This is a genomic window from Lunatibacter salilacus, from assembly GCF_009797935.1.
Lineage (GTDB): Bacteria > Bacteroidota > Bacteroidia > Cytophagales > Cyclobacteriaceae > Lunatibacter > Lunatibacter salilacus.
This window is the reverse complement of the sequence record NZ_VOLC01000013.1, coordinates 173,014-219,282: the sequence shown is the minus strand read 5'-3', so window position 1 is coordinate 219,282 and position 46,269 is coordinate 173,014. Positions and strand designations below refer to the sequence as shown.

Here is a 46,269-nt window from a genome sequence, read left to right as displayed (position 1 = left end):
GGGACCAAGGGCCCTGACCGGCGCTGTTCTGGGCACTTACCCGCCAGAAATAAGGGGTCTGGAAATTCAGCCCTGAGGCGTTGACACTTGTGCCAGATATAGCAGCCTCCTGGAATACAATGTCGGTGAATGCGTCATTGGTGGACACCTGCACCTGGTAACTCTCCGCACCGCTTACCGATTGCCAGGAAAGTTCAGGTGTGATGGAGATATTTGAGGCATTGTTTTCAGGGGAATTCAAGGAAGGAGCCGCGGGTACCACCACAGGCTGGTTTTCGGTGGTAAATGTCCTGACTTGGGACCAAGGGCCCTGACCGGCGCTGTTCTGGGCACTTACCCGCCAGAAATAAGGAGTCTGGAAATTCAGCCCTGAGGCGTTGACACTGGTGCCAGATATAGCAGCCTCCTGGAATACAATGTCGGTGAATGCGTCATTGGTGGACACCTGCACCTGGTAACTCTCCGCACCGCTTACCGATTGCCAGGAAAGTTCAGGTGTGATGGAGATATTTGAGGCATTGTTTTCAGGGGAATTCAAGGAAGGAGCCGCGGGTACCACCACAGGCTGGTTTTCGGTGGTAAATGTCCTGACTTGGGACCAAGGGCCCTGACCGGCGCTGTTCTGGGCACTTACCCGCCAGAAATAAGGGGTCTGGAAATTCAGCCCTGAGGCGTTGACACTGGTGCCAGATATAGCAGACTCCTGGAATACAATGTCGGTGAAGGCGTCATTGGTGGACACCTGCACCTGGTAGCTCTCTGCCCCGGTTACGGAATGCCAGGAGAGTGCTGGGGCGATGGAAATACCCGTGGCATTGTTGACAGGGGAACTCAATGAAGGCGTCCCTGGCACCACTATTGGCTGGTTTTCGGTGGCAAATGTTCTAGTTAGCGACCAAGGGCTTTCACCAGCGCTATTCTGGGCACTCACACGCCAGAAATAAGAAGTCTGGAAATTCAGCCCTGAGACGTTTACGCTGGTACCAGAATTACCAGCCTCCTGGAATACAATGTCAGTGAATGCGTCATTGGTGGCCACCTGCACCTGGTAACTCTCTGCCCCAGTCACGGATTGCCATGAGAGTGAAGGGGTAATGGAAATACCCGTTGCGTTGTTGGCAGGGGAACTCAAGGTCGGGGCAGTAGGAACCACCACAGGCTGGTTTTCGGTGGTAAATGTCCTGACTTGGGACCAAGGGCCCTGACCGGCGCTGTTCTGGGCACTTACCCGCCAGAAATAAGGGGTCTGGAAATTCAGCCCTGAGGCGTTGACACTGGTGCCAGATATAGCAGCCTCCTGGAATACAATGTCGGTGAAGGCGTCATTGGTGGCGACCTGAACCTGGTAGCTCTCTGATCCATTCACGGATAGCCAGGAGAGGGCAGGGGCTATGGAAATGCCGGTGGCGTTGTTGGAGGGGTAGACTAACTCTGGTGTTGCGGGTATTACAACAGGAGGCTCTTTTGTAGTGAATGATCTTATCTCTGACCATTCTCCCTGACCAGCACTATTTTGGGCACTCACACGCCAAAAGTAGGTAGTTTGGTATCCCAGTTCTACTGTGGTAACCGTAGGGCCTACAATGCCTGTTTGCTCAAATGTGATATCTGTAAAGGTATTGTTGGTAGCTACCTGTACCAGGTAACCATCTGCACCTGCAACGGTCTCCCAGGAGAGAGACGGCACAATTGAGATATTGGAAGCATTTTCTGCCGGTGCATCCAATAGGGGAGCTAAAGGAATGGATATTGGTTCGTTCTCTATTGTGAAACTCCAGACCGTAGACCATGCGCTTTGTCCTACATTGTTTACGGCTCTAATTCGCCAATAGTAGGTGGCGTTGTATGCAAGATCCGGGACATTCACTGTGTTACCCTGGGCAACGGCTTGGTCGAACACTATGGCTGAGAAATTTTGATCAGCTCCTACCTGGACTTGATAAAAATCTGCTCCGGATACCGTATTCCACTGTAGATCGGGGGAAATAGGCAAGTTGGTGCTATTGTTTGATGGAGCGGTAAGGATTGGTGCTATCGGAATATCGGGTTCATTGGCATATAGCGTAGCAACGGCGTTTGCACTCAAGGTCCCATGGTAAATCCTCAGGTCATCTAACCCACCTGCCCATCTGAATTCACTGCCAAATGCTCCGATCCTTAAAATGGAATTATTGTTCAAAATCGCAGTCGGAGTGGGGAAGGATATAGAACTGTCTTCTACTCCATTGAGGTATATTTTCATCGTAATACCGTCAAATGTCGCGGCAAAGTGAGTCCAAGTGATGCCATCTGCAATATAATTACTGGTTGACAATAGCCTATAAGTCAGGTCTGTAGCCGTCCAGTTGAGCCAAAATTCGATTTTTCCATTGTTCGTAATGCTGACTTCATACCCATTCTGGGTAGATTTACCCAAGATCACTTTCGATAGTATTGCGGTGGGTCTGATCCATCCAGCGATTGAGATTTCATCGCTGATATTGAGGGATGGCGCATTGTTTACCTCAGCGTACCGATCCACGGTACCTGGAAGGTTCAACGACAGCCCGTCCACCCCAGGTACCCAGGTAACTCCGTCGGCATTTCTTAAAATTCCATTGTTTCCAAATCCAGAGTGGTCTATCAATGTGTTACCACCACCTTCCTCCATTTTCCAATGTGCTACCAATTCAGCGGAAGATCCAGATTGAAAAATCGTTGTGAAATACCTTTCCTCTGACCAATCACTAACCTCATTTTCATTGGTAGCCCGCACCCTCCAATAATAGCGTGTTCCATTCACAAGACCGGAAACCGCCACCGAAGTCTCCACAATCCCGGCTTCGTTATAAACCAAATTGGAAAATTCAGGATTGAGGCTCACTTGGACTTCATAGGCATCTGCCCTAAAAACGGAGTTCCACTCCAAGTGGGCCGTTAAAGGAATGCTGGTAGCGGCCATGGTTGGAATAGACAAAATTGGAAATCCAAAAGGTGGTGGAGAGCCATCATCAGAGGCAAATACTCCATGTGCTTTTCCGGCAGATGGGTTATTTGCCAAAATAACCACGTTTGCTTGATAATTGCTCTTAATACTGGTAGGATCCCTAAAACTATTGGACCCCCCTATGAGGAGTTGGGTAGGTCCAAACGAAATGGTTGTAGATGAAGACTCTTTATAAAATATTTCAGAATCATAAGATTCAGACCCATAAATTACCTTTATGGTATTATTGAGTTCATTCAATATCACAATTGGTTTGGTACCTGAATTTGAAACTTCATATAGGTCGTCCCACGTACCTGAAGGTTTTCTCACTAAGAGTGCTATTAATGGATAATCGGGGTTATTATATCCAGTCTTTACGGAGCAATATAGGGTCCCGTTATTCGAAACAGCCACATTCATATGGTCATCGGCCATACCGAACCCCACGTCCAAGGCCGACTGGGATGCAGGGATTTCATCTGCAGACCAGCTGGTTGGAGTGTCTCCCACATTGTGCGTTTTAAATCCAAATCGCTGGGTAATTTGGTCTGACCATAATACGCCCACCTTCCCAGGCATAGCAATGACGACCGCACCATCATCTGCCCGAACAGCTGCCTTTAGCGTAATGGGAGCACTCCAATTGTTGTATGGGGAATTACTCCATTGGACCAACACATTACTATTTCGCACGTAAGCCACCCACATGCGGTTGGAATCATCCACATCCATAGTGGCAGACTGAACCTGATTGTTAAACTGAAAATTTATAATGGTAGGTCTATTAGTCCATGGAGCAAAGGTGGCGTCGCTATCATTATATTCGAGGGAAACTAATTCGGATACATTGGCAGAAAAAATAAAAACATGGACCAAATCACCTTGCACTTTGACATCTGCCCTTCCTTTTCTCGTGGTCAACAATCGAATATTAGTCCAGGAAAGTCCATCCAGACGCCAAAGATGGGTTCCAGTGGTATTAGCTAATACTGACCAAAATTTGTCATCATAGAAAAAAACCTTTGACTGCGTTTTATCTGCAGTGCCAACTCCAGCATCTATAGGAAGGGGAACGAGAGGAACAATAGATTGAAATCCCTGGCTAGCTCCTTTGAAAAATGGGACACACAATAATAAAAATATAATAAGGATAGTAAATTTTTGAGTTAAAGGTTTCATGATGTAAAGAGAAAATTGTGGATTATGTAAACTGATCAACATTACAATTCTTGATTCCCTTCACCCAACACCATTCTCATTGATAATCCCAATTTTTCAGAGGCAATGAGACACCTAGCGTATTCGTAGGACCAATTTTGCAACCCCACTTATTTGTTTTTTCGATTCTATTACCAATTATATTTAATAACCTGTACTGTTTAGATTTAAATTTCTCTAAAACACCTTTTTATGGGTATTCTTGCCAAAAATGGTCTTGAATATTATTTTAAAATCTAACCAAATTGACCAGTTTTGGAGGTACCATAGATCGTGGCGGGTCCTTTCCTGCTTTTGTAATATGGATTCTGTGGGCCCTCTCCATCCATTCACCTGTGCCCAACCGGTAATCCCAGGTTTGAAATAATGCCTTAACATGTAATGATCTACTGATTCCTGAAATTGCTTGTCAAGCGTTGACCTATGAGGCCTTGGCCCCACTACACTCATGTCGCCCAAAAACACATTGATAAATTGGGGTAATTCATCTAAACTGGTTTTTCTTAAGATATTCCCGAATTTTGTAATTCTGGAATCATTTTCAACAGTAGAATTATTGCCCCCAATCTCAGGATCATTTTCATTCATGGTGCAAAATTTATACAGTCTAAAGGGTTTCCCCCCCCTTCCGATTCTAATAGGGCAATAAAATACCGGACGGTTTGATTCGAGCTTAATTATAAGCGCTATCAACAAAAAAATAGGGGAAAGAAACAATAGCATCACCCCTGAAAAAATCCAGTCAAATCCCTCTTTTATGTACAGGGACTTTTTATTGTCTAAGGGGTAGTAACGAGGATTAACAACATTAAAACCACCAGATTGCTCAGTTCTAAAATTTTCACTGCTAATGCTTTCAAAGTTGGGGATGAATTTAACCCTTTTGCCATAAAAATCTGCTATATCCCTAATATTTCGTACTTTTTTTGCCCTTTTAATATCTACTGTAACCAAAATTTCGTCTACATCATTTTCCTCTAAATATTTTTTCATTGTGTCCAAATTCCCTACAAATCTTTTCTCTTCCACGATGCCTGCGCGTTCTTCGTACCTAGTAAAACCGTTGGAATTAAAAGGTAAGGACAATTTATTATTGGAAAAATCATTGCCGCTATTTGATGGCTTACCAGTTCCCGAAACTATAATAGATTTTTTTTCTAAATAACCTGAACTAAATCTATGGATGAGACTTATAATGACCAAATTGGCGAACATGCCAGCAACTGGAAATCCAATGGATAAGCCTATCAAAACATTTCGATGGTGAGAAGGTAATCTAAAGGCCCAGTAAATTAAACCAGCCAATACAATTAAAATGGCACAAAGTTTTAAAAAATTGATTTGTCTTTTTTCAAAGCTTTCATTCCTCAAAAAAATATAACTTTTCCTTATCCATACTAAAGCAAACCATAATCCAATTAATCCGAAGAACAGGATCCAATCCACAATTTGTATCGGGTTGTCCTGAAAGTGAGTAAATAAGCCTAGTAAAGTAAGTATTAAAATCGCCGACTGTCCAAACATGTAAAGCCGTGACACAGAGTTAGAATTTTCATAAAACATAATAAAAGAGTTTAAGGGTGTAAAAAACTATCTCTAAATATTTTACCCAAACCTTGAAAATTCCCACTAAGGTTTGAATAAATGTCCACCTCCACTTATATCTAATTCACAATCATAAACATAGGAAAACAAAAACTCATTTACAAACAAAATACATAAAAAATATATCAAAACACATTTTTCTAGTTTCAAAATCAAAATCCACTTTCTATCACCTCGATTTTAATTTTTTATTATTATTTGAAAAAATTGGAGTTATTTTAATTTGGACATTCATTAAATGGAAAAATAATGATTAAATTGCTCTAAATAATAGGCTGTATGTAAAAATGTAATAGTGTCGCTAGGAATTTAAAAATTTAGGATGTTTCCAGCTGCAAGGGCTTTTTATAAGTTTTATCTTTTTAAATTTATTCCATGTCCTCAAGGTTTATTTTTCCAGTTAAAACATCTTGTTCTATAATTTGTCTCACTTTTTCGTTTTCTTCAAATAATGGACTATGGGCAGAATATTGAAAAGTGTAAAAACCCTTAACTGGTGCTTCAAGTTTTCTGAAATAGGCTTTGGAAAGCTCGGCGTTCACCGTAAAGTCAAACTTTCCACTGAAGAAATAAATTGGTATTTTCAATCGAGGCACTTCGGACGCAAAATTCCTTGACAATACCTCTCTGTTGAGATTGGTTTTTGGTAAAAAGAAAAACTTAGATCTCCATACCTTGATTTTCTCAGGAAGTGTATAGGCCCTACAGGTCCAGACTGGAAGGAATACATCTCTGAAAACGGAATTCATTTCCCTCATGGTACCTACACCCAGTTCATGCATCATTCTGTCCCGTAGGGGAGAGGTGTAGAAATTTAAAATCAGGGAATCATTGTCCCTTAAAGGGTATTGCATCAACTGATTTATAGATTTTTGATCATTTTTTTCCTGAAAAATCTTCAACATGTATTTATAAGCTATTTTTTCTGAGGCGGCCTGATCCGTAATCTGTGCCATCGCTATATAGGCATGGTATAAATGCGGATTTTGGGCTGCTGTGTGTAACCCAATAGGGGTGCCACCGGAATGGGCAATCAAGTATACTTTTTCTTTTCCAAATCGCTCCCGCAAATACTGGGTAACTTCCACTGCGTCAGAAATTAACTGATCGAAGCTAATGCTTTGAGGATCCATCTCGGGACTATAGGATAGTCCGCCCCCCCGTTGCTCCCAATAACAAACCGTAAAATAGTCTTCAAGCCCTGGTTTGTGTTTGTCAATCAAAAAATAATTTGGAAAGGCAGGTCCGCCATGTAGGTAGAGCAATACCGGATTTCGGATGTTTTTGCTTCGGATAAACATGCCCTGCTGCACACCGCCCACCTGTACAAAAACTTTCTCTGAGATACTTTCAGGTATGGGGTTTCCCCCAATATCCACAAAAGGTTCCGGTTTGCCAGGGCTGATCCAAAGCAACACAACTATCAAAAGTATAAAGCCTACAAATACAACACCGGTACATAATAGGGCCAACGTTTTTAAAATTTCCACGATAAGTTGTAATCAAGTCCATGATAAAACACCTTTGTTAATTTACAGATTTTTAGGATAAAAAAGAAAATTTGCCAATAAATGGTCAAAAAGCAAGAGGTCTGCTTTTTCATTTAACACCAAATAATCACCGTTCCGTAAACATATACGGTTTAGCAAATAGTGGGCGTTTTTATTACCACATAGTTACAAAGTTCCCATAGGGTTAAAATACAAATTATTTTTCCTTTTAAATCTATGTGCGCTATGCGTCCTATGTGGTAGTTTTATCCTTATATCCAAGTGCAAACAGTTTGTTAAACCACAATCACCGAAACAGACTAAAATACTAGCAAAATCCCGGAGCTCTGGGTAATTTGCATATCTAATCTATTATAATTCTTACACGAAAATTAAATACATGAGTAGTTTGCAACCATTTCACCTTGCTATTCCGGTAAGAGAACTCCAAGAAACCAGAACGTTTTACAACACTATTCTTAACTGCAAAGAAGGCAGATCTTCGGATAGGTGGGTGGATCTTGATTTTTATGGACATCAGTTAGTATTGCACATAGCAGATAATGTGGGCGAAGAAAACAGTAATCCTGTGGACGGACATGATGTTCCCGTCCCACATTTTGGAGTGGTTTTGACCATGGATAACTGGAATAAGTTGGCCGACCGCCTAAAAAACCATCAGATAAAATTTATCATTGAACCTTATTTGAGATTCAAAGGAGAGGTAGGGGAGCAGGCTACAATGTTTTTTAAAGATCCCTCCGGAAATGCGCTTGAATTCAAGGCATTTAAAAATCTGGATCAGTTGTTTGTGAGGTAATATTTTCATAAGGAATTTTATTATATTTTAAAGAAAAAAGGTCAGCCCATATAGAGCTGACCTTAATAATGCAAATCGATTTAGATTTTACCTGACCATCAGTCTTTCAACAGACGTTGATCCGTCCCTGTCGGTGACATATATCAGGTACACGCCTGCTGAAAGTTTGGAGACATTAAAGAATACCAAGGCACCTTCTGATCTCTTGGATTCGATTAATGCTCCAGTAAAGGTTCGCAGTTCTACTTGGTGCATTCCCTCAAATTTCCTAAGTTGAACAAACACATAATTTGCGGCAGGATTTGGGTACAATTTGACAATGTTGGAATTTCTTCTTAATGGGAAGGAAAACGGACCTGATACAGCCATACAGCCAGCCTCGTCGGTAATCATTACGGTGTAATTTCCAGCTCCTCGTATTTCCGTAGAGTTAATGGTCGTATTGGCTATAAGAATACCGTTTTTGTACCATTGGTAAGTATAGGGCCCTTCTAAAGTAAACAACCTACCTCTTTCAAATCCGATTACCGGAGTAGGAAGTGTTTTTAAAGAAATTTCTACTGCCTCAGTAGCTACCGGACCGCAATTATCGGAGTCAATTATTGCCCTTACCAGCGCAGTGAATTCTAGATCTGAAACGGATATACTATTCAAATTTTGGCTTTCTTCAATCAACGTCCAATTGGAACCATTGTCCAACGATATCTCCCATCCGACGATAGTGTCAAATACTCCCCCGAAAAGTTGAAATTCAACACTATTCGATCCCGCACATACTTCAGTTTCAGATGCGATCAGTTGAGGTAATTCCAAATCGCATTTCAAGATAAATCTCGATTTGACAGGCAAGTGGTCTGATGTTGTGTTGTCGAAATTCGCGATTAAATCATAGGGCGCAACTATCCGCTCTGAATTAACAATCCAACTTTCTTCAAGTTCATCCGAAATTATTTGGTGATCTATTACATTTTCGAAACTTGGGAAGGTTCTTAAACCCTCATTGCTGAGGCTGATGGTTATGGGTACGTATCTTTCAGGATCGTTGATGTAATTGATGAATGAAGTCTCTGAAGTACCTACTGTCGCAGCAGTTTGATCCGCTACAGTTTCATCCAAATCATCGTTGAAATCTCCCAGGATAATTAAAGGTACATCTCCATAATAGGTGTCCAAAGAATCTTTCAATACATTTACATCATACCTTCTCATCGCATAACGAGGATTTGTTGCGCTTTCTCCACCACCGTTTGACCGGGTATGAAGATTCACCAAGGTTACATTTTGACGGACCCCGTTTATGGTTGTAATTATGTCCATTAAGAAGGGTAACCTTCCAGACGCCCAGAAGCGATCCGGCGTAGAAGGATAGTCAGTTAACATACTCGGTTCTACTCCAGTCAGCAGTGCCTTTGTTTGGATGGTGTCTACAGTTGCCAGCTTGAATAGATAGGTCAGTTTTTGTGCTTCCTCAGCATACTCTCCGCCTGCAGAAGCAGCAGGGGAAACCGCCATGCCATATTCCGGAAGGGACTCCGCAAGCTCATTGAATTTAGATAGGGAGGTGATTTCTTGGAAAGCGTACACATCCGCGTCCAAATTGGCAATAATTGTCCTCACATTTTCAAGCTGCAAATCAACATTTGTAGGGCCCTGACCAGATTCTGTCGATCCAAACCATTCAATATTCCAATTAACCACGTCAAACGTTTGGTCTATTTCTACCGTTGCTCCTGTAAGATATCCTCTGCTGACGATTATGTCCCCGCTTTCAAATCGGATCGGAGAGGCAAATGCACCTTCAGAAGTTGGCGCAAATCTCACCAAGACTGACTGTAGACCTGTCAATTCGGAGGGAGTATAGATTAAGGTTGATTGATACACTACTCCATCCTTGGAGAATTCAAATCCTTCCTCAGCCGAAATGGTCAAGTTTGAGCTTGGATTTGAAAGATTGAAGCTGAAGGATTGGGTAGTACTGGATATACCTCCGATCGGAACAATACCAAAATGCAGGTAATCCAGATTTCCTATGGTAGTTGAGAAGAATGGTTCTGCTGGCAATTCTGAACTGAACAATGTAAAATCATCAAGTGTCCATCGGGCAGCTCCTGTCTCAGGTGAGGAATTGTAAACAAATGCAAATCGAACAGTTTGGTTCAGGTATTCGCTCAGGTCAAGTTGTCCAGAGAATGTCCATTCGTCACCGGATGCAAACCTATCACTGAGTTCTTTCCAACTTGATTCATTTGGGTTACCGTTTTCATAGTCTGTTGAAATCAAAAGCCGCAACCGTGGACCTTGAAATGCAACCCTGCTCCAGAAAGTCAATAGCGGAATATTATAATCATTCAAGTTATAGGGAGCGGTAATTAACCAATCCTCATTTAAAACAGGTCCTTCAAAAAAGCCATTAATTTGAATGCCGAAAGGTGAGGAAGCCGTGGGGTTTGTCCCCGCTCTACCAAAAGTAGTACAAGCCCATTGTTGCTCTCCCGTAACACTTATAGCTTCCCATCCTGAGGCTAAATCTGGACAAGTAGTGTTGAAATTTTCGGAGATACTAAACGGATCGAAAACTGAACCTGTTAGGCTTACAGAAAGTGGAAGCGAGCTCGAAGTCTGATTGCTGATTACCGTGCTGAAATTGCCCGTCTCTGCATTTTCAAACCTTACAAATACAGTCTGAGAATCACTTAACTCTTCAATGGAAAACTCAATAGATCCGGCAAAGTCTATCCCGTCCTTCGACACCCCATAAGGAGCGGGTGCACTGACATTTACCGGACCTTCTAAGTTTTCGCCAGTAAGTTCGTAAGAAAGAATTGGCGCAAGAGCAGCTAAGCTTACGGCGCCGAAATCAAGTTGTGAAGGGTTGGTTGTAATAGCTGGAATAATTACACCGTCTGCATCTTTAATAATGCCTGTGAACGTGACGGGAAGCGGACCTGGGAAGAAATTGGTTATTCTCATAGTTCCCCCAGAACCAATTGTGCTGCCATTTGCAGCTATATCGCTGGTTCTAATGATTCTAAATTCAATGTTGCCGGACAGGTTTAGTAAACCGGAAAGGTCAAGAATTTGATTTACAAAGGAGCCAGTGTGTTGCCATTCAGCCAGTCTGGATGTGAAATTGTCTCCACTGTAGACTAATGCTAAATCTCGTGGGCCAGTACCTGATGAGGTGGAGCCTATTTGAAGTGACGTTAGGTCAATTAGCTTGTCAAGAGCCACATTAAATCCAAATGTATAATATCTGTTATCACCTTCATTCCAACCATTTGAGCTGATGGAATTGCGCGCAGAAGCTGGATTGATGTCTGAACCACGGGCAAAATCCCTGGCTTCTACTCCCGGTTGAAGCGAAACTCCTGGTGTGGAAAGCTGATTTCCAGGTTGTGTTGTAAAATCCCAATTCACAAAATCAACTGGCTCAAGAACTTCTGGAATTTCGATCCGTACATTTGTTAGTCCGATCTGACGGCTTCCGCCAGATGCGTTAAAGCCTCTGTCAGAGGACCAAGAAATGTTCAAAAATTCTCCCGGTTGTATGTTTAATTCAGATAGTGAGGCCGACACTTGCATGTCCTCACCTGTGGAAGTGCTATATGCCAATTCAGGAATCAAAGATCCGTTTACCGATACGGTCCACTCGGGAAACCTAGTTTGATCTAGTCTTGCAACCTTTCCCACATATGATATTTCCAAATCTGTGATTGGAAAATTAGTATCGTTTTCAAGTTCCAGAGAAGCTGTGAAAACTCCAGATGATCCTGTATGCTGATAACCCATGACATCACCTCCCCGTAGGCCAGCACTTGTACCGGAACTGAAAAGTCCATTATAATTTAATGCAGACCCTTCAAAACTCCATTCGTCATTCACTCCAAAAGAAGTTACGGGACTGCTTAAATTGACAAAATCACCGAAATTCTGATTATAAGGAATTGATGAAGATGGAATGCCCGGCATTTCAATCGTGAACTGTGCGGTACTTGTTTCGCTGAAATTAAAACCTTCCGCCACTGCAATCGCAAAAAGTATTGCGCTTTCTTCAATCACTATCGGTGTTGAATATAAAGTGCTTCCCAAGTTAGGAGCGCTACCATCGAGGGTGTAATAAATTGTCGAACCTGGGGTTTCAGATGTCAAAGTCACTGTCTGTGCCTCCTCAAAAATTCCGCCATCGGGATTAATTACAGGTGATGCTGTTGGTTCTAATGCCCCACCAAGTACTTCTCCTTCAATAAAGATTTCGTCAATTCTACTTGTGCCTGCTGAGGAGATTGTTCCGCCGCTTACGGAGATATTGGAAGTGTTTATCCAGCGGATAAAAATGAGTGTTTGGTTATTTGCATCCTGAGGTAAAGAGATTTTATTCAAAGTACCGGATGTGAAATCATTGGCCACTGTTATGATTCCTCCAGGTATATCTTCCCAAAATGTACCGTCCAAGCTATATTCAGCCTTAAAATCTCTAGGACCTGAGTCGGAACTTCGTTGTTTGGATGACAAATTCAAATTTTCAAATCCAAGGGTATTTACCTGAATTACCCAAAATTTTTCAAGTTCTTCATCCACCCATCGATTAGAAGTGATAGACCTTCCAGAAAAACCTCCGACATATTCATTGAGATCGGCATTGGTAAGTGATATTTCCCTTACGCCAATATTATTGAAATTTCCTCGATTGGCAAACTGTGATTCCTCTCCAACAAGCTCACCAAATGTCCAGCCTGCAATTTCCCTGTTCTGTGCATGAGAAGGTACCATACTCAACACGATAGATAGAGCGAGAAAAATTGATTTAATTAAAATATTTTTCATTGGGGGTCTGATTGGAGAAGAAACTTTACGAATTCTGAAACAACTTCTAAAGATACTTGGTCGAGCTGAGACTAGCTCTGGATTATTGTTAACAAAACGTTAAAAAATTGAATCTGTACAGGGCATTTGTAAGTAGAATAAAAAAATTAAGTTAAAATTTTAAAGGTAATTTGGAATTTGTAGCTTATGATTGAGACGATAAGCGCCAAAAACTAATTCGAGAAAATGTAAGCTATTTCCACGGAAAATTCGGGGTTGCCATTTTAAATTGTTTTATAAATTCTTGGAAAACCAATAAAAAAAGGCTGCCGATTATTATGCAGCCTTTTTTAAAGGGGTGGTTTTTTAAATTTGCAATCTATTCAAACAAGTCAAATTTAATTCCGAAGTTAAAGCGGGCATTGTAATATTCCATTTGCATGGTTCGGGACTGAATTCCCTGATAGTAACGTAGAGGCTGATTGGTCAAATTATTTCCTTCAGCAAAAAGCCGCCATTTTGGTGTGAATGCGTAGGAAGCATTCACATCTAGGAAAGTCTGCTTGTCATAATATCGGTCTTCAAATCCCTCCCCACCCAATTCATCCAAGTAATCAGATGCATAGTTGAGTGATACTCGAACTACCAAACGCTCATTTTCGTACGAAACAGAAGCATTGAACATATTCTTTGCTGTTCCGGGAAGCTGTAAGTCTTCACCATCCCGGTCTTCGATGCCAGTAGTAGATGAGTTGGTGAAGGTATAGTTTAGGTACAGTCCAAAGTTCTTGAAAAACTGCCGCTGAAAGGAAGCCTCCAATCCGGACACGGTGGCCGTACCACCATTTTCAGGCCTTGAATATTGAAGGTTGGAGCCAAAAACGGGATCGGAATACCCTTGGGTGGTGATGGTATACACAAAATTGTCTATGTCCTTGTGAAAGGCGCCAAACGACAGCATTCCTACGTCATCAAAGTACCGCTCCGCCATAAAGTCAAAATTCATTGCAGTAGTGGCTTTTAGATTGGGGTTTCCCCGTTCCAGTTCTTGATCCGCAATACTGAATGCAGCATAAGGAACCAGATCAAAATAATTTGGCCTGGCGATTGTGTTTGTCCATGCAAATCGAAATACCGTATTGGCACTTTGATCATATTTGAAGTGTAATCCGGGGAGAAAATTGGCATAACTTTGATCACCAGAGGTAGGGGAGATCGTTTCGTCGTCAATATTGAAAATATTCCCGGCATAATCGATCGCAGTGTGCTCCAGCCGGAGGCCGGCTATTGCGGATAGTTTTTGTGTCAGTTGTTGATCTGCCATTACGTAGGCGGCAGTTATTTTTTCAGACGCATTGTAATTTCCCGGAGCGTATTCTTCAAGCAGGTCAGATTCTTCAAAAAGACTGCTATTTGTCAGGTTTAACCCACCTAAGAAACTTGGATCCATAAAGGTACCAACTGCATACTGGGAACCTGCGAGGTAATTGGGATCAGTGAAATTCTGATTCGGAATTTCACCGAGTGTAGCGCCAAATTCATCTTCATCAGTTGGTTCATATTCGAAAAAATCATTATCTCTGTCTTTCTTCTTTCCCCGGTACCTCAAACCAAACTGAAGAATACCATCATTGGAATAGGGAAGTTTGAAGTCCAATCTTCCGTTGAGATCTTGGTCAGAGGTGTAACTATACTGCTCAGATAGTCCATTTAAACCAATTCCCAGATTGTCTGAAGGATTGGAAAGAATTGCTAAAGGAAAGCGGGGATTGGATAAATCTACGCGTACATTTTGTCCGGAGGAGCGATGGGAGGAATAGCGTTCGTTTGGTCTTTCTTCGGAAGCTTTGGCATAGGTAAGGTTCCAATCCGTCCGAAGTTTGTTGAAAAGGTGTTTACCACCGCCTGTGACATTATATACACGCTGATCCTCCAATCGTGTAGCTTTGATCCGGTTATTGTCCAGGCCACCTTTTGTTTGGAATTCCACCCTTCCGATTGTCTGATAGACCCCCGGGCTGGTCTGAGTGAAATCTCCGTCGTCGAAGGAATCGTCCAAATTGCTGACACGCATCCTATAGCGATTTTCAAAATCGTCCCGCTGATTGTACATGCCAGACAGAAAAAGGGTATGATTCGGAGAAAGCTCATAATCTAGCGCTAGAGTGGCAGATCTTCTTACCCGCTGTACCACATACTTTCGGATATCAAACTCTTCAAGGGCTACACCATTATCTGAATCATACCAAACGCCTTCCACATTGTCAGAACCAAAGTTGTGGTTGTTATAGGAACCTGAGAAAATCACTCCAAGCTTATCATTGGCAAAGCGATTTCCCAAGATCATGCCTCCAGTCCAGATTGGCTTGTTAGACAAAAGGTTAACACCGCTGGCTGCCGTTCCTGAAACTCGAAGCGAGTTTGGAGCTTGCCTCGTAACCAGATTCACCGAGCCTCCGATTGCATCCGCATCCATATTGGGCAATACGGCCTTATTTACTTCGATGGTTTGAATCATATCCGAAGGAATCAAGTCCATTTGGATATTCCTGTTGTCTCCTTCTGCGGAGGGAATTCGTTCCCCATTCAAAGTCACGGAGTTGAGCTGGGGAGCCATCCCACGGATAATAATATTTCGGGCTTCTCCCTGATCATTTTGCATGGTGATACCGGGGATTCGCTTTAAGGCATCCCCGATGTTGGCATCAGGAAAACGGCCGATCTGATCTGAGGACACGATGTTGGTTATGTTGGCGTTGTTTTTTTGTTGGTTCAGCGCTTTTGCCTGGCCTTTGAGCCTGTCCCCGAATACCACAAATTCCGAAGCCAGCAACTCGGCTTCATCCATTTTAAAGTCAAGGGTAGTTGTTTGACCACTCTGGATTTGTGCTACTTTTATAAGCTCTCCAAATCCTAGGTATGTTACCTTAATTTCAACATTCCCTGAAGGTAAATTCGGAATGGAAAAATCTCCCTTTTGATCCGTGATAGTTCCAATAGTTGTCCCCTGAACGATTACATTGGCACCGGGGAGGGACAGATTTTGCGCATCGATCAACCTCCCCTTCAGTACTCCCTGCGCCCATCCATTTCCCGCACACAGGAGGATAGACAACACGGATAAAGTAACAAGTAGTTGTTTTTTCATGATTAGTTAGTTTTTCTGGTTGATGTATTTTTCGAGTTGTTCCCAAGAATAAATTTGGAATGTTTTGTCATCGGACATGGCCACAAACATCCCCTTGGGGAAATTCGGCCCCAAATTAACGGCTGTCACTTCTGACCCGTCACTGGAAACCGTGCTTAGTGGAATCTTGATTAAAAGTGGATGATCATTTGGATTTCCCTGGTTTCCCTCTCTTGGAAACACATGAAAAAGGTTTGCTCCCTGATCAGAGACAAGTATGTAGCCTTCATTTTGAGATGTTTGGTAGATCGAAATGCCTTCGTGGTCATCCGTAAATCCTTCCGTAGCAAACAAGGCCAGTTCTTCATTGCCCTTTGCAGGGTTGGCGTGATATTTCCTTACCCCAACTCCCTCGTCTGAATAATAAATGTAGCCGAGCTCATGATCAACAGCAATAGCCTCTATTTCTTTGTTGCCACTATACTTCCCGAATTTACGCACCAACTCCAGCTCAATTCCAGATTCCGTTCCATCTATACGGTACTGCCAAAGATATGTCCCGTCCGTAGGTCCGTTTTTTCGCCCTGCAATCACATAATGAATATCAGCAGCCTTATCGTGATATACGGCAACTCCCATCAGGTCTTTGTATTCCGGTCCTGTTTCATCAAGATAGATTTCAACCCCTCCATCTGCTATTTCTTTCATTTCGGGAAGGCTATAAAATCTCAGTCTAGAAGTAAGACGCTCTCCAGTGACGGCAAAATCTATTTTTCCATCACCATATTTAAGGCCGTATCCCACATCCACGTTATTTGGACGTTGAAGATTCCGCACGACCAGTGAATCGATGGTTTTACCCTTTAAGTCAAAAACATATAATGCACCGTCAGCATCTTTATCGGTGCCAATGATCAAGCTTTTGGAGGGATCCGCGGAATTGATCCAAATGGCGGGATCGTCGGTATCGTGAATGACTGAATCTGTAGTGACAAAAGGTGTTACTACGAAATCATTTGATTCGAGTGAATCCGAATCAGTTGGTTTTTGGCTTTGACAACCAGACATCAAAAGGACTAGCGTAAAACAAGAATAGAAAAATTTAACCATGTGCATGAGCGTTTTATTTTGGGTCAAAATTAGTTGGAAGCCCAAATGAAAGCTAGGGTAAACCGTTATCAAAACAGCAACATTTAAATCTGGCAGCGTTAACAAAACGGCAACAGCAATATTAAAAAAGTAATTTAAAATATTGAATATCAATATATTATGCCATGTTACGGGTAGGTTATTTAATTGTATCCTATAAACCAACTATAAATTGGTGTAAACTTTCGCCGTTTTTTAAGTCAAGTTTTTTCCTTAGTCTGTATCTCGAAATTCGGAGGCTGTCCTGGGAAATCCCTAGGGTTGAAGCGATGTCCTTTGACCCTAGATTTAATTTCATCAAGGTTGCAAGCTTAAGATCCGCCGGGGAAAGATTATTCGACACATGATTTAGATTAACAAAAAAGTCTTCGTGAATTTTCTCAAAATTATTTCGAAAAACGTTCCAGTCTGTTTCATGGACCAGATTAAAATCAATCATTTTGATAAGGTTCCTGATCTTTTTTTTCTGTTCTTTCGGATCATCCTCCAGCGTACTGGAAAGTCTTTTCCGAAGTTCTTCCAATACACGGTTTTTATCGATTACATGTAGTGTTTCCGCAGCGAGGGCTTTGGCATTAGCTTCCAAGTCCATTTTCATCTGTCGTTCCTTTAGCTGCACATTGGCAAGCTCAGTTTCTATTAGCTTCTGCCTCGTATCCAAAACTGCTTTTTGCTGAATCATCGATTCCTCCGCAGCTTTGGATTTCAGTTTTTGCCTACTAAAAACCACCAGGCTAAAGGCGACTATTGCCAAGATCAAAAGAACGAGCAAAACTTTGAGCTGATTATTCCAATTTTGTTTTCTCGTAAGCTCATTTATCTCCTGATCTTTGATTCTGACTTCAAAGAGTTCCTTCATCAATGCCAACTGTCTGGCCGATTCTCGATTGTAAATTTCCTGGTATTCTATTCTACTGCTATCCAGATAGGCATACGCTTTTTGAAAATCACCGGATTCATGATGCGCTTTTGCTACGTCTCTCATGGCACTGCTGAGTTGGTAAGGTTCTCGGAGCATTCGGCTAAGCTCCAAAGCCTGGGAGGATGTGGCAAGTGCTTTTTTCATCTGCCCCTTTTTCCGGTATATATCGCCGAGGTTATTGATGGTATTGATAAGTTTTAGGCTATCCCCGGATGCCAGGTTCAGTTGATAGGCGGCATCAAAATAATAAAGAGCAGAATCAAACGCTTCTAAGTCTTCATATATGCTCCCAAGATTTTCATTGATTTCTGCCGAAAGAGAATCCAATTGATTTTCCTCAAATAATGCTTTCGCCGACCATTGGCATGTTAGTGCTTCACTATAGGCACCCATTTTTTCATACATTCCACCAATCCAACCCATTGATGTCGCTTGGCCCAAAATGTTTCCATCCTGAAAAGCCAAATCATAGGCCTTTTGATGCATAATTAAAGCTTCTTCGGGGGAGGAAGTTTTGTAATGCAGTCGCCCTTGGAAATTGTAATTTTCCACCAATAAGTCGCGGTTGTTTAACCGCTGGAAAATCTCCCCTGCCAAAAGGAACCGCTCTCCTGCTTCGGAATATATACCCTGAAAAAATAAAAGCTCTCCCAAAAACTGTTGGCAGAGTCCGGAACTTTTCCGATCACCAACTTTTTCACTTTCCTTTAGTGCTTTGGAAGCGATATTATAGCTTGAATCAGGTTGGGAAAACTGAGTTTCTCTTGCTAAATATAAAAGGGAATTGATTTCAGGAATTCCTGAGACTGGGATCTGTTCGGCATGGGACTGAGCGAGACCCATAAATACTATTGTGATCAGCCAGATTTTCATTTACAAATATGCTGTAACCCAGACGCATAGTTGTTATGTCAATATGAATTCAATGTTAATTTTGTGCGATAGCGGAAAAATAAAATAAGGCCAACCATTAACTATATTTCCTACTTTTTCGAATTATTGGACAATGATTGAATATTTCCGGTATGGAAGGTGTCTAAGCTTTGCAAGGTATGAATTAGAAGTTCTCTTTGTTCGATATTTAATCCAACCATCACGTCTTGAATTTTTGAGAAACCAACATAAACTTTGAACAGTAGTTCCTTTCCTTTTTTTGTCAGAGAAATTAACTTTTGCCTTTTATCGTTTTTATTCACTTTCTCCGAGACTAACCCTAGATTAATTAACCGCTTTATTATTAATTTAAATCTTTATTTGACATGGAAACTACTAATCAAAAATCTAACATCCAAAAACCGTTTAAAAAAATGAAATGGTGGCACTGCCTAATAATCTTTGTGGTTGCTAATATCATTTCAGTCGTCCCGGCAGGCTTCAATGGAGATGAAGCCTTTTACAATAATTTCCTTCAGCCGGACGGTGCACCGCCGGAATGGCTATTTCCGCCCATGTGGTTATTTTTAAACATTACCTCCCTAATTGGACTTTACACAATATCAAACCTTCCCGTGATCACCAAAAATCGCCGCAAAATAAAACCCTAGGCGCCCAAATTTATTTTGAATTAAGTGAGGACCCGAATCCTTTGGGAGTTGATATTCCGGAGGTTTTGGAGGTCCTTTTAGAACAGGATTTGAAATTGAAAACAGTTTTTGAAAGCTTGACATTTGGAAAAAAAAGGAGCGTAATTTTCTCTATCAACAAGACTAAAGATATTTACAAGCAGATTCAAAAATCGATACAAATTATAAATGATAGTACCAAGCCACGACCCAAAGGGAAATTGTAGAAAGAATTCGCCAATTACCTTATACCTTCCAAAATCTGATATTTAAATTTTTCTTTTGCAATAAAAAAAGTAAAAAATAGACGATATTGTATGAAATATGGGTAATTTTAACTAAAAATTGACAAGCAATGAAAATGAAAAAATACTCCGTACTTAAAGAACTGACAGATTCTAAATTACGATATGCCCAAATTTACCTCGATGAGTTGAAAAAATCAGAAATACTTGGATCCGATATTGAGAAAGCCCATAGCGAATCATTTTTGTTTCATTTAAAAGGAGTAGTTGATGCGTTTTTAGCTGAGATAAATGAAATCTATGGACTTGGAATTAAGGCAAAAAAGCTAAGCATCGAAAGCCTTAAGGATGCCAAATCCAATTCCAAAAAACCTATACAAGAGGTTAAAAAGCTCAGCAAATTAATGGGCAAAAAGAACTGGTTATATGAATTAAAGTCTTTCAATCTGAACGCAGTTCCCAAAATTGAAAAAAGCAAAAAATCCACAGGTAAAGTTAAATTCGAATCCGGAAACCTTTTGGAACAAATCGGACAAGTTGAGTCAAATCCGAATTTGGAGAAGTTTGAAGAATGGCAAAACAAAATGAGAAAATTGATTTTGGAGCTTAGGGAATCAGCGATTTTTTCCGCTGGAAAATCTTCCAAAAAGAAATAACATTACAATTCGCAAAAAATATGGCTCTCAGGTCTTTCCACCTGGGAGTTTTTTTTCCATAGTTTGGGTTTTCTGATAGCAATCTTTATTAAATCAACTGTCGTTTGTATTGGCTCTTCCAAATCCTTTTAAAATCAATAACTTATCCACATACTCACCGTTTGCATCAATCCGAAGGAAATGGCCACAATTATCTATTGCTAAACAGTATAAATACGCCGGGAACGAAATTATTGGAGTGGTAGCAAAAAACACTGGAAATGGAATAGCATTAGTTTTAACTTCTGATTATGAAGCCACAGCATCCTGTATAGTTTGATTTGTAAAACTTTTATTAAATAAAAAAATCAATACATCAGGTGTAAAATTGCCTTTCAAGCTGTTTACTTTTGATGAAATTATAAGCGAAATAGAAGATGTTATATTAAATATAACCGCTTAATAGAAATTTTGTGCCATAGAAGAATCAACCTAACAAGTTGTTAGTCTGTAAACCGGTTGGAGATGCGATCAACTGCTTAAAGGCAAGAGCGCACTTTTAATTACAACCTGCGATGCCCCCTTGTGGTGGATTTGGTGACAGTACCGCAACAGCGATTTGAATACTTTGAAACGCGCTACACTTCAGTTTTTCGGCATATCTCCGGTTTCCCCGATAAGAATCGGAAGAGTAAGGCACCTGAACGAATTTATTAGACAAAATAATAAATTCTTAATAGTTTTATTACATAATTATCCTGAAATCCAGAAATAAAAAATAATACATTAGAGGCGTAAAAAAGGATATTATTTTCACGCTCAAATTTATTTATGAGAACGGGTAAGCTGATTGCTTTCAATGGCCCGGGTAAATCGCTTGAAATTCGAACAGAATTAGTTAGAAAGCTTCTTCCTGGGGAGATTCTGGTCAAAAACCAATTTACCACAATTTGCGGCAGTGACTTGCACACCTATACTGGTTTACGAAAAGAACCCTGTCCAGTTGTATTGGGGCATGAAATCGTCGGGACAATCGTGGAAATCGAAAGGCAGCACAGCGGTAGGGATTACAACTCTGAAAAGCTGGAACCGGGTGATTTGATAACTTGGACGATTTTCTCAAGTGATCCAACTTCTTCCCTTTCGCGTGACGGCATGCCCCAAAAAGGCGATAACCTATTTAAGTATGGACACGCACAGATCACGGAACGCGAACATTTCCATGGTGGGCTGGCAGAATATTGCATCCTAAGGCCTGGTACGGGAATATTAAAGCTGCCAAAAGATCTTCCTCCACAAGTGGCTGCCACAGTTAACTGTTCCATTTCAACTGTTGCGGGAGCAATACGGCTTGCTGGTAATCTTAGAGATAAGAAGGTGGTGATTTTTGGCGCCGGTATGTTGGGCATTACCTGTGCCGCCATGTGCCGGGTCAAAAGTGCAAAATGGGTGTCGGTAGTAGATATGGATACAGACAGATTGACTAAAGCGATGTCCTTCGGTGCGGACCAAACATTTAATTTGAATGTTTGCAACTTAGTTGAAGAGATAGCAACAAAATTTCCTACGAATGGTGTAGATGTGGTTTTCGACATGAGTGGTTCACCGGAGGCAATGGAGTCCGGTATGGAACTCTTGGGAATAGGTGGAAAGGCTATATGGGTGGGTGCTGTCTTTGGTACAAGAAAGGTGCAGGTTAATCCTGAAAATTTAATTCGAAAATTGATCACGATTCGGGGACTGCATAATTATAATTTCGAAGATTTCGTTAGCGGGTTGAATTTTATAAAAAGAAACTGGAAACGGTTTCCATTTGAATCTGCGGTAGAAAAGGAATTCGATCTGGAGGATGCCGAGAAGGCTTTTGACTATGCACTTCGAAATAAACCGTTGCGGGTAGGCATAAGGATAAAATAAGGACAAACCGAACGTGGCAGATTCACTTAATTTCCGAAGAGATCAATGGAACATGCTTTTTATAACCATGTTCTGTTACCTATTTTTTTATACAGGGCGACATAATTTTGGGTGGGCTGCCAAAGAAATGGCAGAAGAATTGGAGATCTCTTATGCTTTGATTGGCTGGATTAGCTCGGCAATGCTGATTGGCTATGCGATCGGACAGTTTGTAAACGGGAACTTGGCAGATAGATTCAGTCCGCGAATAATGATTAGCCTTGGTGCTATTCTTTCTGTATTGGCTAATTTTGCAATCAGTTTTAGTACTACTTATATCTATATCCTAGTTTTATGGGCATTGAACGGGTATTTTCAATCCATGGCATGGGCTCCGGGAAGCAGGCTTATTTCGAATTGGTGGCATCGAGAAGAGCGGGGAAAGGCATTTGGCCTATATACAATGGCTGCGGGAAGCTCTTCTGTAGTGACATTTTTGGTTTCGATATTGATCCTACAAAATAGGGTTGCCTGGCCTTACTTATTCCGTATACCAGTTTTGTTTCTTCTGTTTGCTGCTGTTCTTTTTTTCTTTATAGCAAGGAGCAAACCCTCGGATAAGGGATACCCGGATTTGTATCCTGAAAAGCAACGTCAATCTCAAGAGTCCTGGGCGGCTATGTACTTGCAGGTGCTTAAAAACAGGAATTTTGTTGTAGCGTCATTTTCTCTCGGGTTTGAGAGTATGGCCCGATATGGATTGATTGTCTGGGTGCCTTTGCATTTTCTTGGTAATTCCAATGGTAATACGGATAACCTTTGGGGCAGTATACTTTTGCCGATTGGAATGGCTTTGGGAGCATTATCCTTTGGTATGATTTCCGATTGTCTTTTTAAGGGAAACAAGCACAGGTCAATTTTCACGGGTATGTCGTTTGCGGCGATAATCATGATGGGAATTTACTGGACTCCGCCGGAAAATTGGGTGGCCGGCTCCGTGTTGATGTTCTTAGCCGGCTTTTTCGTATACGGCCCACAGGCAAATTTCTGGCCACTAGGTCCGGAACTTCTCGGAGAAAAATATGTAGGAACTGGTGTAGGGGTTATGAATGCATGCGCTTACCTTTTTGCGGCTTTGGGAGAACCAATTTTGGGGAAGATTATTGATATCACCAACAGCAGTATCTCGGTGTTTTTAGCCTTGGCTGTGATTTGTCAATTATCGGCCGGGATGATATTGTTGGCTAGAGCAAAACATCGTGTGACAATATGATATCATTACTAATTGATACGCTTTAACTAAACAGATTTTGGAGGGATATAAAAATTCATCCAATAAGCATATGGTGTCTCATTCACAAAACGTATTATTGATCAAATGGAAATTTTATTTTGATTGATCTTGCTAAAATTTTTCTTTATCAGCCACAATCATAACGATAAGATAATATAAGACTGCGAATTTGCTGTTTGAAGAGAGGTAAATTTATAGATGAGATTTATCTTCCCCTTAATCTGCATTTTCATTGGCTCCTGTTCCGTGGATAATGAAACCATTAAGATAAAAGGTTCTGATACGGAAGTAAACCTGGCTGTTTTGATGGCCGAACAATTTCATTTTGAGACTCCGGGATTACTTGTGTCAGTATCCGGGGGTGGATCTGGACTTGGGATTGCTTCACTACTGAATGGAAACGCTGACATCGCAAATTCCTCCCGTAGCATCAAAGATTCTGAACTTAAATTATTTAAAAATAAGGGAATTGAAATCGATTCCATCGCATTTGCACAAGACGCCATTGCATTTGTTGTTTCGGATGACTTACCCTTCGACTCTGTTGATACGGAAACAATCGCCCGTATATTGAAAGGAGAATTTAAAAATTGGTCTTCTCTTACTTCATTGAATTTGCCGATTACCATTTACGGAAGACAAAGCAATTCAGGTACCTATGATTACGTGAAGTCAAGTTTGAAAATAAACTTTTCCCCACATGCCATGCAAATGAACGGTAATGCGCAAATTATCGAAGCACTTAAAGTGGATAATTCAGGAATTGGTTATGTGAGTGCCGGATACGTATTGAAAGGAAACGCAACAGGCTTGAAGACACTGACCGTCTATCAAGGAAATTCAAAAGCTATTTCTCCATTAGATGAGAATGCTATTGCATCAGGGGATTATCTCTTTCAGCGACCCCTTTTTCAATATTACAGAAAAGTAGATTATGAAAAGATAAAACCGTTTCTGGATTTCGAACAGTCAGAAGCGGGAGCCAAAATCATCCAACAATCCGGTTACTACCCCATACAATAAAAAATGAATTCCAGGACAAGAGAAAAAATAGACAGTCTGTTAAAACTGATCTTTAAAGGAGCTGGATTTCTGACCATTACTTTGTTGGCTGGTATTTTTTTTCTGCTCTTTTCAAACAGTATTTTATTTTTCCTTGACGTTTCGCCATTAGATTTTTTTACCGGTTCGCAGTGGGATCCGGATACGCATTTTAGTATTATACCTTTGCTGGTGAGTACTTTTTGGGTGGCAATAGGCTCAATGCTCCTGGCCGTACCTCTTGGGGTTTTGACGGCCGCCTATTTATCAGAAATGGCTCCTAGAAGTTTGCAGACCGTTTTAAAGCCCATTATAGAAATGCTTGCGGCGATCCCATCTGTGGCGATTGGTTTTCTGGGAATCGTCTTGGTAGGTCCGGGATTGGCGCAACTATTCGGAATCCAAAATGGCTTGAATGCGTTGAATGGGTCAGTTCTCTTAGCCGTCATGGCATTGCCAACTATTGTGTCTATCAGTGAGGACGCCATTAATGCAGTGCCAAAGTCGCATCGGGAAGCTTCATTTGCATTGGGGGCAAATAAGTGGGAGACACTGTTTAAAGTAACTATTCCGGCAGCGTTTCCTGGGTTAATTGCTGCCGTAATGTTGGGTCTAGGGAGAGCCTTGGGCGAAACAATGACTGTGCTGATGGCGACAGGGAATTCAGCTGCCATTCCTAGAGGGTTTTTGGATTCTGTGCGGACAATAACTGCAACGATTGCTATTGAAATGGGGGAGGTACCTTATCAGACTACCCATTACTTTGCCTTATTTGCGATTGCTGGGTTGCTGTTTCTGATTACCATGGTAATCAATTTAACGGGTGAATTTTTCGCAAACCGGTTAAGAAAATTTGACGCATGATGGAGAGAAAACATTTTGTCAATTCATTCTTTTGGTTTATTCTCGGTGGCAGCACGTTGATTGTCGTTTCTTTTTTGGGAATTATACTGTGGGACATCTTTTCCAAAGGTTTTTCCAGCCTATCGTGGGCGTTTATATCTTCTTTCCCAAGGGACGGCATGACCCAAGGCGGTATCTTACCGGCGATTATAGGAACTGTTTTACTTACTTTGATCACTACCTTATTTTCTGTACCCTTTGGGGTAGCTTGCGCTATTTACCTGAATGAATATGCCAAACCAACCCTTCTTACAAATATTATTCGCGCTTCCATAAGAAATTTGGCGGGGGTCCCCTCCATAATCTATGGCCTATTCGGCTTGGCTCTGTTTGTGCAAGCGCTGGATTTCGGCACCTCTGTTTTATCGGCAGGACTCACGTTGGGATTGCTATCGTTACCTTATATTATCACGACTACTGAAGAAGCATTAAAGAGAATCCCGAACAGCTTGCGGGAAGCCGCTCTTGCTTTGGGCGTAACTCAGTTCGAGACAATAAAAGATGTGGTGTTACCAAAAGCTCTGCCGGGGATATTGACAGGGGTTATATTAACACTTTCAAGAGCTGCTGGTGAAACAGCACCAATATTATTTACTGGTGTAGCCTTTTTTATTAACGGGATAAGTGCATCTCCCTATCAGGAATTTATGGCATTACCCTACCATTTATATATGCTTTCCACACAGCACAATGAAATAGAACAAGTAAGGCCATTAGCTTATGGCACAGCGACAGTTTTAATTTTGGTAGTGTTTTCTTTAAATTCAATGGCTTTCTATTTGCGGTTTAAAAACAGGACACAAGATTAAACATGGAAGAGATTAAACTTCGGGCCGAAAACCTAAATCTTTACTTTGGAAAAAAGCAAATACTAAAAAATGTATCAATCGCTTTTCCAAAGAACCAAGTAACAGCACTTATTGGGCCTTCTGGATGTGGAAAATCTACTTTGCTTCGCAGTTTTAACCGCATGCACGATTTATCTCCTGACGCTAAGATTGAGGGAAAACTGTTTTTGGAGAATTTGGATTTATATGATAAGAAGAATTCCGTAACAGATATTCGGAAAAGAATAGGAATGGTATTTCAAAAACCCAATCCACTCCCAAAAAGTATTTTCGAAAACCTTTCCTATGCGCTGAATATCCATAATTATCCAAAACACAGCATTCCCAATCTAATCGAAGCGGCTTTGAAGGAAAGCTTTTTATGGGATGAGGTGAAGGATGAATTGAAAAAGCCCGCTGTAAAATTATCCGGCGGACAGCAGCAACGCCTTTGCATCGCTAGAACCGTCGTACTGAGACCCGAAGTGATCCTAATGGATGAACCATGTTCTGCGCTTGACCCTTTAAGTACGAAAAAAATAGAGGAACTCATTGAAAAGCTTAAAGAGAATTTCACTATTGTCATTGTCACCCACAACATGCAGCAGGCGCAAAGAATATCGAATAAGGTAGCATTTATGTACCTTGGTGAAATCATTGAGTTTGATACCTGCGATACTATTTTTAAGAATCCAAAAAACGAGTTAACCCAGCGCTATATTGGAGGGCATTTTGGATAAATTCGAGTATATGTTCAACAAAAAATCTCTAAGTTCAGGCTAGCTAAAAAAAAGTAACTTTGACTTTGGGTAAAATTTTTACCCTGACACAGGTTGTGCCAGGGTAAGGAAAATGGGCATTATACTCTTAAAGGTGATTATATCCCTTCGGTTTAGAAATCACAAATTCTTGTTTGAGAATGTGATTTAAAATTGGTCTTGGTTTCACTTATTTCTTTCATAGCTGCCGTTATCAAAGATAACCTTAAAGTCAGATTCAAAAAGTCTACTGGGTTGGTAATAATCTGTAGTGATAACTTGTGCACCGGATTCCTTTGCCTTTTCAAACCTACTATAGTCATTTTCCCTCGCTTCTTTGGTGTCAGCATCTGCCCTGGTGCGAACCATGTAGCCAAGGGATACCAAGTTTTTTATTTTGTCAAAATTATTGACTGGATCATTGATGATTCTAAACGCAGCTTCAGGGTTTCCTTCCTCTTTGTTAACGAATAATGTTGCACCATTAAAATTCTCAAAATTAGACAGGTATCCGTCGGTTTTTTCATTTCCCTCATCCAAAACAAACAAAAACCGGTTTTTTAATTCCTCTAGTAAAGGCCAGCCTTTTGCAAGAACCGCTTGCTCCAAGGTTTCAAAATCACCTCTTACCAAATCTGGTGTTATCAAGTCTTCCCCGTCGAAAATTTCCAGTATCTCTGAATCGATACTTTTTAAAGCTTCGGCCGTAAATGGAAGCGGATCTCTCAAAAGCGGTATTTTCCCGTCCTTCGCATTGATAGTAATTATTATGGGCGTATGTCCTTCATTGGACTGAGACCATTTTTTCAATTCCCTCAGGGCATCTTTGAATAAAAGTTGATGGCTTCTAAAATCTATTTCTTGGACATGGAAGACCTTTAACCCGGGTAGTCGCAACTTTTGTTCTACGTCAAAAGGTTCCGGTTCTTCACCCATGGATTTTACTATTTCCAATCCTTTGGGGTCTGAATAGTAACCTCCTTTAGGATCATAAAATACGTCAAGTTCTAAGCCACGCAGTCCCAGATTCAATTGGTCCGAAAGAGGTATATGTTCATATTCCAAGCCACTTAATGCAGGTCTCGATTTTAACAAATATTCGAACAAAGGTCTTTCAATCCCAATCTTGTAACTGTTGTGACTTCCAATAATCTGTATATCGTTTAGTTTTATTTCCGCTAAACTTTTGAGCGCAGAATTACTGAAAAAAGCCACCGGCATGATCAGTAATAGGATGGTTTGTAGCAGTTTCATAGGTCAGTCTTATTTTTCGTTTTGCTCTTTATAGTTAACAAGCTTAACATCATTTGGTATTTCAAAAAAATACGGCAAGAAAAAATCTTCCTTGCCGTATCATCGTTATCCGTTAGTGGTTTAATACCCTTGGTTTTGTACTAAAAATCCTTCTTCATTAGAAGCACCGTCCATCGCCCGTTGAGGGATCGGGAATAAGCGTTTGTTGACATCGGCATCAGTCTTTCCTGTCCAACTATCCTCGTATTTCCCAAACCGGATTTGATAATTTCTTCTAAATCCTTCCCAGTAAAGCTCGAATCCCGTTTCACGATATAATATATCAAGATCAATGGAGTTCAAGGCAGCAGGGGTTTGATCAGGGCGGGCGTTTCTGGAAGTCCGTAACATATTGACATCGGCCAACGCCCCTGCATTATCCCCTTTTCTCAATTTTGCCTCTGCGCGCATTAGGTATATCTCTCCCAAGCGAATCAAAACTAAATCTACACTACTGTATGAACAACAATTGGGAGCCGTACGACTGAATTGATATTTTGAAAATCGATATCCAGTGTTGTGCAAACTTCCCGGACCGCTAAAATCTACGTTCAACGAATGGTCAACATAGGTCAAGTTTGCGCCACTGGTTCTTCTATTTATAACGGGATAAATCCGAACCCTTCCATCGGGGCACCTCAAAATATTTCCACCTTCGTCCTTCCTAGGGCCCCATATAATGCCGCGAAGTAATCCCCTGTCCATTTCAAATTCCTCGGCATCCACACAGTAGTAGTGGTCTGAATCGTTCATTGGAGTCACACCGGTAAGGTCTCTAAGTTCATCGGGTATTGCCGTGTTCTCCATAAAGAACCGGGCATCGGCATCGGCAGGATCGATATTGCCATACGCATCTACCCAAGTTTGGTAGAAATCAGTTGTAGCTGCTACTGCATCCGTTCCACGTGTATTCGGGAATTCAGGTCTTGGAATCTGATCTCCGGATACTGACCAATAGGCCCATCGTTGGTGGTCAGTTTGGAGTACACCTCTCTGGTCAAGTGCAAATATCAGTTCAGGATTGAAATGGTTATCATCGCTAAACAAATCAAAATATTCAGGAGATAATACATACGGCCCAGAAATAATATCCGAAGTATATTGGATAACCTTATCCATATCCTCTATCCTAAAGTCAGGTGTACCATATGGATTGCGGTAAACGGCGGCATTCAAATATAAACGAGCCAATAAAGCTTTAACACCATCTCTAGTCAACCTACCAGGACCCTTATCGTTGTTGATGACATCCACGACTGACAGAAGTTCGCTTTCAAGATAATCGATTGCAACTTGTCCCCGTAGAATTTCTGATCTGTCGCCAGTAAGCTCTTTCTTGAAAACTAAACCCCAATTATCAAGTGCTAACATATTGAGATATGCCTTCATAGCAACCATTTCATAGTAACCGGCTTGTGCCCCAACATTTCCTGCTTGAGCCTCTAGGTTTAATTGCTCGGCAGCAATTACTGCTCTTGATAGCGTTAGCGTGATATTGGTCCAAGTATCTGTTACCAAACCATTACTGGGGGTCATAAGATGCTGATGAACCGCAATGAATTTGCCGCCATCGTACCAGTCCGTACCCCCACGATAGGGAAGGATACCTTCATCAGAAGATACCTCTTGAAGCCCAAAATTCACAGTATGCAACCATACACCGTGTCGGAGAAGTCCGTATACCGGCGCTATGGACCCACTTACAATTTCCGCTTCGCCTGTTCCTGTCAGTGACTCATCTAGGATATCTTCCTCTAGTGTTGTACAACCGAAGAATGCGAATACGAACACAAGTATCGGTAAGGTTTTGTTTATTAATATATTTTTCATTTCGTTTTATTTATCTATGAAGTATTAAAAGAATCGTTAAATTCCCTCTTAAAATGTCAAGTTTAGACCAATCAAAAATGTTCTTGCTCTTGGATAAGTAAATCGATCAATACCAAAGGTTTGGATTCCACCTGACGTAGCTCCCGTATTGACTTCGGGATCAAATCCTGAATAATTTGAAATGACGAAGAGGTTTTGGCCGGTTATTGAAATATTGATGTTCTGGAAAGTGTCCCCCAACCCTAAACTGTTAGAGTTCAGGTTATAACCAAGGGTAGCGTTATTCAATCGCATAAAAGATCCGTCCTCCAAATACCGTGTCGAAACAATATTGGCATTGGTTAAAGCTTCATTCGGGTACTGGATCGCAAAATCCGTAGTATTGTTTGACTGGGCCAATTGTGCCCTATTAAATAGGGTCATGGTGGTGTGATTGAAAACTTTGTTTCCAGCCACCCCATTAAAATTCAAACTTAGGTCAAAAGCTTTGTACTTAAGGTTAGCATAATACCCGTAGATAAACTTAGGAATTGCGCTACCCACAACGACACGGTCATTGTCCAGTACTTGACCATCTCCGTTGGTATCCCTAAATAGGTTCTGGCCATTATCAGCATCAATTCCATCAAACTGATACATATAAAAAGCACCCAACGGCTCATTGTTAATATAGCCATTAATGGTTGCACCGGTTTGGCCGGAACCTTGAGCTGCTCCTGTTACTAAAACGGAGTAAGGTGAATCTTCAACCCTGTTTTGGATATGGGTGATATTACCTCCGATATTGTAAGAGAAGTTTCGCTGAACGTCACTGCTGTAGTTTAATGACAATTCTATGCCGTTGTTTATAATTTTCATGTCTGGAATGTTGTTCCAGTAGGTGGAGGTGGGCTGTACCGGATCGGCAGGAACAACTTCCAAAAGTATATTGGAGGATTCCTTACTAAAATAATCCAAAGTACCTGTCAATCGGGAATTAAAGAATGCGAAATCAACACCTAAGTCAATTTGAGTGGATACCTCCCACTGTAGATCCGGATTAGCCAATCGAGTGAATATAATCCCGTATGGATAGTTTTGGAGAGAATTTCCTACAACATCGATGGGATAGGTACTGATGCTTCCGGCACCTGTTTGTAATCGTTCTTCCAAATAACTTGCTTTTGTAATCTTGGATGGGATCTCTTGGTTGCCTGTTTGCCCCCAGCTTGCCCGTAGCTTTAGATTGTTGAAAATCGAACCAGACATAAAATCTTCGTTGCTGATATTCCAACCCAACGCAAAGGAAGGGAAATAACCATATCTATTGTTCTCACCAAATTTGGAGGATCCATCGGCACGAAAGGTACCGGTAAATAGATATTTATTGCCATAGGTATAATTAACTCTGCCGAAGAATGATTGCAGTTCATTTTTGATTGCGGATGAATTTACGGAAGTAGGAAATTCAGTAGTACTGGTATGGTCTTGGAATATAGGTTCAATATTATTATTTGCGAAGCCACGGTAAGAAGTTATTCTGTTTTCATCCATAAATTCTTGGAACGAGTGCCCGCCCAATAAGATAACATTGTGAACATCATGGTTCCACATGTAGGTAAGTGTGTTTTCTACCAATTGATTGGTATTTGCATTAACTGAACCATCCAATGACCCATCAGAAATATTTGACTCATTTATCACAGCGGGAAATGGTTTGTATTGCTGGTATCTATTGGTAGCGGAATAATCAACCCCAAGATTCATTTTATAAACTAGACCCTCTAGTATTTCGAATGACGGTGAAATATTCGCCAAAATCCGGTTACTAATGGCATTGTCGCTATATAAGTTATATCTGGCAAGAGGATTTAATGCGTTAGTATTCAATAAGGTAGGCTCACCGTCCGTGTATGGAGCAACTGTCGGATTTAAATTGAGCATATCACTTATGGTAGAAGAAATACTTGGGCGTAAATTTTCGGTACGGGAAGCCGTAAGATTATAGTCTATGTTTAATCTGCCATTGAACGCCTTCTGATTCATATTTAATTTGCCGGAGTAGCGTTTAAGCCTACTATTCTTTAGGATTCCCTCTTGATCTTGTACACCCAGCGAGGTGAAATAGGAGAAATTTTGATCGCTGGCTCCGCTCATCGAAAAATTGAGATTGTTTGATCTTCCCGCTTGGGTCAACTCATCTTGCCAATTTGTATTCCCACCAAAATCTTGCAACGTTCCACCCACGGCCACTACTTGCCTTCTAAATTCGTCAGCATCGAATACATCTATTTGGTTAGAAAGTGTCGAAATTGCGGTAGATGCTGAGAAATTCATTTGAGGTTTTCCGCCTCCTTTCTTCGTAGTGATTACTACCACCCCGTTAGCAGCCCTAGAACCATACACTGCGGTTGCACTGGCATCTTTGAGCACATCGATACTTTCAATATCATTAGGGTTAAGAAAATTCAGCGGATTGGTGGCTACCCCCGTAGAGGAATTGTCCAACAAAAAACCATCAACCACATACAGCGGCTGTGTTCCAGAACGCAAACTACCGATACCTCTGATGATCACATCCTGAGCCGCACCGGGTTCACCGCTATTAGCGGAAATGGATACACCGGCCAATTTACCCTGCATCAATTCACCTGGATTCGTAACTACACCCTTGTTAAAACTCTCCCTATTAACAGAAGCAATCGATCCCGTTATGTCCGACCTTTTTTGGGTACCATAACCAACAACGACAAATTCTTCCAAATCGGAGCTATCTGGGTTTAATTGGACTGATATGATCGAATGACCATTCACTGAAATCTCCAACTGAGTGTATCCGACATAAGAAATCTGAAGGATAGCATCAGGAGCGGCATCTATCAAAAACTTTCCATCAAGATCGGTTACTGTGCCAGTTGTTGTACCTTTTACAAGAATTGTTGCTCCGGGTAGCGGTGCTCCCGTTTCATCTGTAATAGTACCGGAGATCGGTTGTAGATCTGTAATTAGTCTTGACAGATCTTCTTTCGAATTATTTGCTGCCTCCTTGTTGATACCATTAGCAAAGACTTTGGATAAATTAGTACCAAACCCAGCTAAAGTCAACAAAATTGTTGAAACGCAAATGAATTTAGATAATCGTAATTTTAGATTCATAAATTTTTAGTAGTGGATGAAGAAAATTTTTGAAAGTTTTCAAAATTTTTTCAAAGCTAGTCCGCTGCTTATTAAATGCTGTTAAGTGGGAGTTAGGATTGTATTAACAAAACTTAATTAAGCGTATTTAAAATACATAAAACCGTCTATAATCCTATAAATCAATATCATCATTAAAAAATTTATACCGTGGTTAGATTTTTGAGTTGCGGTTTATCTTTGGAAATAGATAACTAGGTGGTTAGGGGGGCTATTATCTAAAACAAATCCCAATAACAAAAAAAGCTAACATGGTTTCGTTTGCGGTACCCTTCTTGCGATAGATTTAGCTAAAAGCAGGACCGTAAAAATGGGATTAAATAAAAAAGTAATAATTTTCATTACAACAGCCGTCCAATTCATCATCGACCTAATAAAACGACCTATGGAGGATAGAAAAGAAGTGGAAGGAACAGCAAATTCAAACAAATCCGATCAACCATCATATACGAAAAAAGTATTGATTGCTGCTGGGATTTTTATCCCGATCATTCTTATCCTTTGGTTATTCGGGGTAGCATTTAAGGTCCTTTTGCTGATTCTTGCTGCGGTTTTGGTGGCCTCGTTATTCCGGGGAATTGCGGGTTACATCCATAGGTACGTAAAAATTCCAATGGGATGGTCTCTTTTGGCTTCAGTACTGCTGGTCATAGGTTTTTTTGCTTTGGCAGGCTTACTTATTGCCCCACAGGTGGGTGATCAGGTAAATCAGTTGGCCGAGAAACTTCCGGAAACTATTCAGAGTGCCAAGGAAAAGTTGAACCAAAGTCCACAGGGTAGAAAATTGGTGGATCAGATTCCTGAGAATCCCCTAAAGTGGTTACAGGAGAAAAGTGATGTGCTTAAACAGTCAATGGGGGTTTTCTCGGCTACGTTCGGAATATTGACCGATCTTTATATTATTTTCTTCGTCGGTATGTTTATAATGGCCCAACCTAAACCCTACCAGAAAGGGATTGTAAGTCTGGTGCCACTTTCGAGCCGGGGGAGGGCCCAAGAAGTATTGGATAAGCTTGGAAGTACTTTGCAAAGATGGATTGCAGGCAAACTTTTTTCCATGCTTGTAGTTGCCGTCTTATCCTCACTCGGATTATGGATTTTAGGTGTTCCCCTTGCCCTTGCGCTCGGTTTTATTGCAGGTCTCTTATCATTTGTACCCAATTTTGGTCCCTTAGTAGCGCTGGTTCCTGCAGTTTTGGTAGGTTTAATGGAGGGGCCAAATACGGCCTTATATGTTGTGATTTTATATATTGTCATTCAGGCGGTGGAAAGTAACCTGATTACTCCAATGATACAAAAGCAAATGGTCTACCTGCCTCCCGCAGTTATTCTGATCGGCCAAGTATTGTTGGGCATATTGGTGGGTGGATTGGGGTTGATTTTAGCCACCCCAATTATTGCTATTGTTGTGGTAATTGTCCAGATGTTGTATGTAGAAGACGTTTTAGGAGATAAGTCAACCAAGAAAGGAGATTAGGCAAAAATACCAGGATAGTCAGGGGAATGTGATCAAAAATTTGACTTGTTCCGTGTTTACGCATAAATGAGCAAGAAATTCCTCAAAATGTAACTTTTTTTGAATTGTAACCCTTCGGGCGAAACTTATTCTTTTAGGTGCTTTCAGTATTAAAATTTCTTTTGGCTTTTTGGATGCAGGCAGTTAGGATGATTAATAAGTAATTTTGTTTTGGTTAAACCGAGTAAAACTAAAGTAATACTAGAATTTCGTCAAGATCTTTCCTTTTTCTTTTCCAACTGTTTTTTTCTTCGATTGTGTTGAATAGTATCAAAGAATCCCGGAGGGATTCCCGATTTAATATCCCTAGGTTCTTACTCTGGGACTTCCAAACAGCGAGTAAATAGCGTTTTAGCCGCTATTTCCTTTTCCATGGACCCGTAATCGCAAGGGTAATTCCGGGTTCCTGAATATTTAAAAACAAGGTGTCACCGGATGGAGAAAATACAGCACCCGCAAACTCAGATTTGTAACCTATATTGGAGGCCAACATGTAAAACTTTCCGTCGGGCGTTACCCCCACCAAATTAGGTTCAGACACGTCTTCACACATTATAATGTCTCCCCAAGGAGCAATAGTAAGATTATCGCAACTTTTGACAATCTCCGTATTATTTGGTTCAATAAACAATTCTAGTTTTCCAGGGGATTCTTTTTCCCGAACTGTTCCTTCATATTGGCTTGGAATGTATTTGAAAACTTGCCCTTTGGAAATATGGCCGCCGTTGGTACAGGCAAAGTAGAGTTCATTATCCCCAAACCACATTCCCTCACCCCTCGCAAATCTAGCCGCTCCATTTTCAAATCCTTGTATTCTCAGGTCATTATCAGGGGATTCTACGTTTTGCAAATCTACCCAAGACACCTCAAAACTTTCACCGATTGGGAATTTTTCACTCTGCAATTTACTCCAATTTCTGGTGTCAAAGCTTTTTCGGTCTTTAATCATCATAGCTTGTAGCCTACCGCCCTTAGCCAATTTTCCCGGCTCATTAGGTATATATCGATATATTAAGCCGTCCGAAGTGTCTTCGGTTTGGTAGACAATACTTGTCCTTGGATCTACAGAGACCGCTTCATGGTTAAATCGTCCCATTCCGGTCAGCGGAATTGGATCTGCCAATCCAATCTTTTCTGTTGCTGGGACCTCAAAATTGTATCCATGGTCTTTTTCCGCATATCCCCCAGCCGAACCTGCTTTTTCTACAGTTTCCTCACAGGTTATCCAAGTGTTCCAAGGGGTAAGACCTCCAGCGCAGTTTCTTACAGTTCCAGCAATACTCAAAAACTCCGTCTCTATTTTTTGGGTCTTTTCGTTGAATACGATGTTTGTGGTACAGCCCATTCCAGGTTTTATACCTTTACCATAATCGTACATCTTGTTTTTATCAATTTTACTCAATAGCTCATTTTTCTGCCCAAAAGGTCCTTCGCTACTAGCTCCAATTGAATTTTCGTGGTTTCTCACCAATATGACTTTATCGGCATTTCCTTTGAAAGCCGCCATTCCGTCCGCTCTTCCGGGAACAAAAAATCCATCGCTCATTTTATTGCCCTTTGTTGATATCACCTTCACATCAAAGCCATCAGGCAACATCAGAATACCGTCTTTATGAGCCTTTAGAGGTCCATAACCGACTTCTGATAAAGGTGAAATATTTCTGCCGTTTGCGCTTACGTTTTGGGTCAGATTAAATAAGCCCATAAAACCAACTCCTACTACGGAGGATTTTAAGAGAAACTTTCGTCTGGAAACGTCATTTTTGTTGTTCATCGTGTATTATTTTATTTTACAAATTTTGATAACATCGGATCAAACTCTTTTGTATTAACTTTCCTGCATGTCGATTTCTAGTTTGATTCAAGTGGAAGCATTTTGAATTGTTCATGCAGGTCTGCGATAAATGATCTTTATTCACAGTTGAAAATCATACTTTCTAGGTAAAGCTAGAGAATTTAAAATTAGTTTTTTATTGTAACTCATTTTAAAAGCAATATTATGTTATGTTTAAGTTTTTCAAAACGGTCTGTGCACCAATTTTAAATGGTTTACATCTTTATTTTGGATGGATGGGAAAACATTCGGTATGTTTGCAATACATAGGTGGTCATTCACAGAGAAAAACGCAAAAGGATAATATATCTCCAGGTATGTCCACCCATCTACAATATACTACAAATTTTTCTGGGAATACGGGGTTTTATTATCCGGTGATAATGAACGAAAATATTCTCCGGGATACATTGTATACGATAAACAGAAACGAAATTTCACCCTCATAATAGATTTGATTTTAAATTTTCTGACAAGAGGAAGGTTAACCAAATTTGGGATATAACAGGTCACGAGGATTATTATTTCTTCTATTATTACAGTGTGGAACATCAAAATTCCATGTTTGTCTATGACAAGAAAAACGATAAGAAATACGACCTCAAAAATGGATTTAAAGGTGATGACGGGAAAAATTACATTATATACTCATTTGGAGATGGTGATTACTTTTATTTAAAAGAGAGATCTGACGAAAAGGGTGTTGAATTAAATCCTATTGTGGGTATCTTGAAGTTGACGAAATAAAAACCTAGGGCTAAATATTTGGCTTGGTGAGACTGTTCGAGAACTTAAAATAAAAAAGCCAAAAAAAACTAAAAGTTGGATTACCGGACTTGTCCGGGTTTTTAAGCCTTGTTCCCATTCGGAGTTACTGTATGATCGTCCTGAACGTCAGGTTTACCCGGGGTCTTGAGATGAGCTTGGTAGGAGGGAGGCGGTGCAACCAATAGGTTTGAGTGGCATCTTTCATTACCAGAAGGCTGCCATGTTCCAAAACAAGTGTAACTTTCTCCTTTGTTTCTTTGTGTTTGAAAGCAAATTTTCGTTCTGCCCCGAAACTCAGTGAGCCTATGGCTCCGTCTTTTTTCAGGTCTTTCTCCCCGTCACTGTGCCAGGCCATCCCTTCATCTCCGCTGTGATACAGGTTGAGCAAGCAGGAATTGAAGGTTTCGCCTGTCTCTTTTTCAATGGCCGCCTTTAGTTCCAACAACTCTTTGGTCCAGGGGAGCGCATTTTTGGTAACCTTTGAGTAGGTATATTCGAAAGGCTTCTCACCATACCACGCTACTTTGCGTTTGGTAATGATTTTCTTTCCGAAAATAATGGCTTCGTCATTTCTCCAATCTATGGTGTTTAACAAACAGTCAAAGTAATGATTGGCTTCGTGGGATGGGAATAACTTTCCAAAGTAATTGACTTTGCCATCCTTGGGCAACCAATTCTTTGTTTTGTCAATTTGGTAGTCGAATAATTCCATGTTTAAATTTTTGATATTGTTTCTTCAAGCAGTGACTTCAGGGGCGATAAAATTTACAAGAAGATTCGGGTGGCCCAATTTGATTACATCGCTGTTATCCCCGAGTATCTCATCTACCAATCCAAAATCTACCGCTTCCTCCTTTCATTTTCCAATCTATTCATTTTTTGGAGAAGCGTTTGGAGTAAAATAGTCTGACACTGGATTGATGGCAAAGAAGAGACAAAATTTGCTACGTTTTACCCAAATCACTTAAACTCAGTAGAAATAGAATTAGTTCGGAAGAAATTGCCTTTCAAACCTGAAGAAGCCTATTTTGAGCGCAGAATATAGCTGTATAAAAGTTCAGAAAGAGCCAAAAAGTTCAGCGAATTTAAAGCGTTCGCTAGGTAGTGTAAATAGAAGACTTTTCGGGAAATATTACTCGGTTGCTGGATATTGCATCAAGTCATTTGGGTAGCAAGGGAGATGAATGTGTTTTAATTGGTAATGAACGGCAATATTTACACAGTTACCGGAATAATTCCAAACCCTGGGCAGATACCATCTCACATTTTTTCAGAGGGGATTTAAGTTTACTTTGGTAATTTTTGTTAGAACTCTAGCATTTACTACCTTTAAATATTAATAAAAAGTTAAGAGATGGAAGCGAAGTTTATTTAATTCCTTTCTGACTTTGAGTCAATACATTTTGAGACAAAAGGTTTCAACCTTTACGAGCAATTTTAGATTAGGTCATTAATTTAATTATGTTGGATGAAGAAGCAATACCCTACAGGTCCCGTTACGCATAAGATTAGGCAACTGAATCGTTTGGATATTTTTAAGCAAAAGCGAATGGCTATTTTTGAAACACTGTCAGACAGGGAGACTGAGGTGCTACAGTTAATTGCTCAAGGCAAAAATAATCCTAAAATTTCCCAAGAACTTTTAATTTCAAGAGCAACCGTGCAAAACCATCGTGCTATGATAAGACAAAAGCTTGATATAAAAAATGAACAAGGCTTTATGAAGTATGCCCTGGCATTTAATCTTATCGACTTTTGAAGGAAATAGCGTATGGCACATTTTTCGGAAAGTGAGCTTTTGGAACGGTTTCATCTATATATTGCCTCAATTGAGGATCAACTATGGAAGCGGGAAAATTCAGGCGACATCATAGACGACATTCCATTAATTACCATCATAAGCAGGCCTGAAGTTCTAGAGTTCATCAACACCAATAAAATCCATCAGCAACTTACCGGATATTCTCCAGAAGAAGTTCGGGAAAACAGTGAGGCGTATACTGGAAACATTGTTCATTCAGATTCCTTGAAAAATGTTAAGAAATTTCTACCTGAATTTTATGCGAGGCAGGGTTCGCATAAAACCATGGCGTTTGTTCAATATGCTAAATTGCTGGGAGAGCAGGAATATTCACCATTGATCACTTTTACCAAACCGCCAAAATCCCCCAATAGCTCGGTCATAAGGTTGTCGGTCACTCCTGGGGAGATGGGTAAAATGTCGGGAAAGATGGAAAGAATCGTAAAAATGGACCAATTCAGGTTGAAGCATTTTAAAAGATTCCAGCACCTTACCTCTCGGGAAATAGAAATAATGAAATTATTGGCCTATGGACATACCAACCCAAGAATTGCCGAGCAGCTTTTTATTTCCAGACAAACGGTGGAGACTCATCGGAAAAACATAAAATCAAAACTGGAGCTTGGCTCTTTTCGGGACCTTATGCGTTTTGCACTAGCATTTGATCTGATAGAACTTTAATTTTTTTATTAAAACGATATTTCCAGAGCTGCAAATAGGTATTATATCCCATTAATTCAGTTGTTTCAATAATACTTTTTTGCCAACAGGAAAGCTCAGTATTTGTGGGATTTGGCCAAATATACCCAAGGTTGATCATAGGGCTGCAGTTGTTTTCCCATAGCTTTGAGGTCTCAGTTTTTAACACTGATTTGCACTATTTTATTATTAAAAACCAAATTTACATTACTATGAAAGATATTTTAAACTTAACGTTTTTGGCCGCTTTGGCCGTATTTTTTTCTTGTACAACAGATGAGGATCCCACTGATACTCAAAGTAATCCTCCTGAGGCCTGTTTTGATACGGAAACAGTTGAGGGGAAAGTGGGGGATGAATTCAAATTTACGAATTGTTCTCAACATGCCGAACTTTATGCATGGGATTTCGGGGATGGCACCACTTCAACGCAAAAGGACCCTATTCATAATTACGAAGATGTAGGAACCTACGAGGTTACCTTACTTGCAGGAGAGGATTTGAATGGAGATGGTGTTCTGAATGCCAGTGATGACCCGGCTTCAACAGTTCTGTCAATAGAAATTTTACCACATCTTGCGGTAGAGTTGACGATATACAGTGCCAGTGATTGGACACCAGAAAATCCAGAAGATGCTGTTGTGCCCAATGCAACTATTTACCTTTATAAAGATCACCAAAATTCGTCTGATTTAGGAGAACCAGATTACACCTTCACCAGTGATGAAAATGGAAAAGTGATGTTTTACGATCAGGAGGTAATGGCTAACTGTTTCGTTGTTGAAAAAGATGGTGAAAGTAATATTGTGAATGGTTACCTAACAATTGGTGTATTTCAAAATCAAGAAGATATTGATAATTCTACTCAGCAAGAAGGGGCTAGCGTTGGTGGTTTTAAGTTTGCGGATATAAATAATGATGGTGTAATTTCCGCCTCTGATCAAACCGTATGTCAAGGAATTTCCATTTCAACTGATGAAACCTTTACCAGCGACGTGTTTATCGGAAAATAAAGCTGAAGCCCAAAAACTTCTTTGAATCTAATGCTTTATAAAATTCAAATATTATGAAACTATTTTTATTGAGATCCATTCTTTTGATAAAAGCTAGGCGATTATCTGATCCAACGGAATTAAGATTTTATTCCCGAAAGGCACTTTCGTTTTTACTATTATTTTTTACTATATTTTTTACGTCCTGCCCTGATTCCGAGCCAGATGATCCCATTGATCAGGATGAGACAAAGGATCAGTTGGCAGAATTAGTGCTTATTACCACTGAGGAAGAAATGCAAGACGATTGGTTGCCAGATGATTATGATTTATCCAATTGGTATGAATACTGGGAAAAAAATAATACTCCCCCAAGAATTGAAGGCAAGTTGATTGAATTTACAGTCACGGTCAATGTACAAGACGGTGAGGGAAACCCTGTAAAAGATGCCAACATAAATTTTTCTCCTGAGGCAGGAGCAATAACGCCGTCTACTGCAAAATCAGGTTCAGATGGAACTGTAACAGCTTTGTGGAAATTTGACGGATCATGGGAAACATGGGGAAATTGGGATCTTACAATAAATGGTTTTACCCCTGATGGTGAAAAACCATTAGATGGCTCTCCAATAATAGTTCAGGCCGTAATTACTGCCCCCCCGGGGGTATAACTATTAGTACCAAAAGCAAAAATTAACGGCCATGAATTTGTTTGGCTTGAAGCAAGTCCGATTTGAAAGTTGTTCACTTGTCTTTAATCATTTTTAATGAAAAAAAAATGAAAAAAATATTACTCTCTGTCACCATTTATTTTTTAACCTTATCTGCTTATTCCCAGCAGACCTTTATCGGGATACAAAATAGCCCCAGAAAGGGAATGATTCATGCAGCCATGAATCCTGCTGAGCTGAACCACCTATCCAGGAAGGTTGAATTCAATCTGTTTGCAGTGGGGACTGCTGCCAGCAATAATCTACTTTCTATTCAAGATGTTAGAAATGAAGGTGATTTATATGATTTGGCCTTGGACCGCATGGAAGGACCCGTAAATGTTAGGGTAGAAAGTCAGGTGTTAGGGCCTTCATTTGGTTTCCATGTAAACAAATGGTCTTTTGGATTCATATCCCAGGTGTTTGCAAAAGGTGATGTCATAAACCTAGATGCAGATTTGGGGCAAGCCTTAAACAGTGGTGACTATAACAACGGAAATTATGAGGTCACTATAAACAGTACTTCTAATCAACGGGTAAATGCTGCTGGTTGGGCGGAGTTTGGGTTTATGGCGGGCCGGGAAATTTGGTCTAAGGAAAACCATTTATTATCCGCTGGAAGTTCGTTTAAATTTCTTATTCCCGGAGCTTTCTTGAACGTGGGAATGAATAATCTTCAGGGTGATATCATTACGAATCAGGATGAATCCAGACTGTCAAATGCGAGAGGTTCCCTTCACCTCAGTTACCCCCAGAACTTTGAAAACTGGGATGAAGGCACGATGCTTAACAAATTCTCCTTAAAAAATATTTCGGGATTTGCGGTAGATCTGGGCTTAAGTCACCAGTGGAAAAAAAATGGTGTCGCCAAACTCAGTTCTGGCCTTTCCCTAAGAAATTTGGGTGGAATGAATTTAAGTTCGGGGCAGGTAACCAATACCTATGAAATGGATATTCCGGAGGAAGAACACTTTAGGTTGGATTTACTTGATGGGGATTTTGATGAAATAGAAGACCAATTGATAAGCAGTGGCTATTTCACCAAGAACAGCCCGGTAGGCAATACGCGGGTAAGCCTTCCGACTATTATTTCTGGCTATACAGATATTCGAATCTCCAAAATATTTCAAGTAAGCTTATTTGGGCAGCACCGGCTCTCAAACCAAGAAAGTAATACGCAACTTGGCATGCAAAACGTTTTTGCCGTTACACCAAGGTTGACTTTGGGTATCTTTGAAATTTATTCACCTTGGGCCAATTACGAAATATCCGGAATCACCGGAGGGGCTGGAATACGGTTAGGAGGATTTTTTGTCGGAAGCCAATCTGTTTTGACTGGTCTTTTTTCGGATTCGCAACAGGCAGATATTCATCTAGGGTTAAGTTTGGGTTTTGGGACGCGTAAAAATAAACCAAAAAAATCTTCAGTTTTGAATGAGCTTTCCGGAATCGAATAGGAGGGATCCGTTTTTACGTCGTTCCGTTATGCTAACAGATATGATTCAAGGTCATCAGCTTACTGGAAAACTCACTGGGTTTAATAAATTTCATCCTTTAATTCTCCTTACGGGTTACTTTATTTTAGTCGTATTATTTGTTCCTTAAATGCTCTCTCAAATTTAGGCATCGTCTCTATGAAATACCAGAGGATATTTGCCAGTGACCTTTAGGAAACCAAATGTGCGTTCGTAATAAAGGCCAACCAATCCATCAAACATTTTCCTTTTGAAACAATGCCGGAATAGTCATCAATATGATCCTGAAATCAATCCAAAACCAAATTTTTCGGAGTATTCGTTGTCAAGTCGCACTCTTTAATCCTCCGACATTGGTCCGAGCTTTCCCCTTTTGGTGACTTGCCACATGCCTCTAATTCCAGCAGGTGCCAAAAACCGCTTTGAAAAATGGTATGTGGTCTGTTTTTCTGCTTCATATATTGGAAGTGGTCTGTTTCCAACAATTAACATATCACCTATAAAACATTTAACAGTTGTGGCAGTTCATATAAAATGGATTTTCTTAAAAACATGCCAAATCCAGTCAGTCAACTTAAACATGAGGTATATTTCCCTCCATAATCCAAATTAATCCTTCCAGCCCATTGAGTTTTAAGATAACTTCAAATTTATCATCGAGCTTGTTTTTTAGCAAAAGTCCCATGACTTGTTGATCCTCTATCAATAAAAGATTTTATTAATCTAAAATGATTTAATAATTTTCCTTTCCAAAGCAAATACCGCAACTTGCAGGCATTCGAAGTACATAATAGGATCGTAAAGGATTATCAAGACTATTTAAAGGGCTTTAATATTGTTAATGAATTGATAATCAATTCTGCAATAGCTTTGTAACCGTCCGTATTGGGATGTACCCCATCACTTTCAGTAAACAGCTCTGGTCTGTGATCCAACGGTCCATTGAGATCGATAAAGTGAACGTTCTTCTCAGTCGCAACCTTTTTTATCATACCAATAAGTTCTTGAAGTCTCGGTTTGCGGACTGTCAGTCCGTCTATTCGTTCGCTATTGAGTCCTGGGGTTTCCAAAACCATGGGTGTCGGTGCAGCTATGAAGATTTGTGGGTTTGATGGCAATGCTGAAAATTCATCGATAAGGTCACGGTAATCGCTTCCAAATTCATCCTTGTACTCCCAACATTTTCTGTCACCGCAGGTACCCATGCCGCAGGTATCGTTCGTGCCAAGGCTAATGATGATAATATCCGGGTTTGCTTCCTTGATTTTAGGTAGCTCATTCCATACGGTAGGTATGCCTTTTCTTATAAGGGTTAAACTTCCTACGCCAAAATTTTCCACTGAATAACCTTCCCCAAGAAGTGCCTGTAGTTGTGCCGGATAGGAATCTTTGTCCCTGTCATCAAGTCGTGCCCCGTAGGTAATGCTATCCCCGACACAGGCCACTTTTATTTTTTCCTTGGTGCTAAAACTTGCAATAGCAAAAAGCACGATCAATGAAGTGGTAAAAAAAATAAGGAGCGTTATGTGTTTTTTTATCTGTGTCATAGTTCTAATCTTCTATATAAAAAACTTCAAAACCTTGTATTATCGGGTCTCCCTTTGATTCCTTAATGGTTAGGCGGATCTGGGATAGCGCTATATCTTCGAAATCATGGATAAACTTGTGTCCGATAACTGAACCTTCAAAAATCGATTGCCACCCAATTTTTGTTTTACCTTCCAAGAGAAAAGCTCTAACCCGCTCTCCTTTGGAAATATCCTCCCGCAAAAGGATGTGATTGATATCGGTCCTTTGTTTTAACTTAAGTGTTAGCTTTTTGCCATTTCCCGAAGTTGCTGCCAAAGGAGTGCTAAACCGCCTCTTGATTTCATCACCCCATTCCTCTAAGCGCTGCACATCGGGTTGGGGTAGCAACCCTTCGGCGTCAGGTGTCAGTCCAATAATAAGTGTAGTGTTATGCCCTACACTATTATAATACATGTTCATGAGATTTTCCAACGGAAAGATATGCTCCTCATCTCCGGGTTCCCAAAACCACTCATGCCTTCCATTATAGCCTCGTAGGGGTGCATCACTCATTGCAGGCATGAAATAGTTGCCGTTTGGATCCCCCTCCTTAAGCAGTTGAAAATTGTTTTTATACACTACCTCCTGATTGGTTGCATGAGAATATGGAAAAGGATACGTGCTCCAACTGGGGTAAGGGACCGTTCCGGATTCACTTCCACCCCAGCGGATGTCGGCGCGTTGGGTATTATGGTAGAAAATACCGTTGGGTTGGTGTTTTTCAAAAACGGAAAGTACGTCCGGACCTCCTTTTTCCGGGCCATGTGCCCCGCCGTCAAACCATACGATGGCCAAGTCTCCATAATTGGAGCAAATCTCGCGCACCATCTCCTCGCACATTTTATTGTAATGGGCCTGCCTGTTTTGGGCAAATTCATTATTCCCTTGCACCGTAAAATCATGCACCCCATAAAATGAATTCCAGCGGATACCAATATATATTCCGGGTTGTATTCCATATTTACGACAGGAATTCACAAAATCTTTGACAATATCCCCTTTTCCTTCCTCCCAGTTCACAGCTTTCAGTGAATAAGGATTTACCTCACTTTGGTATAAGGCAAAGCCGGTTTCATGGGTAGCTGTTAAAATGGCGATTTTAAACCCCGCATCCTTAATGGCTTTTATCCATTGGTCGGTGTCCAGATTTGTAGGGTTGAATATGTTATAATCCTCGATCGGCGTGATTCTATTTTTAGCCTGGTTATACCGCTTGCCATCAAAGACATGCAGGTCGTAATGGAAAACAGCTACGAGTTCTGCATTTTGCCAATCCAACTGGGCTTGGGTAGGAAGTGGAACATTGGCCACGTTTTGGGCTTCAACCGAAAATATCAATCCTGTA

The 46,269-nt window shown here is 40.7% G+C and carries 32 protein-coding genes (1 of these 32 only partly in view); 16 read left to right on the top strand and 16 right to left on the bottom strand.

Annotated features, from left to right (window positions below):
• From FQ608_RS17865 to FQ608_RS17855, 3 genes are all read right to left on the bottom strand, one after another.
• On the bottom strand, positions 1–4,147 hold a 4,147-nt coding region (locus FQ608_RS17865), incomplete at its 3' end, for a LamG-like jellyroll fold domain-containing protein (RefSeq protein WP_158859831.1).
• A 216-nt stretch (positions 4,148–4,363) separates the two neighbouring features.
• A complete protein-coding gene (locus FQ608_RS17860; protein WP_234364262.1) occupies positions 4,364–5,710 on the bottom strand; it encodes an exopolysaccharide biosynthesis polyprenyl glycosylphosphotransferase in 1,347 nt (448 codons plus the stop codon).
• Positions 5,711–6,159: 449 nt separating this feature from the next.
• A complete protein-coding gene (locus FQ608_RS17855; RefSeq protein WP_158859823.1) occupies positions 6,160–7,281 on the bottom strand; it encodes an alpha/beta fold hydrolase in 1,122 nt (373 codons plus the stop codon).
• Positions 7,282–7,681: 400 nt separating this feature from the next.
• Between FQ608_RS17855 and FQ608_RS17850 the strand changes: the two genes are divergently transcribed.
• Positions 7,682–8,101 (top strand): VOC family protein, encoded by a 420-nt coding sequence (locus FQ608_RS17850; protein WP_158859821.1) that lies wholly within the window; start codon positions 7,682–7,684, stop codon positions 8,099–8,101.
• Between the two features lie 87 nt (positions 8,102–8,188).
• Here FQ608_RS17850 and FQ608_RS17845 read toward each other — a convergent pair whose 3' ends face one another.
• From FQ608_RS17845 to FQ608_RS27535, 5 genes are all read right to left on the bottom strand, one after another.
• Entirely contained in the window at positions 8,189–12,925 is a 4,737-nt protein-coding gene (locus FQ608_RS17845; RefSeq protein ID WP_158859819.1) for a chitobiase/beta-hexosaminidase C-terminal domain-containing protein, read from the bottom strand.
• A gap of 358 nt (positions 12,926–13,283) precedes the next feature.
• Positions 13,284–16,052 carry a TonB-dependent receptor gene (locus tag FQ608_RS17840; protein ID WP_158859817.1) on the bottom strand — a complete coding sequence of 923 codons (2,769 nt, stop codon included), beginning with the start codon at positions 16,050–16,052 and terminating at the stop codon, positions 13,284–13,286.
• A 6-nt stretch (positions 16,053–16,058) separates the two neighbouring features.
• Positions 16,059–17,141, bottom strand: coding sequence for a phytase (locus FQ608_RS17835; protein ID WP_158859816.1), 1,083 nt, complete (start codon positions 17,139–17,141; stop codon positions 16,059–16,061).
• Positions 17,142–17,334: 193 nt separating this feature from the next.
• A complete protein-coding gene (locus FQ608_RS17830) occupies positions 17,335–18,975 on the bottom strand; it encodes a tetratricopeptide repeat protein (protein ID WP_158859814.1) in 1,641 nt (546 codons plus the stop codon).
• A 110-nt stretch (positions 18,976–19,085) separates the two neighbouring features.
• Positions 19,086–19,337: a MarR family winged helix-turn-helix transcriptional regulator gene (locus FQ608_RS27535; RefSeq protein WP_262885524.1), complete on the bottom strand. Its 252-nt coding sequence runs from the start codon at positions 19,335–19,337 to the stop codon at positions 19,086–19,088.
• Between the two features lie 72 nt (positions 19,338–19,409).
• On the opposite strand from FQ608_RS27535, the gene FQ608_RS17825 reads away from it, so the two are divergent.
• The 9 genes from FQ608_RS17825 (at position 19,410) to pstB (ending at position 27,245) form a co-directional block, all read left to right on the top strand.
• Positions 19,410–19,646 carry a tryptophan-rich sensory protein gene (locus FQ608_RS17825; RefSeq protein ID WP_158859812.1) on the top strand — a complete coding sequence of 79 codons (237 nt, stop codon included), beginning with the start codon at positions 19,410–19,412 and terminating at the stop codon, positions 19,644–19,646.
• Positions 19,535–19,891, top strand: a complete 357-nt coding sequence (locus FQ608_RS28095; protein ID WP_394351668.1) for a YdeI/OmpD-associated family protein — start codon at positions 19,535–19,537, stop codon at positions 19,889–19,891. Before FQ608_RS17825 ends, FQ608_RS28095 begins: the two co-directional genes overlap by 112 nt.
• A 134-nt stretch (positions 19,892–20,025) precedes the next feature.
• Positions 20,026–20,565, top strand: coding sequence for a DUF6586 family protein (locus FQ608_RS17815; protein ID WP_158859808.1), 540 nt, complete (start codon positions 20,026–20,028; stop codon positions 20,563–20,565).
• Between the two features lie 810 nt (positions 20,566–21,375).
• The gene (locus FQ608_RS17810; protein WP_158859807.1) at positions 21,376–22,461 is read left to right on the top strand and encodes a zinc-binding dehydrogenase; all 1,086 of its coding nucleotides are present in this window, start codon (positions 21,376–21,378) and stop codon (positions 22,459–22,461) included.
• A gap of 13 nt (positions 22,462–22,474) precedes the next feature.
• Positions 22,475–23,713: an MFS transporter gene (locus tag FQ608_RS17805; protein ID WP_234364256.1), complete on the top strand. Its 1,239-nt coding sequence runs from the start codon at positions 22,475–22,477 to the stop codon at positions 23,711–23,713.
• A 219-nt stretch (positions 23,714–23,932) separates the two neighbouring features.
• Positions 23,933–24,757, top strand: a complete 825-nt coding sequence (locus FQ608_RS17800) for a PstS family phosphate ABC transporter substrate-binding protein (protein ID WP_158859805.1) — start codon at positions 23,933–23,935, stop codon at positions 24,755–24,757.
• Between the two features lie 3 nt (positions 24,758–24,760).
• On the top strand, positions 24,761–25,639 hold the full coding sequence (pstC, locus tag FQ608_RS17795) for a phosphate ABC transporter permease subunit PstC (protein WP_158859803.1): 879 nt from the start codon (positions 24,761–24,763) through the stop codon (positions 25,637–25,639).
• Positions 25,636–26,487, top strand: coding sequence for a phosphate ABC transporter permease PstA (gene pstA / locus FQ608_RS17790; protein WP_158859801.1), 852 nt, complete (start codon positions 25,636–25,638; stop codon positions 26,485–26,487). The genes pstC and pstA overlap by 4 nt, the downstream gene beginning before the upstream one ends.
• Positions 26,488–26,498: 11 nt before the next feature.
• Positions 26,499–27,245, top strand: coding sequence for a phosphate ABC transporter ATP-binding protein PstB (pstB, locus tag FQ608_RS17785; RefSeq protein ID WP_199856405.1), 747 nt, complete (start codon positions 26,499–26,501; stop codon positions 27,243–27,245).
• Between the two features lie 204 nt (positions 27,246–27,449).
• Here the strand turns inward: pstB and FQ608_RS17780 are convergent, their stop codons facing one another.
• The 3 genes from FQ608_RS17780 to FQ608_RS17770 all read right to left on the bottom strand — a co-directional run bounded on the left by FQ608_RS17780 (position 27,450) and on the right by FQ608_RS17770 (position 33,473).
• Entirely contained in the window at positions 27,450–28,517 is a 1,068-nt protein-coding gene (locus FQ608_RS17780; protein ID WP_158859798.1) for a phosphatidylinositol-specific phospholipase C1-like protein, read from the bottom strand.
• Between the two features lie 120 nt (positions 28,518–28,637).
• Positions 28,638–30,386: a RagB/SusD family nutrient uptake outer membrane protein gene (locus FQ608_RS17775; RefSeq protein WP_158859796.1), complete on the bottom strand. Its 1,749-nt coding sequence runs from the start codon at positions 30,384–30,386 to the stop codon at positions 28,638–28,640.
• A 48-nt stretch (positions 30,387–30,434) separates the two neighbouring features.
• The gene (locus FQ608_RS17770) at positions 30,435–33,473 is read right to left on the bottom strand and encodes a SusC/RagA family TonB-linked outer membrane protein (RefSeq protein ID WP_234364255.1); all 3,039 of its coding nucleotides are present in this window, start codon (positions 33,471–33,473) and stop codon (positions 30,435–30,437) included.
• A 472-nt stretch (positions 33,474–33,945) separates the two neighbouring features.
• Here FQ608_RS17770 and FQ608_RS17765 point away from each other — a divergent pair, with 472 nt between their 5' ends.
• On the top strand, positions 33,946–35,037 hold the full coding sequence (locus tag FQ608_RS17765; protein ID WP_158859792.1) for an AI-2E family transporter: 1,092 nt from the start codon (positions 33,946–33,948) through the stop codon (positions 35,035–35,037).
• 397 nt (positions 35,038–35,434) lie between these two features.
• On the opposite strand, the gene FQ608_RS17760 is transcribed toward FQ608_RS17765, so the two are convergent.
• Together FQ608_RS17760 and FQ608_RS17755 are read right to left on the bottom strand one after the other, a co-directional pair.
• Positions 35,435–36,850 carry an alkaline phosphatase PhoX gene (locus FQ608_RS17760; RefSeq protein ID WP_158859790.1) on the bottom strand — a complete coding sequence of 472 codons (1,416 nt, stop codon included), beginning with the start codon at positions 36,848–36,850 and terminating at the stop codon, positions 35,435–35,437.
• Positions 36,851–37,781: 931 nt separating this feature from the next.
• Positions 37,782–38,390 carry an alpha-ketoglutarate-dependent dioxygenase AlkB family protein gene (locus FQ608_RS17755; RefSeq protein ID WP_158859788.1) on the bottom strand — a complete coding sequence of 203 codons (609 nt, stop codon included), beginning with the start codon at positions 38,388–38,390 and terminating at the stop codon, positions 37,782–37,784.
• A 756-nt stretch (positions 38,391–39,146) separates the two neighbouring features.
• Between FQ608_RS17755 and FQ608_RS17750 the strand changes: the two genes are divergently transcribed.
• The 5 genes from FQ608_RS17750 to FQ608_RS17730 all read left to right on the top strand — a co-directional run bounded on the left by FQ608_RS17750 (position 39,147) and on the right by FQ608_RS17730 (position 43,337).
• Positions 39,147–39,437: a response regulator transcription factor gene (locus tag FQ608_RS17750; RefSeq protein ID WP_158859786.1), complete on the top strand. Its 291-nt coding sequence runs from the start codon at positions 39,147–39,149 to the stop codon at positions 39,435–39,437.
• A gap of 12 nt (positions 39,438–39,449) precedes the next feature.
• Positions 39,450–40,160: a response regulator transcription factor gene (locus FQ608_RS17745; protein WP_158859784.1), complete on the top strand. Its 711-nt coding sequence runs from the start codon at positions 39,450–39,452 to the stop codon at positions 40,158–40,160.
• Positions 40,161–40,390: 230 nt separating this feature from the next.
• The gene (locus tag FQ608_RS17740) at positions 40,391–41,191 is read left to right on the top strand and encodes a PKD domain-containing protein (protein WP_158859782.1); all 801 of its coding nucleotides are present in this window, start codon (positions 40,391–40,393) and stop codon (positions 41,189–41,191) included.
• A 53-nt stretch (positions 41,192–41,244) separates the two neighbouring features.
• Entirely contained in the window at positions 41,245–41,841 is a 597-nt protein-coding gene (locus FQ608_RS17735) for an Ig-like domain-containing protein (RefSeq protein ID WP_158859780.1), read from the top strand.
• A 107-nt stretch (positions 41,842–41,948) separates the two neighbouring features.
• Positions 41,949–43,337: a hypothetical protein gene (locus tag FQ608_RS17730; RefSeq protein ID WP_158859778.1), complete on the top strand. Its 1,389-nt coding sequence runs from the start codon at positions 41,949–41,951 to the stop codon at positions 43,335–43,337.
• A gap of 357 nt (positions 43,338–43,694) precedes the next feature.
• Here the strand turns inward: FQ608_RS17730 and FQ608_RS27910 are convergent, their stop codons facing one another.
• The 3 genes from FQ608_RS27910 to FQ608_RS17715 form a co-directional block, all read right to left on the bottom strand.
• Positions 43,695–43,847 (bottom strand): hypothetical protein, encoded by a 153-nt coding sequence (locus FQ608_RS27910; RefSeq protein WP_317168934.1) that lies wholly within the window; start codon positions 43,845–43,847, stop codon positions 43,695–43,697.
• 323 nt (positions 43,848–44,170) lie between these two features.
• A complete protein-coding gene (locus FQ608_RS17720; protein ID WP_158859777.1) occupies positions 44,171–44,902 on the bottom strand; it encodes a GDSL-type esterase/lipase family protein in 732 nt (243 codons plus the stop codon).
• Positions 44,903–44,906: 4 nt separating this feature from the next.
• Positions 44,907–46,269 carry the 3' portion of an alpha-L-fucosidase gene (locus FQ608_RS17715; RefSeq protein WP_158859775.1) on the bottom strand. Its footprint extends 35 nt past the window's final position, so 1,363 of the gene's 1,398 nt are visible here — the last part of the coding sequence; its start codon lies beyond the right edge, outside the window; its stop codon occupies positions 44,907–44,909.

Excerpts from the sequence above, each read along its gene's own strand:
- pstC (WP_158859803.1), top strand. The coding sequence starts at position 24,761 with ATGAATTCCAGGACAAGAGAAAAAATAGACAGTCTGTTAAAACTGATC.
- FQ608_RS17810 (WP_158859807.1), top strand. The coding sequence starts at position 21,376 with ATGAGAACGGGTAAGCTGATTGCTTTCAATGGCCCGGGTAAATCGCTT.
- pstA (WP_158859801.1), top strand. The coding sequence starts at position 25,636 with ATGATGGAGAGAAAACATTTTGTCAATTCATTCTTTTGGTTTATTCTC.
- FQ608_RS17760 (WP_158859790.1), bottom strand. The coding sequence starts at position 36,850 with ATGAACAACAAAAATGACGTTTCCAGACGAAAGTTTCTCTTAAAATCC.
- FQ608_RS17780 (WP_158859798.1), bottom strand. The coding sequence starts at position 28,517 with ATGAAACTGCTACAAACCATCCTATTACTGATCATGCCGGTGGCTTTT.
- FQ608_RS17815 (WP_158859808.1), top strand. The coding sequence starts at position 20,026 with ATGAAAAAATACTCCGTACTTAAAGAACTGACAGATTCTAAATTACGA.
- FQ608_RS17775 (WP_158859796.1), bottom strand. The coding sequence starts at position 30,386 with ATGAAAAATATATTAATAAACAAAACCTTACCGATACTTGTGTTCGTA.
- FQ608_RS17730 (WP_158859778.1), top strand. The coding sequence starts at position 41,949 with ATGAAAAAAATATTACTCTCTGTCACCATTTATTTTTTAACCTTATCT.
- FQ608_RS17840 (WP_158859817.1), bottom strand. The coding sequence starts at position 16,052 with ATGAAAAAACAACTACTTGTTACTTTATCCGTGTTGTCTATCCTCCTG.
- FQ608_RS17755 (WP_158859788.1), bottom strand. The coding sequence starts at position 38,390 with ATGGAATTATTCGACTACCAAATTGACAAAACAAAGAATTGGTTGCCC.
- FQ608_RS17765 (WP_158859792.1), top strand. The coding sequence starts at position 33,946 with ATGGAGGATAGAAAAGAAGTGGAAGGAACAGCAAATTCAAACAAATCC.
- FQ608_RS17735 (WP_158859780.1), top strand. The coding sequence starts at position 41,245 with ATGAAACTATTTTTATTGAGATCCATTCTTTTGATAAAAGCTAGGCGA.
- FQ608_RS17830 (WP_158859814.1), bottom strand. The coding sequence starts at position 18,975 with ATGAAAATCTGGCTGATCACAATAGTATTTATGGGTCTCGCTCAGTCC.
- FQ608_RS17845 (WP_158859819.1), bottom strand. The coding sequence starts at position 12,925 with ATGAAAAATATTTTAATTAAATCAATTTTTCTCGCTCTATCTATCGTG.
- FQ608_RS28095 (WP_394351668.1), top strand. The coding sequence starts at position 19,535 with ATGGCTATTTCCGCCCATGTGGTTATTTTTAAACATTACCTCCCTAAT.
- FQ608_RS17740 (WP_158859782.1), top strand. The coding sequence starts at position 40,391 with ATGAAAGATATTTTAAACTTAACGTTTTTGGCCGCTTTGGCCGTATTT.
- FQ608_RS27910 (WP_317168934.1), bottom strand. The coding sequence starts at position 43,847 with ATGTTAATTGTTGGAAACAGACCACTTCCAATATATGAAGCAGAAAAA.
- FQ608_RS17860 (WP_234364262.1), bottom strand. The coding sequence starts at position 5,710 with ATGTTTGGACAGTCGGCGATTTTAATACTTACTTTACTAGGCTTATTT.
- FQ608_RS17835 (WP_158859816.1), bottom strand. The coding sequence starts at position 17,141 with ATGGTTAAATTTTTCTATTCTTGTTTTACGCTAGTCCTTTTGATGTCT.
- FQ608_RS17825 (WP_158859812.1), top strand. The coding sequence starts at position 19,410 with ATGAAATGGTGGCACTGCCTAATAATCTTTGTGGTTGCTAATATCATT.
- FQ608_RS17800 (WP_158859805.1), top strand. The coding sequence starts at position 23,933 with ATGAGATTTATCTTCCCCTTAATCTGCATTTTCATTGGCTCCTGTTCC.
- FQ608_RS17750 (WP_158859786.1), top strand. The coding sequence starts at position 39,147 with ATGAAGAAGCAATACCCTACAGGTCCCGTTACGCATAAGATTAGGCAA.
- FQ608_RS17745 (WP_158859784.1), top strand. The coding sequence starts at position 39,450 with ATGGCACATTTTTCGGAAAGTGAGCTTTTGGAACGGTTTCATCTATAT.
- FQ608_RS17720 (WP_158859777.1), bottom strand. The coding sequence starts at position 44,902 with ATGACACAGATAAAAAAACACATAACGCTCCTTATTTTTTTTACCACT.
- FQ608_RS17850 (WP_158859821.1), top strand. The coding sequence starts at position 7,682 with ATGAGTAGTTTGCAACCATTTCACCTTGCTATTCCGGTAAGAGAACTC.